The following is a 54961-nucleotide window of genomic DNA, read 5'->3' as shown; positions in this document are numbered from 1 at the left end:
GATGTGGCGGGCGGACAAGGCAGGCACTTACGGGTGGGCGCTGGTTCGACGGCTGGTACTGCGCTCGGGCGCTTGCATGGTATGTGGTGTCTCGACCGTGATGCTGCTGTATGCCAGCGGCTTGTCAATCTGGACCGCCAGCGCTTTCGGCTGCCTTACCGCGATGGCTGGCGCGGATGTTGCCATCGGCCTTTATGAGCGCTGGGCGGCGAAACGATTGGGGCTGGAGCAACCGCAGGCGGGGAAGGCCGTTGATGCGCATGTGGGTAATCGGGAGGAGTGAACGTGAACGAATTGCAGACCTTGCACGAGGCCATCACCGCGACGATCAAATCCGCCATGCCTCAATTGCAAATCGTGGATGCCTATGCAATGGCGGCTCAGGATACGGCATTGCCTGCGCTGTTCCATTCCATTGCCGGTCTTAAGCCTGGAGTTGACCCAGGTGATGGTCGCTCGTGCATTGTGGCAATCATCGACGCGCGCATCCTGGTCGATGCCAGCCTTGCCCAGGCATCGTTGCAGGCAGCGACATTGGCGACTCAGTTGACGGTGCTGCTGCGCAAACAGTTCTGGGATCTGGACTTCGTCGAAGAGGCCAAAAATGTTCAGGGGCTACCGGTTCAAGCCGCGCCTGGTGCCCTCCACCCCGTTAGCTGGGTAGTGCAATGGGAGCAAACCCTGCACTTGGGCGACCCACAATGGCCATGGCCGGATGAGCCCGGTCCGATTGCCTTTGCCTTCAGCCCCGACACCGGTCCTGGTCATGAAGGCGGCTATCAGACGCCGGAGGAACTTCCATGAGTTACGCCAGTGCCATGCACGACCGCATGCTCGCCGGCCTGGTCATTCCTTGCCGAGTAGTCGCCGTTGATCTTGCCGCCGCCCGCGTGCGGGTTTCCGACGGTGCCGGCTGGACCAGCGCCTGGCTGCGCTGGCACAGCCAGGCCGCAGGCAAGGCCCGACACTGGCGTGTACCCAGTCTTGACGAGCAGGGGGTGCTGATCAGCCCGAGCGGCGAGCCTGCGCAAGGTACCTTTGTACCGGGCCTGTATGGCAATGCCGGCGCACCGCCAGACAACCGCGAGCATGTCGAGGTCTGGCGCTTCGACGACGGTGGCTCACTGACCTATGACTGGCAGGCTCGCAGCTACAGCATCGAATTGCCCACTGGCACCGTTACCGTAAAGGTCGGTGGCAGTTCGCTGGTGGTCAGTGATCAGGCTATCGACCTCAAGGCCGCCACCATAACCTTGACTGGTGCGGTACAGATCAACGGCCCGTTGCAGGTCAGTGGCGACATTCTCGGTGGCGGCAAGATCATCGATACCGGTGGCAACACCGCCAACCACAAACATTGAAACCAGCCCGCGCCGCGGGCTTTTTTTCGCCTGGAGCAAACATGGCTACTGCTAAAAAGAGCAACACCCAAGCATCCACTGCCGTGGTGTTTCGCGACACCCTCTATACCTCACGCGTCTTGATCCTGCCGGATGCCCGCTCGTTGCTCGTCAGCCGCGGGCAGGTCACTGCCCAGGCCGACGATGCCATCGCCCTGGCTTACCTGCAGGAGCATCCGCAGCTCAAACCGCAGGAGTAGCGCGATGATCGGAATGGATCGCCGGAGCGGCCAGCCGCTATCTGGCCTCGCCCATGTGCGCCAGTCCATTGAAGACATCCTCACCACCCCGCTTGGCAGCCGGCGTATGCGCCCGGACTACGGCAGCAAGCTGCGCCGCTTTGTCGACCTGCCGGTCAACGAAGGTTGGAAAAGCGCGGTGCAGGCTGAGGTGGCACGTTCCCTGGGACGCTGGGAACCGCGTCTGAAGTTGGAGCGGGTACGGGTGGTGTCGGTCATGGCGGGGCAAATTACCTTGCAGTTGAGCGGACAGTACCTGGGCAACAGCCAGATCCTGGAGGTGACGGCATGAGTAGTGTGGATCTTTCGGCGCTGCCCGCGCCGCAGGTGTTGGAAGACCTCGACTTCGAGACACTCTTCGAGGCTGACCTGGCGACCTTCCGGTCGTACATGGGCGACAACTGGGATGCAGCGCTGGAGAGCGATCCGGTTAGCAAACTGCTGGAGGTCGGCGCCTATCGCAAGCTGCTCAATCGAGCGCGGGTCAATGACGCCGCCAAGGCGCTGCTGCTGGCCTATGCCCAAGGCACAGACCTCGATCAACTTGCCGCTAATGTCCGCCTTGAGCGACTGGTGGTGCAGGCTGAAAACCTGAGCAATGTGCCGCCAACGTCCAAGGTGCTCGAAGCAGACGATGCCCTGCGTGAGCGGATTCAACTGGTCTACGAAGGCCTGACCACCGCAGGGCCACGCAATAGTTACATCCTGCATGCGCGCAATGCTTCCGGACAGGTGGCTGACGCCACCGCGCAAAGTCCTGCGCCTGCGCAGGTGGTGGTTACTGTACTGGCGCTGGAAGGCAACGGCAGCGCCGGGGCAGCGCTATTGGAGACGGTACGTCTCAAACTTAACGACGACGATGTGCGCCCAGTCGGCGATCGACTCACGGTGCAAAGCGCCGAGATCCTGCGCTACCGCATCGATGCCGTGGTGCACATGAGCGGCAGTGGCCCGGAAATCGAGGCGACTCTGGTCGAGTGCAAGCGTCGCTTGCAGGCCTGGGTCAATCCTCGACGGCGCCTGGGCGTTGAAGTGGCGCGCTCAGGGGTGGACGCTCAATTGCATATCAATGGTGTCAGCCGGGTTGATTTGAACAACTGGACTGATATCCGCCCGAGCATGGCGCAAGCAGCCTGGTGCGAAGGCATCAGCGTGACGCGGGGTGGCTGACATGAACAGCCTGCTCCCGCTCAACAGCACCGTCCTGGAACAGGCCGTCGAGGCCGCCGGTGTTGAAACTACCGACATTCCCCTGCGGGCGCTGTACAACCCTGACACCTGCCCGCCCCATTTGCTGCATCAACTGGCCTGGGCCTGGTCGGTGGACCGCTGGGACGAAACCTGGCCCGACACTATCAAACGCTCGATGATCCGCTCGGCGTTCTATGTGCATGCGCACAAGGGCACCATCGGTGCATTGCGGCGGGTGGTGGAACCGTTCGGCTATCTCATTGAGGTCATCGAATGGTTCGACAGCGTGCCCCAAGGCGTGCCGGGCACCTTCGCCCTCAAGGTCGGGGTATCCGACGCAGGGATCAGTGAAGAAACCTACCAAGAGCTGACGTGGCTGATCGACGACGCCAGGCCCGTCAGCCGCCACATGACCGGGCTGACCATCAGCCTGGAAACCGCCGGTGCCATTTACATGGCCAGCTCGATCCAAGACGGCGACACCCTCGACATCTACCCGCCAGCCGCCATGGACATCGTGGCGACCGGACGCATTGGGCGTGGTGGACGAGAGCACAGCATTGACTATATGGACATCTACTAATGGTCGACCAGACATCTCAGTTCTACGCGATCCTCACCAATGTGGGCGCCGCGAAACAGGCCAACGCCGATGCGTTGGGTATCCCTTGGAAAATTACGCAAATGGCCGTCGGTGATGGCAACCCGAGCGGCGTGGAGAATCCAGCGCTGCCTCAACCTGATGCGAGTTGGACCAGCTTGCTCAATGAGTGGCGCCGCGCACCGTTGAATCAATTGAAGGTCGACGATAAGGACAATTCAGTCATCGTCGCCGAGCAGGTGATTCCGGCCGAGGTTGGCGGGCGCTGGATTCGTGAGGTAGGCCTATACGATGCCGACGGCGATTTGGTGGCGGTGGCCAACTGTGCGCCGACTTACAAGCCGTTGCTCAATCAGGGCTCAGGTCGTACCCAGGTGGTGCGCATGAACTTGGTGGTGAGCAGTTCCAGCAATGTACAGCTCAAGATTGACCCCAGCGTCGTGTTGGCAACACGGGAGTACGTTGACGGGCGGACAGTGAGAGCGAGTCAGCCCGAGGCTGAGGCCGGTGCCGAAAACAGCAAAATCATGACTCCGCTGCGGGTATTTCAGGCGATTGCCAAAGTAGTGAGGCAAGCGACCGAAACCGCATTTGGCTGGGCCAAGGTGGCCACCCAGGCGCAGGTCAGTACGGGTACGGATGACGCCACGATGGTCACCCCGAAAAAGTTCAGGGTGGCGATGGCAGATATCGGATTGCTTACAGATGAAGCCCCTCACCTTGATACCTGTTTGAAGCATGTGACTACGGCCACTTACCGAGGCTATGGCTGGGGCAACCCGCTGAAAACGCTGGGCATCCCAGAAATGTTTACCGATCCGGCGCGGAACTCGCTGTTGGCTATCGCGGCCGAACGGGTCAGGGCAGACGCCACCATGTATCGGGTGTACGAGTTCACAACCGGGCATGAGTTTGAGGGCTATTACGGTACCGGCATGACCGAAATCAACTGGCGCAAGGTGCTCAGTGATGGTTACTCGGCCACTGAATCGGCCGTTGGCGGCGCCAAGCTGGCGAGCCAGGCGCAGGTAACAGCCGGAACGGATGACGCCACGATTGTTACGCCTAAGAAGCTACGAGCGGCTCAGGCCACTCAGGCCGAAGCTGAGGGTGGCACCGACAACACCAAGGTGATGACACCGCTGCGGGTGTCCCAGGCCATCGCCAAGGTGGTGAAACAGGCGACTGAAAGTGCCTTTGGTTGGGCCAAGGTGGCCACCCAGGCGCAGGTCAGTACGGGTACGGATGACGCCACGATAGTCACCCCGAAGAAGTTTAGGGTGGCGATGGCAGGTATCGGGTTTTTCACTGAGGAAGCGCCTCACCTTGATACCTGTTTGAAGCATATGACTACGGGTGTTTACCGTGGCTATGGCTGGGGCAACCCGCTGAAAACGTTGGGCATCCCAGAAATGTTCACCGATCCGGCGCGGAACTCGCTCTTGGCTATCGCTGCCGAACGGGTCAGGGCAGACACCACCATGTATCGGGTGTACGAGTTAACAACCGGGCATGACTTTGAGGGCCATTACGGTACCGGTATGACCGAAATCAGTTGGCGCAAGGTACTCAATGATGGTTACCCGGCCACTGAATCGGCCGTTGGCGGCGCCAAGCTGGCGAGCCAAGCCCAGGTGAACGCCGGAACCGACGATGCTTCTTTCGTAACGCCCAGGAAGCTTCGCTTCGGCTTCGCTGCGGGCCTGGCACCTAATGGCTACATTATTTTCCCGTCCTGGCTGGGCGGGCTGATCATCCAGTGGGGCGGCCATAACCATGGTGAGGCGGTTAACTACTTGGCTGTTAGTGTCCCCTTCAACATTGCGTTTCCCGAGGCCTGCTACAACGTGCAGTGTATTTCTGACGCGGGTACGACTACCTCCGACTTGAACGGGTTCAACCGTAACAATGTCGGCGTGACCATCGCGGGTCGGGATCCATCGATCAACGTTGTGGCGGGGACTCTGTACTGGTTCGCCATTGGTAAATGACTGGAGAGAATTATGCGGCTTTATAGCGCAAGTACCGGCTGTTGTTACTTGTCGGATATCCATAACGAGATCCCGGCGGACGCCAAAGAGATCGACGATGACCGTTATCAGGCGGTGATTGCCAACCCCGAGCGGGGAAAAGTCCGAGGCCATGATGCTGAGGGGCTGCCGATTCTGATCGATCTTGAAGCTGTAGATCTGTCGCCGGAGTATCTCGCTGCCCGTGAACGCGCTTGGCGTGATGCTCAAGTGAGCGCTACTGAATGGCTGATAACGCGTTACCGCGACGAACAGGACATGCAGTTGGCCACCACGCTGACCGCTGAGCAATTTACTGAACTGCTGACCTACCGCCAGGCGTTGCGCGATTGGCCCCAGTCCGGTCTGTTCCCCGACACCGAGCAGCGTCCGGTGGCGCCACCCTGGATCGCCGAGCAAGTCCAATAAAGCCCCGCACCGCCGGGGCTTTTTCTTACCTGTAAAAAACCCATCAAAGGCCCCGCACCGCGGGGCCTTCGTATTTCTGGAGATTTATCTATGAGTGGATTCTTCCACGGCGTTACCGTCACCAACGTCGACACCGGCGCACGCACCATCGCACTGCCGTCGTCCTCGATCATCGGTCTGGTCGACACCTTCACCCCCGGCCCAGGCGCCAGCGCCAAGGCCAATGACCTGGTGTTGATCACCAGCGAGCGCGAAGCGGTGGCGGCCTTCGGTGCTGGCTCGGCGATCACCAAGGCCTGTCAGGCTATCTACACCCGCGCCAAGGCGGTGATTGTCGCCTGCGGCGTGGCCAAGCTTGAAGACGCTGCCGAGCAAACATCGGCCATCATCGGCGGCGTTTTGGCCGACGGCACTCGTACCGGCCTGCAGGCGCTGCTCGACGGTAAAAGTCGTTTCAACGCCCAGCCACGGCTGCTGGTGACACCCAAGCACAGTGCCACCCAGGCCGTCGGCACCGCCCTGGTAGCGCTGGCCGATAAGCTACGCGGCCTGGCCATCATCGACGGCCCCAATAGCACCGACGAAGCCGCTATCGCCTACGCCGAGAACTTTGGTGCCAAGCGCGCGTTTCTGGTCGATCCGGGAGTCAAGTATTGGGACACCGATGCCAGTGCCACGGTCGACGCACCGGCATCGGCCTGGGTCGCCGGGCTGTTTGCCTACACCGACAGCGAGTACGGCTTCTGGGCTTCGCCGTCGAACAAGGAGTTTGTCGGCATCACCGGTACCGGCCGTGCCATCGAGTACCTGGACGGCGACGAAACCTGCCGGGCCAACCTGCTCAACAACGCCAATATCACCACGATCATTCGCGACGACGGCTACCGCCTGTGGGGCAACCGCACCCTGAGCAGCGATCCGAAATGGGCCTTCGTCACCCGCGTGCGGACCATGGATATCGTCATGGACGCGATCCTCTACGGCCACAAGTGGGCGGTCGACCGTTCGATCACCGCCACCTACGTCAGTGATGTCACCGAAGGCCTGCAGGCGTTCATGCGTGATCTCAAGGCCCAGGGCGCAATCATCAATTTCGAGGTGTTCGCCGATCCCGAGTTGAACACCGCCAGCCAGCTGGAGCAGGGCAAGGTCTACTGGAACATCCGTTTCACCGACGTGCCGCCCGCCGAGAACCCGAACTTCCGTGTCGAGGTCACCAACCAGTGGTTGACCGAAGTCCTCGACCAAGCCGCTTAAGGAGCAATAACCATGGCAATGATTCCCGAAACCCTGGCCAACCTGAACCTGTTCGTCGATGGCGTCAGCTTTCAAGGTGACGTCCCCAGCCTGACCCTACCGAAACTCACCCTGAAGATGGAGGAGCACCGTGCCGGCGGCATGGACATGCCGATCGAGATCGATCAGGGCATGGAGAAGCAGGAAGCCGGCTTCGTGACCACCGGCGTGCGCCGCGAGTCGCTGAAGTTCTTCGGCCTGGCCGACGGTTCAGCTTTCAACGGCACCTTCCGCGGCGCCTTCAAAGGCCTCAAGGGCCAAATCACCCCAGTCATCGTTACGCTGCGTGGCGCCCTGAAGGAAGTCGACATGGGCGACTGGAAACCCGGCGACAAAGCCGAGATCAAGCACAACGTTGCAGTGACTTACTACAAGCTCGAAGTCGACGGCCGCGTGGTCTACGAAATCGATCCGCTGGGTATGAAGCGTGTCATCAACGGTGTCGACCAGCTCGCCGCCCAACGTTCGGCCCTGGGCCTGTAAGGAGCAGTCATGACACAAACTGCGAAAACGCCGAGCTGGTTGACTGTCAGCGCCGAGCGCGTGGTCGTCCATCTGAGCAAGCCCAGCGAGGCCAACGGCCTGCAGGTCGACAATCTGTCGATGCGCGCACCCACTGTGCGCGACATTCGCACCGCGCAGTCGGCGGCCAGTGGTGATGACGAACAGCGTGAGCTCAACCTCTTCGCTTCCCTGGCCGAAGTCGGAGTCAAGGACTTGGAAGGCCTGTCGCTGAAGGACTATGGCCGCTTGCAGGCGGGCTATTTTCGTCTGGTGCAAGACGACGAGCTTTGATCCTCGGCTGCAGAAGGCGGCGGCAAAACGGCTCGCCAAAGAGCTGAATTTTGCCGCTACCGAGATCATGACCATGTCGTACAGCGACATGGTCTGGTGGCTCACGGACTGAGCCGAGAGCCCATGCAAAGGGGAGATCAGATGGCGAGCAAACTGGCTGTTGAGCTGGTGATCGGTGCCGCCGTCAAACCGACGGTAGGTGCCGTTTTCAACACGGTCGAAGACCGAATCAAACAAGTGCAACAGGAGGGAAATCAACCTCGGGTGCTGAGGAACGCCATCGGTGATGTGATGCGCCTGGACGAGGCCGTCAGGGCCGCGCAGAGAAGTGGTTCAAGTGCTGCTTCAGCCATGCAAAGCAGACTCGACAAAGCGCGTAATAGCCTGCGTAGTCAAGGCGTCGATGTCAGCAAATTGCGAGAGCAATACCAGGCGCTGGGTCGTGCGCTCGAAGGCAGCGAACTGCAAGCCAAAGGCAGGCAACAGTGGGCCGACGGCAAGGCCGGTATTGGCCGTGCGGTCACAGGTGTTAAGGCCATTGCGATACCGGCAATGATCAGTGCGGACTTTCAAAGCATCGTCCGCGATATTGCGATTAAGGCCGGGGTGGCTGGCGAGCCACAGGAAAAGCAGATGGCTCGTACCTTCATCACCACCTCGCAATCGACCGGGATGGCGCGTAACGACGTGGCCAACATGGTCAGAAGCCTGGTTGATGGTGGCATGAAGGCAGACACGGCGCTGGCTTACGCTCCGCTGGCAGCGAAATTTGCTGTCGGTCAGGGCGTCAGTGGCGCTGATACTGCGGGCATCATCAACGCGTTACAGGCGAACGCCAAGATCACTGATCCTATGGTCATGGAAAGCGCTTTGGAGGTGATCGCAGCGCAGACCAAGGCCGGGGGCTTCGAAGCGGCCGACCTGGCGACGTCGTTGGCACCGTTGCTGGAAAAAATGAGTGGCCTGGGTACCACTGGCCTGAGTGCCGTCAGTCAGGTGGGGGCGATGTTGCAGGTGCAACGCAGCGCCACAGGCAGTTCCGATCAAGCGGCCAGCAATCTGGGCAGTTGGTTATCGAGTCTCGCCAGCGCGCAGATGAGTAAGGAAGCTGATCCGCAGAAGGCCCAGGCACAGCTCGATGTGCCAGAGCAGATTAGCGCTGCCTTGATGGGATTTGCCCCGAACCAAACGCTGTACACGCAATATCGGGACATTGCGCCACAAGCCAAGGGTGGGCTCGACAGCGACCTGCGCGCGCGTCGAGAAACGTCGGTGCAAATCTGGAACGAGGCCTACCAGGCGATCGATGAGTCGATGCGAAGTATGGGGGACGCTATCCGGCCGCTGACCGACAACACAGCCAAGGTCATCACCTTCGTCGCCCAAGCCTTTACCGCATTGACTGACAAAGCCCAGCCACTGGTGCTCGGCATTGCCGCAGTCGGTGCGGCTATTTCTGCACTGACGGCGGTTGCCAGTGTGGTGCAGATGGGTAAGGGGGTGCTGAACGTCGGTCGAGGTTTGTTCAAGGAGGTCACTGCGAAAGACCCGCCCGGTGCCAAGCCGGGCAGGGTGTCGAGGTTGATGAATATCGGTCTCAAGGTACTGGGCTTTGGTGGCGAGGACAGCCCGCAAGGTGCGGGTATGGGAACCGAGCCGTTGAAGGTGTTCGTGGTCAATGCCGGTGACTTTACCGGTGGCGGTGCCGGGCCAGGTAACCCCGGAGGGCGACGTACCTCACGGCGTCGTCAGGGCAATTCGCGTAATGCACGACGCAGCACTTCATCCGCTCGGAGCACACCTGCTCCCGCGTCAACACCGGGAGTTGGCGGAGGTGTTGCGCGTCTGGCCAGTGGTGCAAGCAAATTCGGTGGGCTGCTCAAGCGAGTGCCAGGCGGGAATCTGATCGGCGCCGGTCTCGGGGTTGTCGACACCTACCGAAACGCGCGCACCGTCGATGAAAAGGCCAAAGGTTACGGTGCTGCCGCCGGCGGCTTTGGCGGTGCCTTGGCCGGTGCGGCCGCAGGTGCGGCATTGGGCTCGGTAGTGCCGGTGTTAGGTACCGCCGTTGGCGGTGCAATCGGCGCGATGATCGGTGGCATGGGGGGCGAAAACCTGGGCGGATGGCTGGGCAAACGCCTGTTTGGCTCGGACGCTTCAGGCAACGCCTCTGCCCAGCCCGCTGACAACGTGCCGCCGCAGACATCGGGACCGGGGGACGTTGTGCGCGCTTTGGCTGGCCAACCTACAACGCAGTCCAGCATGGCCAGCCTTGCCGGTGCGCCAGTGCAGGAACGAGGACCGGCGCCCCAGATCAACCAGCAGTTCACGTTCGCACCCAACATGCCATTTACCGTCCAGGGCGGGCTGAGCGACCCCATGCAGCTTGCCCAGGAAGTGGGCGCGATTGTCCGCCGCGAATTCGATGGGCTTGTCAGTCAGGCTACCAGCCGTCAGCTGTACGACGCTCCCCATGTTGTCTAAGGAGGTGCCATGACCTACATGGATCAACTGCAATCGGGGCTCGGCGCCCTGGTGGCCGCAGGCGAAGCGGGGCGGCGCAGTGCCGATGAGATGCTGGCGCCGGTCAATGACGCCATCGGCGAGTTTCGCGGTGCTGCTGCCGAGCTTGAAGGCTTGCCCTTCGTCGGCCCGGCGATCGGCGCGAAATTGCAACGTAGCCTGCGGGCCATCAACACGGCGCAGGCCCACGTCGACAAGGTTCTGGCCAAGTACGATCAGGCTGTAGCGGTGGTAGCGCAGGTGCGCGATGGTGTCGCCACGGTGAAAACCCAGGTGGGCAGGGTCAGCGCCGCGATCAATCGGGTGGCGGGCAAGATCAGTCCTAGCCTGGCCAATATTCTGCCGACCAGCAGCTTCGCCCCCGAAGCAACGCCGGCGGCCGAAGCGGTCAAACCCTTCCCGCACCTGCTGATCCTTCAGCCGTTCAAGGCTGAGGCGCCAGCGTACTACTTCAACCTCGACACGGCGGCCTTTGATGAACTGCGCAGGCAAACCAGTTTTCGCTGGGCGGGGCAGGAGCGTCTGACCCGCAGCAGCGCGCAGCAGGCGGTGGGCCTGGGCGATGAGAAGATCAGTATCAAGGGCGCGATCTTCCCGAGTTTCAAGGGCGGGCTTGGGCAGTTGCAGGCCTTGCGCAGCATCGGCCGACAACTTCAACCACTGACGCTGACCACCGGCTACGGTGAAGTGCTGGGACGCTGGTGTTTGACCAGCGTTGATGAAGACCAGAGCAATCTGCTGGCCGGTGGTATTCCCCGTAAACAAGGTTTCTCACTGGAGTTTGTCAGCTATGGCGATGACTTGCAGAACCGCTGATGGTGACGTGCTAGACACCTTGTGTCAGCACTATTACGGGCACCTGAACGGCTGTGTCGAGGCGGTGCTGGCCGCCAATCAGGGCCTGGCTGAGCACGTGCAGCCGTTTCGCGCAGGTATACAGATTGTGCTGCCGGATCTGCCAGCGGCGGCTGAGGCCATGGTGCAGCTGTGGGATTGACCCCCGCCGTCACCGGTATCAACCAGACCCCGCCGTGTGCGGGGTCTGCCTTTTCTGGAGCATGAGCCATGCAACCTGTATTTCGCCTTGTCGCTGACGGCAAGGACATTACCGCGTTGATCAATGACCGCTTGCTGTCGCTGCGTACATCGGACAAACCGGGTATGGAGTCCGACGAGTTTGAGTTGCGTATCGATGATCGTGACGGTGCCGTGACGCTGCCCGCGCGCGGTGCCATTGTTGAAGTCCATCTGGGGTACGCCGGTCAGACGCTGACCCGTCTGGGGCGGTACACCGTGGATGAAGTCGAGTTGTCTGGGCCGCCCGACAGCATCGTCATCCGGGGCAAGGCCAGCGACATGCGCGGCACTGGCAAAAGCACCCGCAGTGGTAGCTGGGAGAATGTCGCATTGCAACAGATCGTGGCTGATATCGCTGCGCGCAATGGCTGGCAACCGGCCTGCCCGGTCACCCTTCAGGTGCCCCGGGTCGACCAGCTCAATGAGTCAGACTTCAACTTTATCACCCGCCTGGCGCGGCAGTACGACTGCACGGCCAAGGTGGGCGACGGCACGTTGCTGGTGTTGCCGCGCCAAGCTGCGCAAAGCGCCAGCGGCAAGGTACTGGGAACGATCACGATCAGCCGTGGCGACGTGAGTCGCTGGCAAATTCGTCTGGCTGACAAGGGTACGCACAAGGCCGTACAAACGCGCCATCAAGACCCTAAGAGCGGCGCCCTGAAAGTAGTCGAGCTGGGGAACGACGCGGCGCCCGAGGGGCTGCAACCGGTGCACAGCGATCGCCACATCTATCCCAACAAAGCCGCTGCTGAACAAGCCGCCAAGGCACGTCTGGCGGCCTTTAACCGCAGCACAGCCAACGTGCGTCTGGACATGGCCGGGCGCACAGACCTGTTCGCCGAACGGCTGATCATCGCCCAGGGATTCAAGCAAGGCCTGGATGGCGAGTACCTGATCGAGTCGGTCGAGCAACAGTTCAGTGCCAGCGGTTGGACCACATCTATTGAGTGCAATGGCGGCAAGCAAGGCAAGGCCAAGCGCAAAGGCAAGCCCGTCAGGCGCCAGCAAGCGTTGCGGACCATCACGCTCGAACCCTTTTGAACGTCAAGGAGGAGAACCCCACATGACACTGGAGCAACTTGCTGCGATATTTCCCAACGCCCGCCTGAATGCGGGCGTTTTCTTACCGGCATTGAACCTTGCCATGGCCCGTTGGGAGATCGATAACCCACGGCGCATGGCGGCCTTTCTCGCTCAGGTCGGCCATGAATCCGGCCAGCTTCGCTATGTCAAAGAGCTGGGCAATGACCGTTATCTGTCGCGTTACGACACCGGCAACCTGGCCCTGCGTTTGGGCAATACCCCTGAAGCCGATGGTGATGGCCAGCTGTATTGCGGTCGCGGCCTGATTCAGGTTACCGGACGCAACAATTACCAGGCCTGCAGCATGGCGCTGTTTGGCGACGAACGTCTGCTCACGCAACCGCAACTGCTTGAGCACCCCCAGTGGGCATCGGAGTCGGCTGCCTGGTTCTGGCATTCACGCGGGCTGAATCAGTTGGCTGATCGCGGCGAGTTCAACCGCATCACCCGGCATATCAATGGTGGCCTTAACGGCCTGGAAGATCGTTTGCAGCTCTGGGCGCGGGCCCGCGAGGTGTTGGGTTGAACCGTGTGCAGCTCGGCGTTTTGCTGGCGCTGATGCTGCTGGCCTGTGCGCTGACCTGGCACGTGCAGGGCTGGCGCATGGGGCGCCAGTTGGCGCAGCAAGCCGAGCAGTATGCGCGGGAACGTCAGGCTCTAGCTGAGTCCGCAGCCACGCAATTGCACACTGAGCGTCAGCAGCGCCAGGAACTGACTCAACAGTTGCACGCCAACGAGCAGCAGCATTATCAGGAGCTTGTCGATGCCCAACACAATCAGGCTCGCCTGCGTGACCGTCTGGCTACTGCTGATCTGCGCCTGTCAGTCCTGGTCGAACGTGACGCCGCCGGCTGTGCCGGCCTGCCTGCCGCCGCCGCAACCGGCCGCTTGGATCATGACCCCGTACGCGCCCGACTTGACCCCGCGCATGCTCGACGAATTATCGCCATCACCGACCGCGGCGACCAGGGATTGATCGCCTTGCGCGCCTGTCAGGCCTATGTGCGGGCGCTGCAACCCTGAGGCTGTGTGCCAGGTGGTAGCTGGTGTAGGGTAGACAGCTGACTTTCAAGGAGTTTGCCATGGACCCCATCACAGCACTTTCCGCCCGCCTGGGTGAACACCTGCGGCGCTTCAATGCCCAGGTGACCACCGCCGAATCCTGCACCGGTGGCGGCATTGCCGAGGCCATCACGCGGATTCCGGGGAGCTCGGCCTGGTTCGAGGCCGGATATGTGACCTATTCCAATGCGCAGAAAACCCGCCAGTTAGGTGTGCCCGAGGCCCTGTTCGCTCATGTCGGAGCGGTCAGCCAGGAGGTGGTCGAGGCCATGGTCCGTGGCGCCCAGGTCGCCAGCGGTGCGCGCTTTGCCGTGGCGGTCAGCGGCGTGGCCGGGCCGGACGGTGGATCAGCGGCCAAACCGGTGGGCACCGTGTGGCTGGCTTGGGCCGATGGCAGCCATGTGAGCAGCGAGCGCCGGCACTTCGATGGCGACCGTGATGCGGTGCGCCGACAAACGGTAATCGCCGCGCTAGAGGGCTTGTTACACCTTGGCGCAGAGTAAATCGCACATCGGGGGTAGGCGGGAAGAAAAGCCTGTGGAATAATACTGGCTACTTATACAGGTGTTCAGGCCGTCAGGCCCTATCGATTACGTGAGGACTTCAATGGACGACAACAAGAAGCGCGCCTTGGCTGCGGCCCTGGGGCAAATCGAGCGTCAATTCGGTAAAGGCGCGGTCATGCGCATGGGCGACCACGAGCGTCAGGCGATCCCGGCCATTTCCACTGGCTCCCTGGGCCTGGACATTGCCCTGGGCATTGGCGGTCTGCCAAAAGGCCGTATCGTCGAGATCTACGGCCCTGAGTCGTCCGGTAAAACCACGCTGACCCTGTCGGTTATCGCCCAGGCTCAGAAAATGGGCGCTACCTGTGCCTTCGTCGACGCCGAACACGCGCTGGATCCCGAGTACGCTGGCAAGTTGGGCGTCAATGTCGACGACCTGCTGGTCTCGCAGCCTGATACCGGCGAACAGGCCCTGGAAATCACCGACATGCTGGTGCGCTCCAACGCCGTAGACGTGATCATCGTCGACTCCGTTGCCGCCCTGGTACCCAAGGCCGAGATCGAAGGCGAAATGGGCGACATGCACGTCGGCCTGCAAGCCCGCCTGATGTCTCAGGCGCTGCGTAAAATCACCGGTAACATCAAGAACGCCAACTGCCTGGTGATCTTCATCAACCAGATCCGTATGAAGATCGGCGTGATGTTCGGCAGCCCGGAAACCACCACCGGTGGTAACGCGCTGAAGTTCTATGCTTCGGTCCGTCTCGACATCCGTCGCACTGGCGCGGTGAAAGAAGGCGACGAAGTGGTCGGCAGTGAAACCCGCGTCAAGATCGTCAAGAACAAGGTGGCACCGCCGTTCCGTCAGGCTGAATTCCAGATCCTCTACGGCAAGGGCATCTACCGCAACGGCGAGATCATTGACCTCGGCGTGCTGCACGGCTTCCTGGAAAAATCCGGTGCCTGGTACAGCTACCAGGGCAGCAAAATCGGTCAGGGCAAAGCCAACTCGGCCAAGTTCCTCCAGGAGAACCCGGAGATCGCCGCTACCCTCGAGAAGCAGATCCGCGACAAGCTGCTCAATGCCGGTGCTGTTGAGGCTGCTGCCAAGGCTGCTGCGGTCACCGCCGAGCCTGAAGACGATCTGGCTGACGCCGAAGCCGGCTACTGATTGTCCCCATGTCCGTCGTACTCGACACCCCCGTCGCCGTAAGGCGGACAGCCATGGACCTGCTCGCACGCCGCGAGCACGGTCGAGTCGAGCTGACGCGCAAATTGCGTCAGCGTGGCGCTCCCCCCGAATTGATTGACCAGGAACTCGACCGTTTAACGGAAGAGGGCCTGCTCAGTGAAGCCCGCTATCTGGAAAGCTTCATCAGCTATCGCTCACGTTCTGGCTACGGCCCTGCACGTATTCGCGAAGAGTTGGGCCAGCGTGGCCTGCAACGCGGTGACATTGATCAGGCGCTGCGCGAAAGCGGGGTGGATTGGGCAGGGCAGTTGCAGAATGTCTGGCAGCGCAAGTTTGCCGGTCAGTTACCTACCGATCCGCGCAGTCGCGCCCAGCAAACCCGTTTCCTGGTCTACCGTGGATTTTCCATGGAGATGATCGGCCGCCTGTTGAGCGGCCGAGGGCTGGACGACTAGCCGCGTACGGGATTTATGTGACCCTGAGTGCTTCGCGGGCGCGTTGAGTGGTGTGCATGGGTTCGGGCTTGGCCCAGTTTTCCGACAGGTTGATGAAGTCTACCAGCTCGCGCAGGCGCCCCTGGTCACGGCCGTTGAAGGCGAAGGTCAGGCGCGTCAGGTGGCTGAACCTGGGCTCATCGTGGTGTTCCCCTGCGTAGGCGTGCTGGTGGTATTGACCGCTTAGGCGTAGGTCGGCAAAACCCTCCTGTAGATCGAGTAACGCGCCCTCGCTGAGCGGGTGGTGCATGCGGATCACAAACTGGTTTTTCAGCCAGCGGCTGGAGTGGTAATTGCTATAAAACTGGTTGATCTCCTCAACCGCTTCCTCGGCACTTTGTACCAGTCGCAACAGCTTCAGGTCGCTGGGCAGGATATAGCGGTTTTCTTCCAGTTGGCGGGTAATGAAGTTCAGTGCGTCCAGCCAGAAATTACCCCCCGGGGAGTCCAGCAACACCACCGGTACCAGTGGGCTCTTGCCCGTCTGGATAAGGGTGAGGACTTCCAAGGCTTCGTCCAGTGTGCCGAAGCCGCCTGGGCACAGCACCAGGGCATCCGCTTCCTTGACGAAGAACAGCTTGCGAATAAAGAAAAAGTGAAACGGCAGCAGCTTGTCGGTGCCGTCCACGGTGGAGTTGGCATGCTGCTCGAAGGGCAGGGTAATGTTGAAACCCAAGCTGTGTTCGACACCTGCGCCTTCGTGCGCGGCGGCCATGATGCCGCCGCCAGCACCGGTGATGACCATCAGGTTGGAACGTGCCAGGGTCGCACCAAGCTCCCTGGCCAGTGCATACATGGGGTGTTCGATCGGGGTGCGGGCGGAGCCGAATACGGTGACCTTGCGCCGTCCCTTGTACTGTTCAAGGGTGCGGAAGGCATGGTCCAGTTCGCGCAGGGCCTGCAGGGTGATCTTGGCGTTCCAGCGGTTGCTGTCGTCGTGGGCCATGCGCAGGACGGTCAGCATCATGTCGCGGTACAGCGGCAGGTTGGGGCTATCGGGCGCAACCAGCGTCAATTGTTCTTCCAGCTTGCTCAGGTCGATTCCATTGTTCTTGAAGTGGCTCGATAGCAGTTCGCTCGGTTGGTAAGGCATTCAACGTCTCCTTCTGCAGCAAAACCTCTGACCGGACCTGATCGGTACCGGCCGCGACACTGCGTGTGTCGCTGGCTGCCGTGGCTCGAGTGTGCGCCTCGAGCATTGCAGTAGACCTGCAAGGTCTTAGTGCAGTGGTGATGGGCTCTTTGTTGTTCTCGCTGGGCATCCCCCGGTGCGAGCCCTGAAACGGGCGGGCGCTTGCTTTCAATCTAGACCCTGATGGGACTTCATGCTGAATCTTCGTTGTCGCCGCTGCCGCCAGGCTGCGATCGGGCGCGAAGCGGCCGCAACTCACCGATGTAGGTGGCAGGGTGCCGACTGCTCTGCAGTCGATCGCAGCCTGGCGGCAGCGGCTACAAGGTTCGGGGGCTGGAATAACCGCTCGTCAGCCGGGATCCAACGCAGACGTGGGTCTGGTTAACTGGAAACCTGAGCGATTGCCGCAGTGCAGGGAGGCTGTCACATGCAACGGCTTAATCTGGAGCTCGATGCGCAGCTGTTCGAGTTGCTCGAGCGCTCGGCTCAGGCCAATAACCTGAGCCTTGAAGAAGAGTGCCTACGTCGCTTGGGGGGAGGGGTAAGGCACTCACGTTACGTCCAGGCCCTGGTGGCTGAACTGCGCGCCGATGAAAAGCAGCGGCGCGACAGTGAACAGGTGGCCTAGCGTTATTTGGCGACTTTCAGACCACAGCTGGCAGCATTGAAAGCTTGCTCGCTCACCGGGCGGTTGGTTTTGTACTCGGTGAAGCGGTAGGTCAACACCGCGCCTTTTTCCAGCAGTTGACGAAAACCGGTGTTCTTGCAGACGCTGTCACCCAATTGGCTGCGCACCCGATTCGGGTCGGCCTTCATCTTTTGCGCGTGGCTGGGAAGCACGCTCAGGTGATTGATCAGTTGCTTGCCTTCGACGGTGTAACCCTGGTCGAGGATGTCTTCATTGATTGCTCGCGGCGTGCCCACGCTGCTTTGTGCAGCAACTTTTTGCAGCATCTGGCCCAGCTCGTATTCCTGTTTGGAGGCAGCATTGGCGGCCAGCGGCAGGGCGAGCAACAGGCTCAGGGACGGGGCGATGAAACGCAGCATGAATTTCTCCAGGTTCGGTAACTGGCGGTTGGACCGGCAACTGTGCACGGTGTTCCCTCACGCGCGTAGTCGTGGTGCCAGCGGGTAGCGACAGGCTGAGGATTATAGGGGAGACGGTGCTGCGCCTGCACGGCAATTACCGTCTACCGTCCCTCTGGCTCTGATAAACTGGCGCGGATTTCCTGTCTTGCCGAGTCCGTGCAGTGCCATCCTTTTCCTGCCTCTATAGTCTGCTGCCATGAGCCATGCCGTATCGCGCCTGCGCGCCGAGCGCCTGGCGCGCAGTGTCAAACCTTTCGTTGCACGCGGATCACGGGCACCACGCTGCCCGCAGTGCCGGGTGATCTTCAGCCATTGCCTGTGTGCCTGGCGTCCGCAGGTGCCGTCCGATTCGGCCATGTGCCTGCTGATGCACGACACCGAACCATTGAAACCGAGCAACACCGGTTGGTTGATCGCTGACCTGATTGCCGACACTTCGGCCTTTGGCTGGCAGCGTACTTCGGTCGATGAGGCACTACTGGCCTTGCTCGATCAGCCGCAGTGGCAGCCGTATATCGTCTTCCCCGGTGAGTTCGTTGCGCCGCAAAGGGTGGTCAGCGAAGTGGCCCGCGAGCCCGGCAAGCGGCCATTGTTCATCTTGCTCGATGCAACCTGGACCGAGGCGCGCAAGATGTTTCGCAAGAGCCCGTACCTGGATCGCTTCCCGGTGCTCAGCCTGCAGCCCGAGCAACTGTCGCGCTACCGCTTGCGGCGTTCCAAGCGTGACGACCACTTCTGTACCGCCGAGGTCGCGGCCATGTGCCTGGAGCTGGCGGGCGATCAACGCGCTGCCGAGGCGCTGGATGCTTACCTGGATGTGTTCAGTACGCATTATCTGAGTGCCAAGCACCAGTGGCCGCTGGATGAGCAGGATGCGGTTCACCAGCGTTTGCATACCTTCCTATAGTACAAGGGGCAGACGTTGCACAATCGGTCATAATAGCCAGGCTGGCGACCATCGCTTGCCTGCCACGACCGGGCAATCAACTTGACCACCCGGTTCTGGCTCGGCATCCTTGGCGCCGATTCGGGCATATACAAGGCTTGAAACTGCGTTTTTCCTGGCCTTGAAGTGCCTTTTGGGTGTGCGGCCGTGCCGTCAACACCTTGAGTTGCCCGCCAGGCGCCTATTCTTCCTCCCTGCGCCTGCACAGAACAGGATCATTAGATCGATGGCCACGTACGAAATCCTGATTGCCGATGACCACCCGCTGTTTCGCAGTGCCCTGCGTCAGGCTGTAACCCTGGGCCTGGGGCCCGATGTTCGCCTAGTAGAAGTGGCGAGCATTGCTGAACTGGAAACCCGCCTTGCCGAGAAGTCCGACTGGGACCTGGTGCTGCTGGACCTCAACATGCCAGGTGCCTACGGTTTTTCCGGCCTGGTGCTGCTGCGCGGACAGTACCCACAGATTCCGGTCGTCATGGTTTCGGCTCAGGAAGAAGCCGCCGTCGTGGTGAAGTCGCGTGAGTTTGGTGCCAGTGGCTTCATTCCCAAATCCAGCTCACTGGAAGTCATTCAGGATGCGGTGAAAAAGGTCCTTGAGGGTGATGTCTGGTGGCCACCGCAAGCCTTTGAAAAAGTCGACGTGTCGGCTGAAGCCAAAGCCGCCAGTGAAGGCTTGGCTAGCCTCACGCCCCAGCAGTTCCGGGTGCTGACCATGGTCTGCGAAGGCTTGTTGAACAAACAGATCGCCTACGAGTTGAGCGTTTCTGAGGCGACCATCAAGGCCCATGTCACGGCAATTTTCCGCAAGCTTGGTGTGCGTACCCGGACGCAGGCCGCATTGCTCTTGCAACAACTGGAATCGGTTTCAGCGAGCTGAGGCTTATGCCTTCACGCTTTTTTGACCCGATTTACGCTAGGCTTTAGCGCATTTTCAGTGGACGAAGTGACCTTCTATGTCATCGCCTTTCAAGGGCCAGACCGGCCTTAAACGTATTTTCAACGCTACCGGTTATTCGTTTGACGGGCTGCGTGCAGCCTTTACCGGCGAAGCGGCGTTCCGCCAACTGGTGCTGCTTAATGTTGTGCTGATTCCGCTGGCGTTCTGGCTAGAGGTCAGCCGAGCCGAGCGAGCTATCCTGATCGCTGTCTGCCTGTTGGGCCTGATCGTTGAATTGCTCAACTCGGCAGTCGAAGCGGCAATCGACCGGATTTCCCTGGATCGCCACCCCCTGTCGAAAAACGCCAAGGACATGGGCAGCGCCGCTCAATTCGTCGCCTTGACGATGGTGGGGTTGGTCTGGGCTGTGATCCTGCTTTAGGCAATGGTTGGCAGCACGATCTCGTCGCTGCGGCTGACGCCGGCCGTAAAGCTACGGCACAACTCGAGAAACTCGCGCATGGCTGAGGTCTGGTACTTCTGCTTGTGCCAGATGAAGTAAAACTGTCGGGCCAGGTCCAGCTCCGGCGTTTCTACCGCTACCAAGCTGCCGCGACGAAATGCGTCGCGCAGGGCCAGGCGGGAGATACAGCCGATACCCAAACCTGACTCGACGGCGCGCTTGATCGCTTCGGTATGCTCAAGCTCCAAGCGGATGTTGAGGTGGGAGCGGTGGTGACGCATGGCCTGATCAAAGGTCAGGCGGGTGCCGGAACCCTGTTCGCGCAGGATCCAGGCTTCATGGGTCAGCTCTTCAAGGCTGGCCTGGCCACGCTTGGCCAGCGGGTGCTGCGGTGCACAAAAAACCACCAGCTCGTCTTCAACCCAGGGTTGGACTTCAAGATCCGGATGGTTGCAGTCGCCTTCGATTAGACCCAGATCAATTTCATAATGAGCAACCTGTTGCACGATGTGCGCAGTGTTCTGTACATGCAGCTTGACCTGACTCTCCGGGTGGATCTGCATGAAACTGCCGATCAGCAGGGTGGCCAGGTAGTTACCGATGGTCAGAGTAGCGCCCACTGCCAAGGAGCCAAAGCCGGACTTGCCGTTGAGCAGGTCTTCGATTTCTTTGGCCTGATCGAGCAGTGCCACGGCCTGGGGCAGCAGTTGATGACCCAAGGCGTTGAGGCTCAGACGTTTGCCGGCACGGTCAAACAGCTGACAGCTGGACTGGCGCTCAAGTTCGGTGATTGAGGTACTGGCGGCCGACTGCGATAACGCCAGTATCCCTGCGGCTCGTGAGACGCTTTGATACTGGGCTACGGCGACGAACACCTGGAGCTGACGGAGCGTAAATCGCATATCTATATAACCGATAAGACATATCTTGATAATTCATTTAACAGATATTGTCGCTCGCACTAAACTATCGCGCAATCGCGCTCTAGGTTAGCGCTGCGTTTTATTTCAGGAGCCCGTACATGAGCAACATGAACCACGAACGTGTCCTCAGTGTTCATCACTGGAATGACACCCTGTTCAGCTTCAAGTGCACCCGCGATCCGGGCCTGCGCTTCGAGAACGGTCAGTTCGTGATGATCGGCCTGCAACAGCCTAACGGCCGCCCGCTCATGCGTGCCTACTCGATCGCCAGCCCGAACTGGGAAGAGCATCTGGAGTTCTTCAGCATCAAGGTGCCAGACGGCCCGCTGACCTCGCAGCTGCAACACCTGAAGGAAGGCGATGAGATCATCATCAGCAAGAAGCCTACCGGTACCCTGGTACTGGACGACCTGAACCCGGGCAAGCACCTGTACCTGCTCAGCACCGGTACTGGCCTGGCGCCGTTCATGAGCGTGATCCAGGATCCGGAAACCTACGAGCGCTTTGAAAAGGTGATCCTGGTTCACGGTGTGCGTTACGTCAATGAAGTCGCCTACCGCGAATTCATCACCGAGCACCTGCCGCAGAACGAGTTCTTCGGCGAAGCGCTGCGTGACAAGTTGATCTACTACCCGACTGTGACCCGTGAGCCGTTCGAGAACCAGGGGCGCCTGACCGATCTGATGCGTAGCGGCAAGCTGTTCAGCGACATCGGCCTGCCGCCGATCAACCCGCAGGACGACCGCGCAATGATTTGCGGCAGCCCGAGCATGCTCGACGAAACCAGCGAAGTGCTGGACAGTTTCGGCCTGAAGATCTCGGCACGTATGCGTGAGCCGGGTGATTACTTGATCGAGCGTGCATTCGTCGAGAAGTAAGCAACGCAGAAACAGAAAAAGCAGGCCTAGGCCTGCTTTTTTCGTTTCTGCCATAGGATGGTGGCTCTTTAAGGTCGCCTGGGCGCCTGTGGGAGCCGGTCGTGCCGACGATGGCTGCAGAGTAGCCGGCAGGAGTCAGGCCTCAGTCACCACTTCCAGCACCCGGATCTGATCCGGCTGCGGGTAGTGCCAACGCACCTGCACATCCCAAAACTTAACGCCGTACACACGCTCCGCTGGCGGAACCTGATACGCCGGACGTGGGTCCTGCGCCAGGCACTGTTCAATCAGCTCAACCAGTGGCTCGCCCAGGCGCAAGGCGTGCTCGCGCGCCTGCGGCAGGGCGCTGTCACTCCAGGCCACCGCAATCGGTGCCGGTGCTGCACTGGCCATCTGGTTGGTCGCGCCACTGACCGCGTCGGCGTAGGGCACATAGGGCTTGATGTCGAGCACCGGGGTACCGTCGAGCAGATCAATGCCCGAAAGCAGCAAGCGCCCAGCCTCAACCCGCTCCAGCCGCACCACCGATTGACCGATACCATTGGGACGATGGGTTGCACGGGTAGCGAACACCCCCATGGAGGTATTGCCGCCTAAACGAGGCGGGCGCACCTTGAGCCGTGGCTTGTCCTCCAGGGCCTGGTGGAACAGGAACAGTAACCAGACATGGCTGACCTGTTCGAGCCCAGCTACCGCGTCGCCGCTGTCAAACGGCGGCAGCAGTTCCAGTACACCGCGCGCTGCGGGCGCCAACTGCGGCTGGCGCGGGATGGCAAACTTTTCCTTGAAGCAGGAGCGGACGAAGCCAATCGGGGCGACGCTGTAGTTCATCGACGGCTCAGCCACGCACTCGCAGGGTCAGACCCTTGAGGAAGTTGCGCAACAACTGGTCACCACACGGACGGTAGTTGTTGTGCCCGACCTTGCGGAACAAGGCGCTGAGTTCCGGCTTGGACACCGGGAAGTCGGCAGCTTTGAGGATCGCGTGCAGGTCATCTTCCTTGAGTTCGAAGGCTACCCGCAGCTTCTTCATGATGATGTTGTTGGTCACCGGCAGTTCTACAGGCTGTGGAGGACGGCTGTCGTCCTTGCCACGCTTGAAGATCACCAGACCATCGAGGAAGTGTGCAATGACTTCGTCAGGGCAGCGCACGAAGCCTTCTTCGTCATCTTTTTTCAGGTACGAGACGATATCGTCGGTAGCGACGTCGAAGCCGCTGAGCTTGATGATATCGGTCAGCTTGGCGTCGTTGACGTCCAGCAGGTAGCGCAGGCTGCGCAGTACATCGTTGTGAATCATAGTGACAATCCTGTTCGGGGCGCTGCCTGAGTGACAGCGCCTTGTTGCTAGAATTTTTCGCTGGCCGCCAGATAGCGCCACTGGCCCAGGGGCAGCTTGCTCATCGACACGCCGCCGAGGCGAATCCGTCGCATGCTCACCGGGGTGACCCCGACGCTGCTGCACAGCAGGGCGATCAGGCCGGGCTGCGGGTTTTTCATGACCATGCGTAGGCGCGTTTCGTTCTGCCAACTGGCCTTGATCTTCGGCAGCTCCTTGCCTTTCCAGGTAAAGCCGCGGTTCAAGCGCTCCAGGCCGTGGGCGATCATGTCGCCGCTGACCTCAACCACATATTCCTGCTCGAGTTTGGCCAGGTCAGATTCGAGCTTGCGGGTTACTCGCCAGTCCTGCGTGAACACTTGCAGGCCACTGGCGCCTTGCTGCAACGGTGCCACGTTGTTCAGGCGGGCGAAGTGGCCTTTGAGCGGGCGACGGTCTTGGCTGAGCTCTGCACAAAAGCTGGCAACGGTAATGCTGTTGCAGGCGCTGTCGATGTCTTGGTCGGCGGGCTGGTTGAGCAACAGGGTTGCCGGCTCCAGGGCTTCGGCACGGGCCCCGGTCAGCAGCTCGACCTTCTGTTCGGTTACCTTGAACTGCGGCTCATCGATGACCGTGCCATCGACGGTGACCCAGCCGCCTTCGATGTACAGCTCAGCCTCCCGTCGGGAGCAACCGACCAGTTCGATAAGGCGTTTGGAAAGGCGAATGGGTTCAGACATGACGACAGCCGTAGGTACAGGGAAAGATGTCCATTGTAACCGCGTGGACAGGCCCAGGTCCGGCAACATTCGTCCATCGGGCCATTATTCTGTGATTTCGCTGCATTTCAGAAAGGTACGACGCTTTCTGTCAGCCGGTTTGCGCGGCTTTTGTCTGAATAAGCCTCAAATGCAGTAGGGGGTAGGGCTGCCCCATGCCATCCGTTTCCGAGCGGCCGACCACTTCGAAGCCTTGGCGCAGGTAGAAACCCAGCGCCTGGGGATTCTGTTCGTTGACGTCGAGTTGAATGGCATTGAGTTCGTCGATGGCGTAGCGCAACAGGTGCTTGCCCAAGCCTTGACCGCGCGCTGCGGGGTCGATGAAGAGCATTTCCACGCGCCCGGCAGCCACACCGGCAAAACCGCTGATGCGCTGCTTGGCATCCTTGCAGCAGATCAGCATCACCGCGTCCAGGTACTGACTGAGTAGCAGCTCACGCAGCAGGCAGATGTAGCTCTCGGGCAAGAAGTCGTGGGTCGCTCGCACTGAGGCTTCCCAGACGTTCGCCAACTCCGGGTAATCGCTCAGGCTGGGGGTCTGTACACGGCTGTGGTTGTACATTATTTGCTTTCCTTTCCTTGGCCGACAAAGAAAACGATAGTTGCAAAAAAAGGTTCTTCACGGAATCTCGGGAAGATGTTTATGGTGCTGGTGCTGGGTGCTCAGAGCCGGACACCATCGCGAGCATGCTCGCTGGCCCATTGTGGGAACCAGTCTTGCCGGCGACAGCATCGCCACATTGAATGGATAAGCTCCCAGCAACTTCAACCGCTAATCCTTGAAGAACCAAAAAAAAGCCCCGCCATAACTGGCAGGGCTATTTTGCGCAGAGCCGGCTTAGATCGGTTCAGCCCACATGTCGTACTCGTCAGCGTCGGTAACGCGGCAGCGGACGGTGTCACCAGGCTTGAAGCCGTGGTTGCCATCGATGAACACGTTGCCGTCGATTTCCGGGGCGTCGAAGTAGCTACGGCCTACCGAGCCTTCTTCTTCCACTTCATCAATCAGTACGTCGATTTCGCGGCCGATGCGCAGTTGCAGGCGAGCAGTGCTGATTGCCTGCTGATGGGCCATGAAGCGATCCCAGCGTTCCTGCTTGATGTCATCAGGGACGACATCCAGGCCCAGGTCGTTGGCCGGGGCGCCTTCGACAGGCGAGTACTGGAAGCAGCCGACGCGGTCGAGCTGGGCTTCGGTCAGCCAGTCGAGCAGGTACTGGAAGTCTTCTTCGGTTTCGCCAGGGAAGCCGACGATGAAGGTGGAGCGGATGATCAGCTCCGGGCACTGCTCGCGCCATTTTTTGATGCGCGCCAGGGTGCGGTCTTCAAACGCCGGACGCTTCATCGACTTGAGCACTTTCGGGCTGGCGTGCTGGAACGGGATGTCCAGGTACGGCAGGACCTTGCCGGCGGCCATCAGTGGAATGATGTCGTCGACGTTCGGGTAGGGGTAGACGTAGTGCAGGCGCACCCAGGCACCCAGGCTGCTCAGCGCTTCGCACAGTTCGAGCATGCGCGTCTTGACCGGTCGGCCATTCCAGAAATCGGTCTTGTACTTGACGTCGACGCCGTAGGCGCTGGTGTCCTGGGAGATCACCAGAATTTCCTTGACCCCGGCCTTGACCAGGCGTTCGGCTTCGCTGAGTACGTCACCGACCGGGCGGCTGACCAGCTTGCCGCGCATCGACGGGATGATGCAGAAGCTGCAGCTGTGGTTGCAGCCTTCGGAAATCTTCAGGTAAGCGTAGTGGCGCGGGGTCAGCTTGACGCCCTGCGGTGGCACCAGATCGATCAACGGGTTGTGATCCTGACGCGGCGGCACCACTTCGTGTACGGCGTTGACGACTTGCTCATACTGCTGCGGGCCGGTTACAGCCAGCACGCTTGGGTGCACGTCACGGATACTGCCTTCTTCGACACCCATGCAGCCGGTGACGATGACCTTGCCGTTTTCTTTGATCGCTTCGCCGATCACTTCAAGGGATTCGGCCTTGGCGCTGTCGATGAAGCCACAGGTATTGACCACCACCACATCGGCATCCTGATAGGTGGGCACGACTTCGTAGCCTTCCATGCGCAGTTGGGTCAGGATGCGTTCGGAATCGACCAGGGCTTTGGGGCAACCCAGGGAGACGAAGCCGACCTTAGGCGTGGTGGGCGTAGGAGTGGTGGACATGACTAACCTCGGTGTAATGGGGACAGTCGTGCCACAAGCCCGCTGTCCTGTTGGGCGCTAGCAGCGCCTCTGATCAAAAAGTGCGCAATTCTAGCGGTGCGCAACGGAGTTGACCAGCTTTAAACAGGGAAAAACGACGAGTGCTGTGCCCGGGCGTTCTCTCCCCAAGCCGCTGGCTGCCGCGCTCTGGAGCGTGCAAGGGCATTGCTGATGCACGTAGGCGCTACAGCGCCTTGAACGTTGCCTGCGCCTTCGGGCAGGTAAGAATCGAGTAGCGAGTTGTGCGAGAGACTTTTCCATTGAGAAAACGCTCGTATACAGGCATGAAAACGCTACGTTGCAAGGTCGGTTGCTCGGCCTGCAAATACTGCTCGCAGCACGCCCGGTAGTCGTCCAGCGAGATGAATCGTTTGATCCAGTAATGGAAAAAATAGCCCATCAAAAATCCCAGGCTGAAGTCGCGATCCAGCACTGAGTGAGCGCAACATTCGAAGTCGATCAAACGTAGTCCACCATCAGGGGCGATCAGGATGTTCTTGGGGTGAGGATCCATGTGCACGAAGCCTTCATCAAGCATGCGTGCAAACAGCCGGAAGACTTCAGGCAGCAAGGTTGCGGCCTGCTCGGGATGTGCAGTCAACCGCTCATCAACGCTGCAGTGGTCTTCCAGAAAGCCAACCAGCAGGTATTCCTCTTTGAGGAACGGAAATCGTCCCTTGTAGCCGAAGGCGGCAATGCTCGGGGCACAGGCGGACTTGGCGGACACTGCCCAGAGATTGATGAATTCGTTGGTCAGATCATGCAGACCGAAGGCCTTTTTCAACCCCAGGTAGTTCTGCAACTGCTTTTTCCAATGGGTCAGACGATTGTGTTTGAGCACCCATTTACGCTCACCGTGCAACAGGAAAACCCCGCGGGTCGCTTCCGGCACGTCCAGGGCGGTGTGCTGTTGCGGTGCGGTAATAAAGCTTCGCACGGCAGTAGCCAACGCTTGATGCTGCTGCGGATCAAGATAAAAGGTAATGCCCTCGATCTGCTGTTTATGCAACGCCCGGGTCAGGCTCCTGAGATGGCGCATGCACCGCTCCTGGTGAAAAGCGCGCAATGCTAAAGACGGTGGTGTCATTTGGCCAGCAGAAAAGCGGCAAACCCTGGGCTATGCTTCGCGGCACTGTGCCTGTGTTTCTATCGGGTCCTGATGGCTCCAGCGGTGCGGTAACAGAGCACTCAGTGTCTGGCGTGAATTTTACCGGCCCAAGGGTCTTGGTTGCGGGAGTGGCGGATGGTTCAGGCAAGCGAGCAGGCAGATTCCGGGCATTCGGCAGCGAAGCCGTTGAGCTTGCTGGTAGCGGCGGTAGGGGTGGTTTACGGCGATATCGGTACCAGTCCGCTGTACACCCTCAAGGAGGTGTTTTCCGGCGACTATGGTGTGCCGGTCAATCACGACGGGGTACTGGGCATCCTGGCGCTGATCTTCTGGTCACTGATCTGGGTGGTGTCGATCAAGTACATGCTGTTCATCCTGCGTGCCGACAACCAGGGTGAAGGCGGCACCATGGCCCTGACCGCCCTGGCCAGACGTGCGTCTGCGCCTTACCCCAAGCTGCGCGCAGTCATGGTGGTCTGCGGCCTGATCGGCGCAGCGCTGTTTTATGGCGACAGCATGATCACCCCGGCGATCTCGGTGTTGTCGGCGGTGGAGGGGATGGAGCTGGCCTTCGATGGCATCGATCACTGGGTGGTGCCGGTGGCTCTGGTGGTGCTGGTGGGGCTGTTTCTGATCCAGAAGCATGGCACCGCACGCATCGGTATTCTGTTCGGGCCAGTAATGGTGGCCTGGTTTTTGGTGCTGGCGGCGCTGGGCGTGCATGGCATTGCCCAGAGCCCGGAAGTGCTCAAGGCGATCAATCCGCTCTGGGCGGTACGCTTCTTTATTGTCCATCCGGGCATGGGGGTGGCGATCCTGGGGGCTGTGGTGTTGGCGTTGACCGGTGCCGAGGCACTGTACGCCGACATGGGCCACTTCGGCCGCAAGCCGATTGCCCGGGCCTGGTTCATCCTGGTGCTACCGGCGCTGGTGCTCAACTACTTCGGTCAGGGCGCCTTGTTGCTGCAAAACCCTGAAGCTGCACGCAATCCCTTCTATCTATTGGCACCGGGCTGGGCATTGATACCCCTGGTCGGTCTTGCCACCTTGGCGACAGTGATTGCCTCTCAGGCGGTCATCTCCGGGGCCTTCTCCCTGACCCGGCAAGCCATTCAGCTTGGCTACGTGCCACGCATGCAAATCCAGCACACCTCAAGCGACGAGCAGGGCCAGATCTATATTGGGGCGGTGAACTGGGCGCTGATGGTTGGCGTGGTCTTGCTGGTGCTGGGCTTCGAGTCGTCCGGGGCACTGGCCTCGGCCTATGGGGTAGCCGTGACCGGGACAATGCTGATGACCACGCTGCTGGTGTCCACGGTGATGCTGTTGCTGTGGAAGTGGCCACCGGTATTGGCGGTGCCCGTGTTGCTGGGCTTTTTGTTTGTCGATGGTCTGTTCTTTGCTGCAAACGTCCCTAAAGTGGTGCAAGGCGGCGCCTTTCCGGTATTGGCGGGGATTGCTCTGTTTGTGCTGATGACCACCTGGAAGCGCGGCAAGCAGATCCTGGTAGAGCGCCTCGATGAAGGTAGCCTGCCGTTGCCACTGTTTATTGCCAGCATCCGTGTGCAACCACCGCACCGGGTCGAAGGCACGGCGATTTTTCTGACTGCGCGACCAGACGCCGTCCCCCATGCTTTGCTGCACAACATGTTGCATAACCAGGTGTTGCACAATCAGGTGGTGCTGTTGACGGTAGTCAGTGAGGACATGCCACGGGTGCCAGCGCAGCAACGCTTCGAGGTCGAAGCCTATGGGGAGGGGTTCTACCGGGTACTTCTGCACTTTGGTTTCATGGACGAACCGGATGTGCCGGCAGCGTTGAAGCTGTGTCATCTGGAGGGGCTGGATTTCAGCCCCATGCGCACCACCTTTTTTCTCAGCCGTGAGACCGTGATCCCTTCGCGGCTGGTGGGCATGACGCACTGGCGGGCGATGTTGTTTGCCTTCCTGTTGAAGAACGCCAACGGTAACCTGCGCTTTTTCAAGCTGCCGCTGAACAGGGTCATTGAGCTGGGTACCCAGGTGGAAATCTGATGTCCGGTGGGAGCCGTCGTGGCGCGGCTCCCACCGGAATGTGTCAGTTCTGCTCGGCAACGCTGGTCTTGCCCTGGCGACTCTCGATATCACCGATCAAGCGCTTGGCCAAGGCCGGGTAGTTTTCGTCGAAGTGATGTCCACCCGGCAGCTTCAGCCGCTCGCCAACCGCCGTGTGATCCGTGCAGCCGCTTTCATCAGCCTCTTCCTCGCCATAGATGCACACCACTTTCGCTGCCGGCAGTTTGGCCATTTCCGGCCCGGTAGGCGCTTCTTTGCCGGCATTGCCTAGCCAGCCTTCAACCTCGATCTCAAAGCTGCCACTGCGGGCAAAGGCCAGCAGGATAACGGCGTCGATACGCTTCTGGTCTTCGGCGGGCAGGCGGTTATAGATAGCGGGCAAGACATCGGCGCCGAACGAATAGCCGGTCAGCACAAAGCGCTTGGTGCCCCATTTCTGCCGGTAGTGCTGCATTAGTTCCGACAGGTCGACGGCACTTTGTTCCGGTGTCTTGTGTTGCCAGTAGTAGCGCAAGGTGTCGATGCCGACCACCGGATAGCCAAGCTTGGCCATTTCACCAGCCACATCGCGGTCCAAATCGCGCCAGCCGCCATCACCGGAGAGAAACAGGGTCACGGTATCGGTGGTCTGCCCGGCCGGCACTTCAACCACTGGGATGCTCAAGGCGTTACCTTCTTCGCCCAGCAAGGCTTGGCTCAGCTGAGCTTTGAGTACTTGCGGCAAATGAATGTCGTAATCGCTGATGCTGGTCTCAGCATTGGCTTGGTCTCGAACAAATGCCGCACTGGCGTCATCGGGGTTGTCATTCCAGGCCACGTTCCAGTGGCCGTGGGTCGCCGACTTGGGCAGCGCTGTGGTGCAACCGGGACGCTCGACACTGAAATCCACCGAGATAGCCTGGGCCTTGTCGTCTGTCTGGGTGGCCAGCCATTCCCAGGCCTGGGCGGCACCTGGGCCGATACCGGCAACCAGGGTCGCCGGGCCTTGCAGTTGTTGCAGGGCATGGTTCAAGGCGGTGTGTTGCAAGGTGCAATCGGTGGGCGGCAGGATCACCTGGACCATTTGCGCCTCACTGCTTTGGCTCAGGTTCAGCAGTTGCTTGTCGGTCAGCGCCTGATCTTGCAGCACGGCAACGGCTACCCGTGCTTTGGGGTGGGTGCCAGGGGTCACCCGGGTCAGGCTGCTGCCATCGTCCAGGGTCAGGTGTTCCAGGCGCGCCTCAGGTGCGGGGCGGGTCCACAGCCAGAAGCCCAAGGCCCCAGCCAGTAGAGCCAGTAGAAGGGCCGCCAGCAGGTGCAGCCAGTAGCGTCGAATCATCAGCGTTTCACCAGTCCGGTCAGGCCGCCTGCGATCAGGGCGGCGGTGTCAGCCAGTGCCACCAGTGGATCGAGTCCGGCGGGCACAGCCATGTAGCGGGGTTCCCAGTCCGGCTGGAACTTGTCTTTGAACCGGCGCAGGCCCTGAAAGTTATAGAGCTGCTCGCCACGCTGGAACACCATCGAGCCCAAGCGTTGGGTCAACGGCGCACCACGGCGGGGTTGCAGGCCGGAAAGTGGCACCATGCCCAGGCTGAAGCGGGTGTAAGCCTGACTTTTATAGTGCTGGATCAAGCCGATCATCATGAACTCCATGGTCAGCTTCGGTGCTTGTGGGTGGGCGCGCATCAGGTCGAGGCTGGCAAGCTCTCGGCTATGGGTTTCCAGCAAGTTGGCAAAGGCTACCGGGCGCCCTTCGAAGCGAATCAGGGCGATGCGAAAGTGTTGTAGGTACTCGGGGCTGAAGCGGCCCAAGGAGAAGCCTTTCTCGCGGACGTTCTTGCCACTGAGCCAGGCATCGGAAATGACCTTGAGTTCATCAAGGGGCGCTTGTCCCGGTTCATGCACTTCCAGGCTCAAGCCATCGCGGCCACCCCGATTCCAGGTGTAGCGCAGGTCCTTCATCTCTTTGCCCTTGGCGTCCAGGTCGAAGCGCTTGAGGTCGACCCGTGCCTCTTCGCCGAGCTTGATCGCCGTCAGGCCGATGTCCATGTAGAACGGCAGGTTCTCTGCGCGCACCTGGTAGAACACTGGTCGAGCGTGGTGCACATCACACAGGTCGCGAAACTGCCAGATCATCTCGGCTCGCTTTTGTGCCGGGCCGATCGGATCGTACAGCGCGACCAGGCTGCGGCCGCGATGGGCGTACATCAGGAAGGCATCGCCATCGGGATGAAACAGCAAGGCCTTGTCGCCGGTCAGCGCCAGACCGCCATCCGGTTGGTCGGAAGCCTGCAGGATCACGCTGGCTCGTTGCAGTTCTTGCGCGTTCGGTAGGTGAATCACCGGGCGTGCGGTGCGTAACAACCACGTCAGGGCCACTGCCACCAGCAATACCGCACTCCCCAAGGCTGAGCGCAGGCCGCGCGGGGCGTCGGCATCCAGGGTGAACTGCCACCAGAGTTGATGGCTATAGGGCACGTCCTGATAGGCGAACAGCAGCAACCAGATCGATGCTCCCAGAACACAGGCGCTGGCGGCCAGATAGACCGGCGAGAAGGGCAGCTCCAGCAGGCGACTGGGGCGGTAGAAGGAGCGGCGGAACAGGGCCAGCAGGCAGGCCGTGAAGGTCAAGATGCTGGCCTCTTCCCAGTCAAACCCCTTGAGCAGCGAGAGTAGGGCGCCAACCAGCAGCAAGATGGTCGTCAGCATCCAGGCGGCGGACAGGCGTCGGCGCAGGCCTTGAGCCAGCAACAGGCATAGCACGCCAATCAGGCTGGCGCCGAAATGCGATGCGTCGATCAACCGATGAGGGATCAGAAAGCCCAGGTGTTGCAGGCGCTCGTCGATCTCCGGGGTTGCTCCGGAAAACAACAGTACGACACCGGAGAGAAACACCAGGACGGCCAGTACCGGCGCCGCCAATCCAGACGCGGCCCTGATAGCCTGACGGGCAAGGATGAAGCGCCGTGCCTCACTGGCCAGCAATAGGGCGCAAGCCAGCAGCAGCGGAAGCACTACATAGATCAGGCGATAGAGCAGCAGGGCGGCAGCCAGCGGCGCCGCGCCCAGCTGATCGGCAAAGGCCGCCAGCAGGACTGCCTCGAACACCCCGACGCCGCCGGGCACATGGCTAAGTACACCCGCAGCAAGGGCCAGTAGGTACACCAGTAGGAAGGCGCCGAAGGGCGGCGCATCCGGTAGCAGGAGGTACAGCACGGTCGCCGCTGCCGCAACATCCAGCGCAGTAATCAGCAATTGCAGGAAAGTCAGGCGTGCTCCAGGCAGGCGCAGGGTGCGGCGCCCGATGCGCACCAGTAGATTGTCTGCCAGGGGTTGCTCCGGCAGGCGGCGACGGTACAGGCCGTACATCAACAGCAGTGCCAGGCCCAGTACAGCCAGGGCTATAGCTGCCAGCAGTGCTTGGGGAAGATGCAGCGCTGCCGCTGCCGCCGACAAGTTGCTCAAGGTTGCCAAGGCTGCTAGCGGCGGCAGCGCACAGCCCAGCGAAAGGCTGGCGAACAGGGTCATGCGTGCAACTTCAGCGGCAGCAACACCCTGGCGGGCATACAGCCGGTAGCGTACCGAGCCACCGGAAAGGAGCGACAGGCCTATGGCGTTACCAATGGCGAACGCGCTGAACCCACCCATGGCCAAGGTCTGTAGCGGCAATTGAACGCCGGCATAGCGACTGGCTGACCATTCGTAACCAAGCAGGATGATGAAGCCGACGACGGTGGTCAGAACTGCGCCGGTCAGGGCTGCGGGCGGTACAGCGAGCAACGAGTCATGCAGTACATAGATGTCCAGTTCGCTGAGCAGATGGCGACAGGCGATCAGGGCAATGGTGAACAGCAGCAAGGTCACGGCCAGGCTGATGGGCTGACGGTAGCGGCTCAAGCGGTCAATCCAGCGCAAATGCTGGGCGGCGTTGGGCAAAGCGGAGGTAACGGGCGCTTCTGTTTCGGATCTCTGGCTGCGCATCAAGCACCTCGTTGATGGTGCACGCCAGGAGGAAAGTATCCAGCCAAGGTAGCAATCCCTATGGAGAGTAGTGGCGCCTATGATCGGGCCGCTGCCTGCCTAGAGGATAGTTAAACAAAATTCATATTGCCGCGCGGGCTGGGGGAGGGGGATGACCGAATTGCAGATGCAAAAAAGGCCACTTTTTTCAAAGTGGCCTTTTCTGTTGTTTGGTTGCGGGAGCCGGATTTGAACCGACGACCTTCGGGTTATGAGCCCGACGAGCTACCAGACTGCTCCATCCCGCGTCTGTGGGGCGGATTCTACAGCGTTTGACTAGGCTGTCAACGCTTAATTATTGATTTTCAATAAATTTATGCCTGAGTACTTATTTCAGGCAAAGAAAAAGGCCACTCCGAAGAGTGGCCTTTTCTTAATCTGGTTGCGGGAGCCGGATTTGAACCGACGACCTTCGGGTTATGAGCCCGACGAGCTACCAGGCTGCTCCATCCCGCGCCTGTGAGATGAATTCTACAGTTTTGCGCTGGGGTGTCAAGCGCTCATTTTAAGAAATCCTTTTTTGTTCAAATGCTTAGCGCTTCCCATTAGCCCCGCAGGGTAGCTGTGCTGGGGATTGAGGGTAAAGGCGTGGATGTTTATCCAGTGCTTGTGGTGCGCAGGCGCGGTGGAATGAGATACTGCCTACACGATTGTTCATCTCTACCAACGGTTGCCGATGTCCCAGCGCAAGATCATCCATATTGATTGCGATTGCTTCTACGCCGCTATTGAAATGCGTGACGACCCGCGCCTGGCTGGACGGCCGCTGGCGGTAGGGGGCTCGGCTGAGCGGCGTGGCGTCATTGCTACCTGCAACTACGAGGCTCGGGCGTATGGGGTGCGTTCGGCGATGTCGTCCCGACATGCACTTCACCTGTGCCCCGATTTGTTGATCGTCAAGCCACGTATGGATGCTTATAAAGAAGCATCTCGGGAAATTCACACGATCTTTCGCGATTACACCGACCTGATCGAGCCGTTGTCGCTGGACGAAGCCTACCTGGATGTTTCCGACAGCTCCTGGTTCGCCGGCAGTGCCACGCGCATAGCCGCCGATATTCGCCGTCGGGTAGCCCAGCAACTGCATATCACGGTGTCGGCTGGGGTGGCACCGAACAAGTTCCTGGCCAAGATCGCCAGTGACTGGCGTAAACCCAATGGCTTGTTTGTGATCACCCCCAATGAAGTCGAAGCCTTTGTTGCCGCGCTGCCGGTCAGCAAGTTGCACGGTGTGGGGAAGGTAACCGCCGACAAGCTCGGGCGCCTGGGTATCACCCACTGCCTGGAGCTGCGCGACTGGAGTCGGTTGGCGTTGGCACGCGAATTTGGCAGCTTTGGCGAACGGCTGTGGGGGCTGGCGCGGGGTATCGATGATCGCGTGGTGCACAATGACAGCCGTCGTCAGTCGGTCAGTGTGGAAAACACCTACGACACGGATCTGCCTGACCTGGCCAGTTGCCTGGAAAAACTACCGGAACTGATGGAAACCCTGGCGGGACGAATGGCGCGTATCGATGACAGTTACCGACCGGGCAAGCCCTTCGTCAAAGTGAAGTTTCACGACTTTACCCAGACGACTCTGGAACAGGCCGGTGCCGGACGCGACTTGGGCAGTTACCAGTTATTGCTCAGCCAGGCGTTTGCCCGGGGCAGCAAACCGGTACGGTTGTTGGGGATTGGTGTGCGTTTGCAGGATTTGCGGGGTGGCCATGAACAGCTGGAGCTGTTTAGTCGCGATTGAGACCTGACCCTGGGGCGATCCCAGCGCCAGCAAGGCTGGCGCCTACAACGGATCGATGTTCAGTAATCAATGCACGCCAGGATCAGCAACCAGGCGGCCGGCATCCTTGGTCAGCGACTGCAGAAACTCCTGTTGCAGCTCAGGATCATTGCGGGTGAGCTCAATCAGGCTTTGTTCCAGCTCACTGGCTTCTTCTTCCAGGCCCAACTCCGACAGACGCTTGACCCGGTGCACCCACTGACTGACTTCATCATCTTCAAGATCATCGAAGATCAGGTCGTGGGCTTCCACCAGCTTGTTGCGCAAGTTGCTGCTAATCAACAGGCTGGCATCACCACGGACATTGTTGTCTTCATCGGCGACTTGCAGGTGCAGGGTGCCGATGTGCGTCAGGTTCTGCTCAGAGAAGGGGCTGTCGAGCAAATTCAGCAGCAATACCCCGTTGCGGTCCGTGGTCAGGCTATGGCTGACCTTGCCAGCCTTGACCTCGACCGGACGATCACTCCACGGCAGGCTGGTGTACTCCTGGCGTTTGTCCTTCTGTACCTCGGTGATCCCGGCAAGGTTCTGCTGGGAGCGACCATTGGACTGGGCGTTCATAAAGGGATTGAGGCCGTCGACGCCGTAGCTGAACCAGTCACGGGTGACGCTATCGGGCAGGTTGCCCAGCGCAAAGATGTTGACCACGTTGGCGCCGACACCGGCGACCACGGCCACCGCACCCAGCGGAATCTCGTAGACTTCCCGCCAGGGCTGGTAGGGCGTGTAGCGATCGTAACGACGGGTGACTTCGAACTCAGTGACTTCGAAGTTCTTCTGTTCGTTAATACGCACACGCCGCTGCGGCAGCTCGAGTACCTTGGGGTCCCCGACATCGATCTGCAGGCTATGTTCGAGCAGCTTGCGCTCGATGCGTTCCTCATGCTCGCTGCGCTGGGACATCTGGTTGGCGCAACCGCTGAGCAACAGGGCGCCGCTTAGTGCGGCGCCCCCCAGGGTAAAGGTACTTCGCTTGAACATGATTACTCTTGCGTTGGCTTAGCGGCGGATGCGAGCTTGCAGGAAGGACACCACCTCGGCCAATGGCAGCGGTTGTGCGTCACGCTCCTTACGGTGTTTGTATTCCAGGTTGCCTTCAGCCAGGCCGCGGTCGCTGATCACGATCCGGTGTGGAATGCCGATCAGTTCCATGTCAGCGAACTTGATGCCTGGGCTGGTTTTCTTGTCGCGGTCGTCCAGCAGCACTTCAAATCCGGCAGCAGTCAGCTCGGCGTAGAGCTTGTCGGTGGCTTCACGCACCTGTTCGGTTTCGTAGCGCAGCGGTACCAGGGCGATCTGGAACGGCGCCAGGGTGTCGCTCCAGATGATGCCGTTCTCGTCGTAGTTCTGCTCGATGGCGGCAGCCACCACGCGGGACACGCCAATACCGTAGCAACCCATGCTCAGGGTCACCGGCTTGCCGTTTTCACCCAGGACCTGGCACTTGAGCGCTTCGCTGTACTTGGTGCCCAACTGGAAGATGTGCCCGACTTCGATGCCGCGCTTGATCACCAGAGTACCCTGGCCATCTGGGCTTGGGTCGCCTTCTACGACATTGCGCAGGTCGGCCACTTGCGGAACGGGCAGGTCACGTTCCCAGTTGACGCCGAAATAGTGCTTGTCGTCGATGTTGGCACCAATGCCGAAGTCGCTCATCAGTGCAACCGAACGGTCGATGATGCACGGCAGGGGCAGGTTCAGTGGGCCGAGCGAACCGGCACCGGCGCCAATGGCGTTACGCAGTTCGTCGTCGGTGGCCATGACCAGCGGGCTGGCAACCTGTTCCAGGTTGGCGGCCTTGATTTCGTTGAGCTCGTGGTCGCCACGGACGATCAGGGCAATCAGCTTGCCTTCTTCGGCGGCGTGCACGATCAGGGTCTTGACGGTCTTTTCGACCGGCAAGTTGTAGTTTTCCACCAGCTGCGCAATGGTCTTGGCATCCGGGGTGTCGACCAGGCGCAATTCTTCGCTAGGCGCCGGGCGCACGGTTTCCCGTGGAATGGCCTCGGCCTTTTCGATATTGGCGGCGTAGTCGGAGCTGTCGCTGAAGATCACGTCGTCTTCACCGGACTCTGCCAGTACATGGAATTCGTGGGAGTAGCTACCGCCGATCGAGCCGGTGTCGGCTTGCACAGGACGGAAGTCCAGGCCCAGGCGGGTAAAGATGTTGCTGTAGGCCAGGTGCATGCGGTCGTAGGTTTCCTGCAGGGAAGCCTGGTCGGCATGGAAGGAGTAGGCGTCCTTCATGATGAACTCGCGGCCACGCATCAGGCCGAAGCGCGGACGGATTTCGTCACGAAACTTGGTCTGGATCTGGTACATGTTCAGTGGCAGCTGTTTATAGCTGTTGAGCTCGTTGCGGGCCAGGTCGGTGATCACTTCTTCGTGGGTTGGGCCCACGCAGAAGTCACGACCGTGGCGGTCTTTCAAGCGCAGCAGCTCTGGGCCGTATTGTTCCCAACGACCGGATTCCTGCCACAGCTCGGCAGGCTGGATGCTCGGCATCAGCACTTCCAGGGCGCCGGCGGCGTTCATTTCTTCGCGGACCACGGTCTCAACCTTGCGCATTACCCGAAGGCCCATCGGCAGCCAGGTATAAAGGCCGGATGCGAGCTTGCGGATCATGCCGGCCCGCAGCATGAGCTGGTGGCTGATGACGACCGCGTCGGAAGGGGTTTCTTTCTGGGTGGCGAGCAAATATTGACTGGTGCGCATGGTAGGCCGTTGTCGGTTGCTTAAGACTTTAAATGACCCCGCATTGTACGGGGGCGATTCGGTGGCGTACAGGATGCCGGAGCACGAAGGCGTTGTCAGCCCGAATCGAGACAAGAAAAAGCCCGGCAGTGCCGGGCTCTTTCGTACTGGGGATACTGAAAGCGCGGGGCTTACAGGATGCTCAGCGGGTACTCGACGATCAGACGCAGTTCGTCCAGCGATGACGAACCGTAGTAAACGCCGTCGGCGGAACGGTAGGTGGCTTGGCGAATACGGAAGCTCAGGTCCTTGGCAGCGCCTTCTTGCAGGACGTACTTGGCTTCGATGTCACGTTCCCACTCTTTACCATTGCTGGTGCCTTCGACGTTGGCGCCTTCACCGGTAACGTAACGGGTCATGAAGCTAAGGCCTGGAACGCCGTAGCTGGCCATGTTCAGGTCGTAGCGAGCCTGCCAGGATTTTTCGTCTTCGGCGTTGAAGTCAGAGCGGGCCACGGAGTTGGCCAGGAAGATGGTACCGCCACCGTCGACGCCATAACCGTAGTCACCGTCGCCGGTTACACGCTGGTGAGCCAGGGTGAAGGTGTGAGCGCCAATATTGTAGGCAGCCGACAGGCTGTATGCCTGGTTGTCCAGTTTGTCGCCGTCATAGGCGGTATACAGCGCAGCGCCGTCGCTCTTAGTGTCATAAAAGTTAACGTCGAACACCAGACCTTGGTCATCATTGATTGGCAGCGCCCAGTTGACGTTGGCGTAGTACTTGCGCCAGTAATCTTCAACTTTGGAGTAATAGAGGCTGGTGCTCAGGTTGTCGGTGAAGGAGTAGCTACCACCGAGAACGTCGGCACTGGTCAGGCCTGGTTTCTTTTGGCGGTTTTCGTCAAGGCCGCCGATACTGTCGTGATATGACTGCGACTGGGCATTGAGCGAGGTGAAGTGACCGGCATTCAGTTCCAGGCCTTTGATTTCCTGGCTGGTGAGCAGGAAGCCTTCAACGGTTTCTGGCAGCAGACGGCTGTCGTCAGTGGCCAGGACAGGCATGGCAGTGAACTGAGTGCCGTATTTCAGGACGGTGTCGGAGATGCGCATTTTGACTGCACCGCCGCCTTCGGAGAAGGAGTCTTCGGAGCGTCCGTCGGAGCCGGTAGGGAACTGGCCGGTACCGGCACGGCCCTTGCCGCTGTCCAGTTTCAGGCCAAGCATGCCAATGGCATCAACACCGAAACCGACAGCACCTTGAGTGAAGCCGGATTCGTAAGTGCCGAGAAAGCCCAGGCCGGTCTCTTCGGAACGGCTTTTTGGATCATCGTTGTTACGGAAGTCGCGGCTGAAATACAGCATGCGAGTTTTGACGTTCAGTTGGCTGTCTTCTACAAAGCCCTTGGACTCACTTTGGGACGAGGCTACTGCCATCTGCGAGGCGCCGGCTGCAACAGCCAGGGCGATCATGCTCCACTTCATCACGCGCATCGTGACTTGCTCCTTTGGTTTTTAGGAAGAGTACTGCCGTCGCCTTTGATTTTTTTTTACGGCGCGGCTCTTTCTTTTTGTGTCGGCGGAAATGTATATCACGCAGACTGTAGTTGGCGATATGGGGGAAAAGAACCTTTCGGTAACTTTACGGTCATGTCGCTAACGGTTAAGTCCCTGTCGCAAATCACGTCCCGTTTCTGCGGGGCGTACAACTCCAGCGCTGGTCCGGGCGGCTTAAGGTTAGGTAAAAACAATCTAGCCTCTTGGCCCCCCAGTACTCCCTGGTTTACCCATGCAACTGTGTTATTTGTCGCGCTCCACCGCATGAGTGCAGGTGTCGTGCCGACTGTGGCGGATGTGAATGCAACAAGCGTGCTCAAAAGAGGGCGCAGTTCACAAAATTTTCACGACTGCCTGAAAAAAAACCTTTCGGTGCCGTAAATCCGGGGGGCTAAGATCCGTTGGTTCGTTTGGCCAGCTTGTTTTGGAATAAAACTAAAAGCTGTCCTTTAGGTCAGATCGTTACCGTAAATCCTGCGTGCTGAGTAGTTTACGGATACTTTGGGTGCTGTTCGTGCGGGGCAAGCCTCATTTTGGTGCGAAAAGTAGCGTTTCGTTACCGTGGGTCCTGTTACCTGCTCATTTTTCGCCGGTGTGGCGTATGAACGTGGCTGAATGAGGTGCGTTTGTCGACTTTGCTGACAGGCTGACCATGCTCCGCCAAGCAATCGGAGGTATCCTGCAGCATTCGGTCTGCGGTGCGTTGCGTGGACAAAGTATTAAATGGGTGTAGGAGATTCCCCTGTGTTTAGTTTGGATCCGCGTCTTCAAGAAGACACTTATGTACTGGGGGACTTTCCTCTCTGCCGGCTGTTGCTGAGCAAGGATGCCAACTATCCCTGGTTTATTCTGGTGCCGCGCCGCGCTGATATCAGTGAATTATTTCAACTTGATGACAGTGATCAGGCGCAACTCTGGAAAGAAACCACGTTCCTCGCTGAAACGCTTAAAGACAGTTTTGCCGCTGATAAAATGAATGTCGCGACCCTGGGCAATGTGGTTAGCCAACTGCATATGCATGTCATTGTCCGCCGACGTAATGATCCCGCTTGGCCTGCGCCGGTCTGGGGGACCAAGCCGGCTGTGGCGTATGACGTCGAGCACATTGCGCAGATCCGCCAGCGTTTGGCGACGGTGTTGGACGACGACTTTACATTCGCCGAGGTGTGAAAAATGACACTTGAAGCGCGGGTAACCGAGCTGGAAAGCCGCCTGGCCTTTCAGGACGATACAATTCAGGCGCTCAATGATGTGCTGGTTGAGCAGCAGCGGGTGGTGGAGCGCCTGCAGCTGCAGATGGGCGCTTTGCTCAAGCGTTACGAGGAAATGGTCGGTCAGTACTCGAGCAGCGAAGAAGAGGCGCCACCGCCTCACTATTAATAGGCGCTTGATGCAGACGTAAAAAAACCGCGGTCGCCCAGGCGCCGCGGTTTTTTATTGCCGGATCAGCGCCGTGGGGCGGCGATCACGTCTTCAGCTTGCAGGCCTTTGTCGCGGTTCATCACGGAGAACTCCACGCGTTGGCCCTCGACCAGTACGCGGTGACCTTCGCCGCGAATGGCGCGAAAGTGCACGAAGATATCATCGCCTGAATCGCGGGAAATGAAGCCAAAACCTTTGGAGGTATTGAACCACTTGACCGTGCCGGTATCGCGGTTGCTCATGTCGTATTGCGTGTGCTGGCTGCGCGCGCTGGTGGTTTTGAGCAAGCCAGCGACCAGATGCAGCGCGACAGCTAACAGCGAACTGGCCAGCGCAGGCAGGTTGCCCAGCTCCGGGCGGGCCAGCAGGGTCAGGGTCTGCAGTACCACGGCCAGTACCAGCAGAGCACTGGCAAGGCGTTGCAAATGCAGGCGTGCGCCTTTGTAGTGCTGAGGCACGACGGGGGCAAGGAGCAGGTTGAGCAGGCCGAAGAGCGCCAGGTAAACGGCTTCCGGTTGCTGCAGCAGGGGAACTGCGTCGGTTCTTAGGCTCGGGATGAAGGACAGCAGCAAAGCTGCAGCGCCCGTCAACAGGTGGACGATCTTGAACATGTTGGTTGGCTCACATTGATAAGGCATATCACAGGAAGAGCTGACATCACGGCGCGCATTGGCTTGAGAAGCGCAAAAACGTGAGAAAAGGTCAGCCTATACGCCCCTGCGTTGACAATCTTCAGGGGCGGCACGCCGCCTATTTAACAGCAAAGCCCCTGGCTTCTCAAATCATCGGCAAACCGTGTGTCGCTTGGCTCTCGGCCCGAGCCCTCGGTGCCTGCAGCGTTGTGTCGCAGGGGCAAGGCTGCAGCCAGCGGCAAGTCTTGATACAGTGGGGTGTACCTACTTGATCATCAAGCATCATAGAAAGGGGAATCGCATGGCTATTGATATCGGTATTAGCGAAGAAGATCGCAAGTCCATTGTCGATGGATTGTCGCGTCTCTTGTCCGACACGTATGTACTGTACCTGAAAACCCATAACTTCCACTGGAACGTCACGGGTCCGGCATTTCGCACATTGCACTTGATGTTTGAAGAGCAATATAACGAACTGGCGCTGGCGGTAGACTCCATCGCTGAGCGTATCCGTGCTCTGGGGTTCCCAGCGCCAGGGGCTTACTCGATATATGCACGCTTGTCGTCAATCAAGGAAGAAGAGGGCGTGCCGCCCGCCAATGAAATGATCAAGCAGTTGGTGGAAGGGCAGGAGGCCGTGACCCGTACGGCGCGCAGCATCTTCCCGCTGCTCGATAAGGTCAGCGACGAGCCGACGGCAGACCTGCTCACCCAGCGTATGCAGGTGCATGAAAAGACGGCCTGGATGCTGCGCTCGCTGCTAGAAGAGAGATAAGTCCGTTACGCGGTAATCGGAAAAACATAAATACCTGGATTTATCGAATGTCCAGGTATTTATCGTTACTAGGGAAAGCGTTCTATTCGTTATTCGATCCCTGGCAATTTGCTGAGCAATCCTACAGCGAGCGTTAAGTAGGTCCGCTGGAAGCCATCAGTACTACAGCGCTTTATTAGGGCCTGTCTCTGAGTGAATAACATTACTCAGGGTTATTTCCCTGTTAGTTAAATCGCGTGGTGCTTGTATGTCTTCATGGAAGAGTCGCGGAGGGCGTGTGCCCGGCAAGGAGGGTGTCGATCCGTTCGAGGCGAATTTCAATATGGGTCTGGCTCAGCCGTTATCCCGCTCGGTGCGGTTGAATGGGTTTGCCACCTGCCTGCGTCTGGAGGAGGTCTACTGGCGCATCCTTGAGCGTATCGCTGAGGCCAACCAGTGCTCAGTCAACGCGGTGTTGTCCTACGTAGACCGCGAGGTGCACCTGCGCCATGGCGGGGTGAAAAATTTCAGCGGCCTGATTCGGGTGGTCTGTGTCGTCTATCTGCTCGGCACACAGGTATGACGCTAGTCGGTTGCCGGGCTGCACAGCACTCCTTAACCATATATAATCCCGCTCTTTACTGCCTGAACCCGCCCGCGCTGTGGTTAACGAGACACGCCTATGCCCCTGTACGACTATCAATGTGCTTCCTGTGATCACCAGATGGAAGTCCTCCAGAAAATCAGCGCCGCGCCGCTGACCGATTGCCCGGCGTGTCAAAAGCCTGAGCTCAAGAAGCTGATTTCTGCCCCCGGTTTCCGTCTGGGCGGCACAGGTTGGTACGAAACCGACTTCAAGACCGGCGCAAAAAAGAACCTTGCAGGCGGCGACAAGGCCGACTGAGTTGAATTGCACCGGCAGGGTCTTGCACTATTAGCCCTTTGGGGCGCCAAGGCCTCCACTGAACACACGAATGACGAGAAGCGAAACCACCATCATGATGCGCAGCCATTATTGCGGCCAACTGAACGAGAGCCTGGAAGGTCAGGAAATTACCCTTTGCGGATGGGTCCATCGTCGCCGCGACCACGGCGGGGTGATTTTCCTCGATATCCGTGACCGCGAAGGCATGGCTCAGGTCGTCTTCGACCCGGATCGCGCAGACAGCTTCGCCGCCGCTGACCGCGTGCGTAGCGAATACGTGGTACAGATCACCGGTAAGGTGCGTCCGCGTCCAGCTGGCGCTGTGAACGCCAACATGGCCTCCGGTGCCATCGAAGTGCTGGGTTATGAGCTGACCGTGCTCAACGAGGCGGAGACCCCGCCGTTCCCGCTCAACGAATACTCCGATGTCGGCGAGGAAACCCGCCTGCGCTATCGCTTCATCGACCTGCGTCGTCCAGAAATGGCCGAAAAGCTGCGTCTGCGTTCGCGCATCACCACCAGCATCCGTCGCTTCCTGGATGAAAACGGTTTCCTCGACGTGGAAACGCCGATCCTCACCCGCGCCACCCCTGAAGGCGCGCGTGACTACCTGGTGCCGAGCCGTACCCACGCCGGTAGCTTCTTCGCCCTGCCGCAATCGCCGCAACTGTTCAAGCAATTGCTGATGGTTGCCGGTTTCGATCGCTACTACCAGATTGCCAAGTGCTTCCGCGACGAAGACCTGCGTGCTGACCGTCAGCCAGAATTCACCCAGATCGACATCGAGACCAGTTTCCTCGATGAATCCGAGATCATGGGCCTGACCGAGAGCATGATCCGCAAGCTGTTCAAGGAAGTCCTGGACCTGGAGTTCGGTGAGTTCCCGCACATGACCTTCGAAGAAGCCATGCGCCGCTACGGTTCCGACAAACCAGACCTGCGTAACCCGCTGGAACTGGTCGACGTCGCTGACCAGCTCAAGGACGTTGAATTCAAGGTCTTCAGTGGCCCGGCCAACGATCCGAAGTGCCGCGTTGCCGCCCTGCGTGTACCTGGCGCAGCCAGCATGCCGCGCAGCCGCATCGACGAGTACACCAAGTTCGTCGGCATTTATGGTGCCAAGGGCCTGGCGTACATCAAGGTCAACGAACGCGCCAAAGGCGTCGAGGGCCTGCAGTCGCCAATCGTCAAGAACATTCCTGAGGCCAACCTCAACGTGATCCTTGATCGCGTCGGTGCGGTCGACGGCGACATCGTGTTCTTCGGTGCCGACAAGGCCAAGATTGTCAGCGAGGCGCTGGGCGCCCTGCGGATCAAGGTCGGCAACGATTTCAACCTGCACACCTGCGAGTGGGCACCGATGTGGGTTGTTGATTTCCCGATGTTCGAAGAGAACGACGACGGCAGCTTCACCGCGCTGCACCACCCGTTCACCGCACCCAAGTGCAGCCCCGAAGAGCTGGAGGCCAACCCGGCCACCGCACTGTCGCGTGCCTACGACATGGTCCTCAACGGCACTGAGCTGGGCGGCGGTTCGATCCGTATTCACCGCAAGGAAATGCAACAGGCGGTATTCCGTCTGCTGGGTATCGAGGCGGCTGAACAGGAAGAGAAGTTCGGCTTCCTGCTCGACGCCCTGAAGTTTGGCGCCCCACCGCACGGTGGCCTGGCCTTTGGTCTGGACCGTCTGGTTATGCTGATGACCGGCGCTCAGTCGATTCGTGAAGTCATCGCCTTCCCGAAAACCCAGAGTGCCGCCTGCGTCATGACCCAGGCGCCAGGCCTGGTCGACGCCAAAGCCCTGCGCGAACTGCACATCCGTCTGCGCGAACAGCCCAAGGCTGAGTAAGCGGACCCCGGGCGCATCCACATGGATGCGCCTTTGCGTTAAGCAGTACTGATTTTATCGTCCCTGCCCGGTTTGCGCCGGGGAGGGGCATGGCATTGTTTCAAAGGATTCGGAGTGCGTTATGGCTGGTCATTCCAAGTGGGCAAACATCAAGCACCGCAAAGAGCGTCAGGACGCCAAGCGGGGCAAGATCTTCACCAAGTGGATTCGTGAGCTGACCGTCGCCGCCAAGCAGGGCGGTGGCGACCCGGCTACCAACCCGCGTTTGCGCCTGGCCCTGGACAAGGCGTTGGGGGCTAACATGAGCCGCGACATCATCGATCGGGCGATTGCCCGTGGTGCTGGCGCGACCGAGGCCGATAACGTTGAAGAGCTCAGCTACGAGGGCTACGGCCCGGGCGGCGTGGCGATCATGGTCGAGGCCATGACCGACAACCGCAACCGTACTGCAGCGGCCGTGCGTCATGCCTTCAGCAAATGCGGTGGCAATCTCGGTACCGACGGTTCGGTTGCCTACCTGTTCGAGCGCAAGGGGCAGATCAGTTTTGCCGCAGGTGTCGACGAGGATGCGCTGATGGAGGCGGCGATGGAGGCCGATGCTGACGACGTCGTCAGCAATGAAGACGGCTCCTTCGATGTATTTACCTCTTTTGCCAGCTTCTATGCCGTGCGCAATGCGCTGGAAGAAGCCGGCTTCAAGGCGGCGGATGCGGAAATCGTCATGCAGCCGACCACCAGTGCCGAACTGGATCTGGACGGTGCGCAAAAGGTCCTCAAGCTGATTGACATGCTCGAAGACCTGGACGACGTGCAGAACGTTTACTCCAACGCCGAGATTCCTGACGACGTCATGGAAAGCCTTGGTTAACTAAAGCCTTGGCGGGTTGGAAGCCGGGCCCCCTTGCAGACACACCGTGACTGCAGGAGGGTCCGGCTTCTGTCTTTGCAACGATGCCTACGGGTGTCATTGATGATGCAGGCGTTATGACTTTGATTCTGGGCATCGACCCTGGCTCGCGCATCACCGGCTACGGCGTGGTGCGCCAGGGGCCACGGGGCTGTGAGTATGTGGCATCCGGGTGTATTCGAACCGGTAGCGGCGAGTTGCCCGAGCGCTTGCAGATCGTGTTTCGAGGTGTGCGCGAGATCATCAGCCAGTACGGCCCGGTGACCATGGGCATTGAGCGGGTGTTCATGGCCCGCAACGCCGATTCGGCGCTCAAGTTGGGCCAGGCGCGTGGTGCGGCCATCGTCGCCGCCATTGAAGAGGGGCTGGAAATCGCCGAATACAGTGCCACCCAGGTCAAGCAGGCGGTTGCCGGCACGGGTGGGGCGAACAAGGAGCAAGTGCAGATGATGGTCATGCACCTGCTCAAGTTGACCCAGAAGCCGCAAATCGATGCCTCCGATGCCTTGGCCATCGCCCTGTGTCATGCACACACCCGCTCCAGCCTGTTGCCACACGGCCTGGGGACCGCGCGCAGTCGCAGCGGGCGCTTACGGCTCTGATAACATCATGCGTTGAAACAAATTTTGGCCGGGCAATGCCATCGGTCATTGAATTTGCTGTTAGGGTTTACCGGTTGTTTGCCGGTGCCCATAAGGAAGGATTGCAACGTGATTGGACGTTTGCGCGGCACACTGGCTGAAAAACAGCCGCCGCACCTGATTGTCGATGTCAACGGCCTGGGCTACGAGCTCGAAGTGCCGATGACCACCCTGTACCGTCTTCCCAAAGTGGGTGAGGCCGTGACCTTGCACACCCACTTGGTGGTGCGCGAGGATGCGCACTTGCTCTATGGCTTTCATGAGAAGCGCGAGCGAGAGCTGTTCCGTGAGTTGATCCGGCTTAATGGTGTCGGTCCCAAGCTGGCGCTGGCATTGATGTCAGGTCTGGATGTCGACGAACTGGTACGCTGCGTCCAGGCTCAAGATGCATCAGCACTGGTCAAGGTGCCCGGTGTCGGCAAAAAGACCGCCGAGCGTCTGCTGGTCGAGCTCAAAGACCGATTCAAAGCCTGGGAGACTTCACCCGCGATGTTCGCGCTGGTGCCCAATGGGCCATTGCCGCTCGCCAGTGTTTCCAGCGCCGAAGCTGATGCGGTCAGTGCCTTGATTTCCCTGGGTTACAAGCCCCAGGAGGCCAGCAAGGCCGTGGCCGCCGTCGATGCCAAAGGTTTGAGCAGCGAAGAGCTGATCCGCCGCAGCCTGAAGGGAATGATCTAAGTGATAGAAGCCGATCGACTGATAGCCGCCAGCGGACGTGACCGTGAAGAGGTCCAGGACCGGGCGATCCGTCCGCTACGCCTGGCTGAATACATCGGTCAGCCAGTGGTACGCGAGCAGATGGCGCTGTTCATCCAGGCCGCCCGCGGGCGCAGTGAATCGCTGGATCACACGCTGATCTTCGGCCCGCCGGGGTTGGGCAAGACCACCCTGGCCAATATCATCGCTCAGGAAATGGGCGTGTCGATCAAAAGCACCTCGGGTCCGATCCTTGAGCGTCCTGGTGACTTGGCGGCATTGCTGACCAATCTTGAACCGCACGACGTGCTGTTTATCGACGAAATCCACCGCTTGTCTCCGATTGTCGAAGAAGTGCTGTACCCGGCCATGGAAGATTTCCAGCTCGACATCATGATTGGTGAAGGGCCGGCGGCACGTTCCATCAAGCTCGACCTGCCGCCGTTCACTCTGGTTGGGGCGACCACCCGTGCCGGTATGCTGACCAACCCGCTACGTGACCGTTTCGGTATCGTCCAGCGCCTGGAGTTCTACAACACCGAAGACCTGGCGACCATCGTCAGCCGTTCCGGCGGTATTCTGGGGCTGCCGATCGAAGACCAGGGGGCCTTCGAGATCGCCCGGCGTGCTCGTGGTACGCCGCGGATCGCCAACCGTCTGCTACGCCGCGTGCGAGATTTTGCCGAAGTGCGCGGCAAGGGCCATATCACCAAGTCGATTGCCGACATGGCGTTGAACCTGTTGGATGTTGACGAGCGTGGTTTCGATCACCAAGACCGACGCTTGCTGCTGACCATGATTGAGAAGTTCGACGGTGGTCCAGTGGGTGTCGACAGCCTGGCAGCGGCGATCAGTGAGGAGCGCCACACCATCGAGGATGTGCTCGAACCCTACCTGATCCAGCAGGGTTACATCATGCGCACGCCGCGGGGCAGGGTGGTCACTCGCCATGCCTATCTGCATTTCGGCCTGAACATTCCCAATCGCCTCGGCGAGTCGGTCAATAGCGAAGGTTTTTCCGCCCAGACCGATGAATGACAGATTTATCTGGTGAATTCGTGGTCCTATCGCCTGTCATGGAAGGACCACGCTGGCAATACGACATAATCGATGAAAAAACAGTTGCCGGGGCGGATTGGCAAGCTGAGGAGTAAGCACTAGAGTATGCGCGCGCAAAATGGGCTTGAGTCGTTCGCACACCGTTGTCGGGTCTACTACGAAGACACTGATGCGGGCGGCGTGGTGTATTACGTCAACTACCTGAAATTCATGGAGCGTGCCCGCACCGAGCGGTTACGCGCACTGGGTTTTGCCCAGTCGGCATTGGCGCAGGACAACCTGCTGTTCGTGGTCCACTCCAGCGAGGCGCGCTATCACGCGCCTGCGCGGCTGGACGACGAATTGCGGGTTACCGCGCAGGTGCTTGAGTTGAACCGGGCCAGCTTGCGCTTCGTACAGCAGGTCTGGCGCGAAAAAGATGCAACGCTGCTCTGCGAAGGGCAGTTCCTGGTGGCCTGTGTGCGCGCCGATACTTTCAAACCCCGGGCCATCCCCCCAGCGCTGCGTGCAGCCTTTGCCGAGGCTGGCGATCCGGGTATTCATTCAAATGCAGGAGATTAAGCGTGGAAGCTAACGTCGTCGACCATACCTCCATGTGGAGCCTGGTCAGCAATGCCAGCATCGTGGTACAGCTGGTTATGCTGATTCTGGTTGCCGCATCGGTAACGTCATGGATCATGATTTTTCAGCGCAGCACCATGCTGCGCGCCGGTCGTCGAGCCCTGGACAGCTTCGAAGAGCGCTTCTGGTCGGGGATCGACCTGTCCAAGCTGTACCGTCAGGCCGGCAGCAACCCGGATCCGGATTCGGGCGTCGAGCAGGTCTTCCGTGCCGGCTTCAAGGAGTTTTCCCGTCTGCGTCAGCAGCCTGGTGTCGATCCTGACGCGGTCATGGAAGGCGTTGGTCGTGCCATGCGCGTGGCTATCTCGCGCGAAGAAGAAAAGCTCGAGCAGAGCCTGCCGTTCCTGGCGACAGTCGGTTCCACCAGCCCGTATATCGGTCTGTTCGGTACCGTCTGGGGCATCATGAACTCCTTCCGCGGTCTGGCCAGTGCCCAGCAGGCAACCCTGGCGACCGTAGCGCCGGGTATCGCCGAGGCGCTGATCGCCACCGCGATCGGCCTGTTTGCCGCCATTCCAGCGGTTATTGCCTACAACCGTTTCGCTGCCCGCAGTGAAGTCTTGATCGGCCGTTACTACACGTTCGCCGACGAGTTCCAGGCCATCCTGCACCGTAAAGTGCACACCAGCGAAGAGTGATCAGGTAAAAGCCCATGGCCCGAGTTCGCCACAAACGCAAGCCGGTCGCCGAGATGAACGTGGTGCCTTACATCGACGTGATGTTGGTACTGCTGGTCATTTTCATGGTGACCGCACCGATGCTCAACCAGGGCGTGAAGGTCGACCTGCCCAAGGTTTCCAGTGAAGCCTTGCCGCAGGACAACAACGTCCAGGTCCTGACTATTTCGATCAAGGCAGACAAGACCTACTTCTGGAACCTTGGCAGTGAAGTCGACACCGAGAAGCAGATGGACAAGGCCATGACCTTGCCGCAAATGACCGACGCGGTGACCAAGATCATCGCCGCCGGACGTGACCAGGGCAAACAGACCCAGGTCTTCATCCGTGGCGACAAGTCCGTCGACTACGGCGCGGTCATGGGTGCCATGGGCGGGTTGCAGAAAGCAGGTGTCGGTAACGTTGGCCTGATTACCGAGGCGCCCTGATGCAACAGCGAGAGCCATCCGCCTCGGAAAGCTATTTCTGGCCCAGTGTCTGGGCCATTGCGCTGCACGTTCTGGTGTTCGGCATGCTGTTCGTCAGTTTTGCCATGACCCCTGAACTGCCGCCGGCCAAGCCTATTGTCCAGGCAACCCTGTACCAGCTGAAATCAAAAAGTCAGGCCACCACCCAGACCAATCAGAAGATTGCGGGTGAAGCGAAGAAAACTGCTTCGCGTCAGACCGAAGAAGAACAGATGGAGCAGAAGAAGGTCGAGCAGCAAGCAGTGAAGGCTGCGGAACAAAAGAAAGAGGAAGCGGCTCAAAAGGCTGAAGAGGCGCGCGCCGAAGCTGAGGCGAAGAAGTCCGAGGAAGCCAAGAAGGCTGACGAAGCGAAGAAAACCGCCGAAGCCAAGAAAGCCGAAGAAGCCAAGAAGGCTGCCGAGAAGCAACAGGCTGACATCGCCAAGAAAAAGGCCGAAGAGGAAGCCAAGAAAAAGGCTGCTGAAGACGCCAAGAAGCAGGCGGCTGAAGAAGCCAAGAAAAAAGCAGCCGAGGACGCCAAGAAGAAGGCGGCCGAGGATGCCAAGAAGAAAGCAGTGGCCGAAGAGGCGAAGAAAAAAGCTGCTGAAGACGCCAAGAAGAAAGCTGCAGCAGATGCGGCCAAGAAGAAGGCACAGGATGCAGCCCGCAAGGCGGCAGAAGACAAGAAAGCCCAGGCCCTGGCCGAGCTGTTGTCTGACACCACCGAGCGCCAGCAGGCATTGGCTGACGAGCAGGGCGACCAGGTAGCCGGCGATTTCGACGACCTGATCCGTGCACGTGCAGCTGAAGGCTGGGCCCGTCCACCTTCTGCACGCAAGAACATGACGGTGGTTCTGCAGATCGGCATGCTGCCTGATGGCACCATTACCTCGGTGAGCGTAGCCCGCTCCAGTGGCGATGGTCCGTTCGACAGCTCGGCAGTTGCCGCGGTCAAGAACATTGGTCGTTTAACCGAGATGCAGGGCTTGAAACCGAGCGAATTCAATCCCTATCGTTCATTCAAGATGACATTCACACCTGAGGATCTAGCCTTGTGATTAAACTTCTTCGAGGACTGCTGGTCGTTCTCTGCTGCGCAGCAGGGATGGCCGTGGCAGAAGAAAAGAACATTCTGGTCACCAGCGGTAGTGATCGTGCCACGCCTATCGCCGTTGTACCTTTCGGTCTGCAGGGCGGCAGCGTGCTGCCTGAAGACATGGCTGACATTATCGGTAATGACCTGCGCAACTCCGGTTATTACTCGCCGATCCCACGGCAGAACATGATCAGCCAGCCAAGTCAGGCCAGCGAAGTGATCTTCCGTGACTGGAAAGCCCTGGGTGCCCAGTACGTCATGGTGGGTAGCATTGTTCCGGCAGGCGGTCGCCTGCAGGTGCAGTACGCCCTGTTCAACGTCGCTACCGAACAGCAAGTGTTGACCGGCAGCGTCTCGGGCAGCACCGATCAGTTGCGCGACATGTCGCACTACATCGCTGACCAGTCGTTCGAGAAACTCACCGGCATCAAGGGTGCGTTCTCTACCCGCATGTTGTACGTGACGGCTGAGCGCTTCTCCACCAACAATACCCGTTACACCCTGCAGCGTTCGGATTACGACGGTGCTCGTGCAGTCACCCTGCTGCAATCGCGAGAGCCGATCCTGTCGCCACGTTTTGCACCTGATGGCAAGCGCATTGCCTATGTGTCGTTCGAGCAGAAGCGTCCGCGCATCTTCGTTCAGCACATCGACACTGGTCGTCGCGAGCAGATCACCAACTTCGAAGGCCTCAACGGTGCGCCAGCCTGGTCGCCAGACGGTTCGCGCCTGGCGTTCGTGCTGTCCAAGGACGGCAACCCGGACATCTACGTGATGAACATGGGTTCGCGCCAGCTGTCGCGTGTTACTGCAGGTCCTGGGATCAACACCGAACCGTTCTGGGGTAAAGATGGCTCGACCATCTATTTCACTTCCGACCGCGGTGGTAAACCTCAGATCTATAAAACCAATGTTTCTGGCGGTGGCGCCGAGCGTGTAACTTTTGTAGGTAACTACAACGCCAACCCTAAACTTTCGGCGGATGAAAAGACCCTGGTGATGATTCATCGTCAACAAGGTTTCACCAACTTCAAGGTGGCTGCACAAGATTTGCAACGTGGCAGTGTAAAGATTCTCTCGGAAACAAGTCTTGATGAGTCTCCCACTGTTGCGCCCAACGGCACCATGCTAATCTACGCCACCCGCCAGCAGGGCCGGGGAGTCTTGATGCTCGTCTCTCTCAACGGACGCGTGAGGCTCCCGCTTCCTACCGCTCAAGGCGAAGTCAGAGAACCGTCCTGGTCCCCTTACCTGAACTGACGCGGCGCTTTACGTTGTACTTAACACATTGGGGTTCATTAGGAGTTTCACGATGGAAATGCTGAAGTTTGGTAAGTTTGCTGCGCTGGCTCTGGCCATGGCCGTAGCCGTAGGTTGCTCTTCCAAAGGCGGCGACGACGCTGGTCAAGGCGCTGTTGATCCTAACGCTGGCTACGGTGCCAACACTGGCGCTGTTGACGGCAGCCTGAGCGAAGAAGCTGCTCTGCGCGCAATCACCACCTTCTACTTCGAATACGACAGCTCGGACCTGAAGCCAGAAGCCATGCGCGCTCTGGACGTTCATGCCAAGGACCTGAAAGGCAACGGCGCTCGCGTCGTGCTGGAAGGTAACACCGACGAGCGTGGTACTCGCGAATACAACATGGCTCTGGGCGAGCGTCGTGCGAAAGCCGTTCAACGCTACCTGGTACTGCAAGGCGTTTCTCCTGCCCAGCTGGAACTGGTTTCCTACGGCGAAGAGCGTCCAGTTGCTACCGGCAACGACGAGCAGTCGTGGGCTCAGAACCGTCGCGTCGAACTGCGTAAGTAATTCGATATGCGAACGTGCCGTCGTGCTTTAACCGTCCTGGCGCTCAGCCTGCCACTCGTGGCTTGGGCTGAGGTTCCTGTTGTTGATGACAACGCTGGCTATAGCGGCGCAAGCAGCTACCCACCAGCGGGTTATGGTACGAACGGCGCCTACGCCGGGGGAGGGGTTACGGCCCCTGCCTCGGCGCAGGGTCAGCTGTTCATGCAACTGCAGCAGATGCAAGATCAGTTGTCGCGTCAACAAGGCATCATCGAAGAGCTGCAAAACGATGTTGCGCGCATGAAACAGGAAAGCCTGGAGCGTTATCAGGACCTGGATCGGCGTATTGGAACCGGCGCTCCTGCCGTGGCTCCAGAGAATTCTTCCGCTGGTGGTGAAGCCGCCGGTGCCGCTGCAGGTGCTGCCGCCGCGCAACAACCTGCCGCCAGTAGCGAACCTGGCGATCCGGCCAAAGAGAAGCTCTATTACGACGCTGCTTTTGACCTGATCAAAGCCAAGGATTTCGACAAGGCCAGTCAGGCGTTCAACGCCTTTCTGCGCAAATACCCCAATAGTCAGTACGCTGGCAACGCCCAGTACTGGTTGGGTGAAGTGAACCTGGCCAAGGGCGACCTGCAAGGCGCAGGGCAAGCCTTCGCCAAGGTCAGTCAGCTGTATCCCAAGCACAACAAAGTGCCAGATTCTCTGTACAAGCTGGCCGACGTAGAGCGCCGCCTGGGTCACACCGACCGGGTCAAAGGCATTTTGCAGCAAGTGATTACCCAGTATCCGGGTACCTCGGCTGCACAACTGGCCCAGCGCGACCTGCAAAAGCTCTAACTCAGTCGTTTCAAAAGAAACCCGCGCCAGTCGCGGGTTTTTTCGTTAGAATCTCTGCCCTTTTATTGAAAAACGCTGCTGTGAACTACGCGATGACGGGTTTTCAGCAGTGCCTGACGGAGGCGGACAGCCTGTTTAGCTGTTACGCCCGTGGCGACTATGCAAGACACATTACGTATTACCGAAGTTTTTTACTCTTTGCAGGGTGAAACGCGTACCGCTGGCCTGCCCACGGTATTTGTCCGTCTCACCGGCTGCCCGCTGCGCTGCCAGTATTGCGACAGCGAATACGCCTTCAGCGGCGGCAGCATTCGCACTCTCGATTCGATCCTGGAGCAGGTCGCTGGCTTCAAGCCGCGCTATGTCTGCGTCACCGGTGGTGAGCCGCTGGCCCAGCCGAACGCCATTGCGCTACTTAAGCAGCTCTGTGATGCAGGCTATGACGTCTCGCTTGAGACCAGCGGTGCCTTGGACATTTCCAAGGTGGACACGCGTGTCAGTCGGGTTGTTGACCTGAAAACCCCGGGCTCGGCAGAAGTGCACCGCAATCGTTACGAGAACATCGAACTGCTCACACCTAATGATCAAGTCAAGTTTGTCATTTGTTCGCGTGAGGACTACGACTGGGCGGTGTCCAAACTCATTCAGTACGGTCTTGAGCAACGTGCCGGCGACGTGCTGTTTTCGCCAAGCCACCATCAGGTGAGTGCCACTGACCTGGCCGATTGGATCGTGGCTGATAATTTGCCGGTTCGTTTTCAGATGCAGCTGCACAAGCTGCTGTGGAACGACGAGCCGGGACGCTGACAGGAGTGAATGCAATGACTGAGAAACGTGCGGTAATCCTGCTTTCCGGTGGTCTGGATTCGGCCACCGTGGTCGCTATGGCTAAGGCCGAAGG

General features: G+C 59.6%; 62 protein-coding genes and 2 tRNA genes (2 of these 64 only partly in view). 47 read left to right on the top strand and 17 right to left on the bottom strand.

Going from position 1 to position 54961, the window contains the following annotated elements; genetic code table 11:
• From CX511_RS20280 to recX, 21 genes are all read left to right on the top strand, one after another.
• Positions 1–283: the 3' portion of a phage holin family protein gene (locus tag CX511_RS20280; RefSeq protein ID WP_045187818.1), read on the top strand. Its footprint begins 83 nt before the window's first position; 283 of the gene's 366 nt are visible here — the last part of the coding sequence; its start codon lies off the left edge, out of view; the stop codon is at positions 281–283.
• Between the two features lie 2 nt (positions 284–285).
• Positions 286–804: a hypothetical protein gene (locus CX511_RS20275; RefSeq protein WP_045187816.1), complete on the top strand. Its 519-nt coding sequence runs from the start codon at positions 286–288 to the stop codon at positions 802–804.
• The gene (locus CX511_RS20270) at positions 801–1361 is read left to right on the top strand and encodes a phage baseplate assembly protein V (protein ID WP_045187814.1); all 561 of its coding nucleotides are present in this window, start codon (positions 801–803) and stop codon (positions 1359–1361) included. The genes CX511_RS20275 and CX511_RS20270 overlap by 4 nt, the downstream gene beginning before the upstream one ends.
• Positions 1362–1402: 41 nt before the next feature.
• Positions 1403–1600 carry a hypothetical protein gene (locus tag CX511_RS20265; protein ID WP_101292185.1) on the top strand — a complete coding sequence of 66 codons (198 nt, stop codon included), beginning with the start codon at positions 1403–1405 and terminating at the stop codon, positions 1598–1600.
• A 4-nt stretch (positions 1601–1604) separates the two neighbouring features.
• Positions 1605–1931 carry a GPW/gp25 family protein gene (locus tag CX511_RS20260; protein ID WP_101292186.1) on the top strand — a complete coding sequence of 109 codons (327 nt, stop codon included), beginning with the start codon at positions 1605–1607 and terminating at the stop codon, positions 1929–1931.
• Positions 1928–2809: a baseplate assembly protein gene (locus tag CX511_RS20255; protein WP_045187809.1), complete on the top strand. Its 882-nt coding sequence runs from the start codon at positions 1928–1930 to the stop codon at positions 2807–2809. The genes CX511_RS20260 and CX511_RS20255 overlap by 4 nt, the downstream gene beginning before the upstream one ends.
• 1 nt (position 2810) lies before the next feature.
• Complete coding sequence (locus CX511_RS20250) at positions 2811–3413, top strand: phage tail protein I (RefSeq protein ID WP_045187807.1); 603 nt, start codon at positions 2811–2813, stop codon at positions 3411–3413.
• The gene (locus tag CX511_RS20245) at positions 3413–5422 is read left to right on the top strand and encodes a phage tail protein (RefSeq protein WP_231353331.1); all 2010 of its coding nucleotides are present in this window, start codon (positions 3413–3415) and stop codon (positions 5420–5422) included. The genes CX511_RS20250 and CX511_RS20245 overlap by 1 nt, the downstream gene beginning before the upstream one ends.
• 12 nt (positions 5423–5434) lie before the next feature.
• The gene (locus CX511_RS20240; protein ID WP_101292187.1) at positions 5435–5869 is read left to right on the top strand and encodes a phage tail assembly chaperone; all 435 of its coding nucleotides are present in this window, start codon (positions 5435–5437) and stop codon (positions 5867–5869) included.
• Between the two features lie 90 nt (positions 5870–5959).
• On the top strand, positions 5960–7126 hold the full coding sequence (locus CX511_RS20235; protein WP_045187802.1) for a phage tail sheath subtilisin-like domain-containing protein: 1167 nt from the start codon (positions 5960–5962) through the stop codon (positions 7124–7126).
• Positions 7127–7138: 12 nt separating this feature from the next.
• The gene (locus tag CX511_RS20230; RefSeq protein WP_045187800.1) at positions 7139–7648 is read left to right on the top strand and encodes a phage major tail tube protein; all 510 of its coding nucleotides are present in this window, start codon (positions 7139–7141) and stop codon (positions 7646–7648) included.
• A gap of 9 nt (positions 7649–7657) precedes the next feature.
• Complete coding sequence (locus tag CX511_RS20225; protein WP_045187798.1) at positions 7658–7960, top strand: phage tail assembly protein; 303 nt, start codon at positions 7658–7660, stop codon at positions 7958–7960.
• Positions 7961–8101: 141 nt separating this feature from the next.
• The gene (locus tag CX511_RS20220; RefSeq protein WP_101292188.1) at positions 8102–10444 is read left to right on the top strand and encodes a phage tail tape measure protein; all 2343 of its coding nucleotides are present in this window, start codon (positions 8102–8104) and stop codon (positions 10442–10444) included.
• Positions 10445–10453: 9 nt separating this feature from the next.
• The gene (locus CX511_RS20215) at positions 10454–11299 is read left to right on the top strand and encodes a phage tail protein (protein WP_101292189.1); all 846 of its coding nucleotides are present in this window, start codon (positions 10454–10456) and stop codon (positions 11297–11299) included.
• Positions 11274–11480 (top strand): tail protein X, encoded by a 207-nt coding sequence (locus tag CX511_RS20210; protein ID WP_045187793.1) that lies wholly within the window; start codon positions 11274–11276, stop codon positions 11478–11480. Before CX511_RS20215 ends, CX511_RS20210 begins: the two co-directional genes overlap by 26 nt.
• Positions 11481–11548: 68 nt before the next feature.
• Positions 11549–12601: a phage late control D family protein gene (locus tag CX511_RS20205; protein WP_101292190.1), complete on the top strand. Its 1053-nt coding sequence runs from the start codon at positions 11549–11551 to the stop codon at positions 12599–12601.
• 22 nt (positions 12602–12623) lie between these two features.
• The gene (locus CX511_RS20200) at positions 12624–13169 is read left to right on the top strand and encodes a glycoside hydrolase family 19 protein (protein WP_045187790.1); all 546 of its coding nucleotides are present in this window, start codon (positions 12624–12626) and stop codon (positions 13167–13169) included.
• Positions 13166–13666, top strand: coding sequence for a lysis system spanin subunit (locus CX511_RS20195; RefSeq protein WP_231353329.1), 501 nt, complete (start codon positions 13166–13168; stop codon positions 13664–13666). Before CX511_RS20200 ends, CX511_RS20195 begins: the two co-directional genes overlap by 4 nt.
• Positions 13667–13725: 59 nt before the next feature.
• Complete coding sequence (locus CX511_RS20190) at positions 13726–14208, top strand: CinA family protein (RefSeq protein ID WP_045187788.1); 483 nt, start codon at positions 13726–13728, stop codon at positions 14206–14208.
• Positions 14209–14311: 103 nt separating this feature from the next.
• On the top strand, positions 14312–15382 hold the full coding sequence (gene recA / locus CX511_RS20185; RefSeq protein WP_045187786.1) for a recombinase RecA: 1071 nt from the start codon (positions 14312–14314) through the stop codon (positions 15380–15382).
• Positions 15383–15390: 8 nt separating this feature from the next.
• On the top strand, positions 15391–15858 hold the full coding sequence (recX, locus tag CX511_RS20180) for a recombination regulator RecX (protein WP_045187784.1): 468 nt from the start codon (positions 15391–15393) through the stop codon (positions 15856–15858).
• A gap of 13 nt (positions 15859–15871) precedes the next feature.
• Here the strand turns inward: recX and CX511_RS20175 are convergent, their stop codons facing one another.
• Positions 15872–16990, bottom strand: a complete 1119-nt coding sequence (locus CX511_RS20175; RefSeq protein ID WP_101292191.1) for an LOG family protein — start codon at positions 16988–16990, stop codon at positions 15872–15874.
• Positions 16991–17456: 466 nt separating this feature from the next.
• Between CX511_RS20175 and CX511_RS20170 the strand changes: the two genes are divergently transcribed.
• The gene (locus CX511_RS20170) at positions 17457–17657 is read left to right on the top strand and encodes a hypothetical protein (protein ID WP_038613929.1); all 201 of its coding nucleotides are present in this window, start codon (positions 17457–17459) and stop codon (positions 17655–17657) included.
• A gap of 2 nt (positions 17658–17659) precedes the next feature.
• Here the strand turns inward: CX511_RS20170 and CX511_RS20165 are convergent, their stop codons facing one another.
• Positions 17660–18076, bottom strand: a complete 417-nt coding sequence (locus tag CX511_RS20165) for a quorum-sensing-regulated virulence factor family protein (RefSeq protein ID WP_045187780.1) — start codon at positions 18074–18076, stop codon at positions 17660–17662.
• Between the two features lie 238 nt (positions 18077–18314).
• Here CX511_RS20165 and CX511_RS20160 point away from each other — a divergent pair, with 238 nt between their 5' ends.
• The 3 genes from CX511_RS20160 to CX511_RS20150 all read left to right on the top strand — a co-directional run bounded on the left by CX511_RS20160 (position 18315) and on the right by CX511_RS20150 (position 20383).
• Positions 18315–19025 (top strand): tRNA-uridine aminocarboxypropyltransferase, encoded by a 711-nt coding sequence (locus CX511_RS20160; RefSeq protein WP_045187777.1) that lies wholly within the window; start codon positions 18315–18317, stop codon positions 19023–19025.
• Between the two features lie 265 nt (positions 19026–19290).
• The gene (erdR, locus tag CX511_RS20155) at positions 19291–19941 is read left to right on the top strand and encodes a response regulator transcription factor ErdR (RefSeq protein WP_045187775.1); all 651 of its coding nucleotides are present in this window, start codon (positions 19291–19293) and stop codon (positions 19939–19941) included.
• Between the two features lie 76 nt (positions 19942–20017).
• Entirely contained in the window at positions 20018–20383 is a 366-nt protein-coding gene (locus tag CX511_RS20150) for a diacylglycerol kinase (protein ID WP_045187773.1), read from the top strand.
• Here CX511_RS20150 and CX511_RS20145 read toward each other — a convergent pair.
• On the bottom strand, positions 20380–21306 hold the full coding sequence (locus CX511_RS20145) for a LysR family transcriptional regulator (RefSeq protein ID WP_045187771.1): 927 nt from the start codon (positions 21304–21306) through the stop codon (positions 20380–20382). The two genes, CX511_RS20150 and CX511_RS20145, sit on opposite strands and share 4 nt — an antisense overlap.
• A 119-nt stretch (positions 21307–21425) precedes the next feature.
• Between CX511_RS20145 and fpr the strand changes: the two genes are divergently transcribed.
• Positions 21426–22205 carry a ferredoxin-NADP reductase gene (gene fpr, locus CX511_RS20140; protein WP_003222277.1) on the top strand — a complete coding sequence of 260 codons (780 nt, stop codon included), beginning with the start codon at positions 21426–21428 and terminating at the stop codon, positions 22203–22205.
• A 135-nt stretch (positions 22206–22340) separates the two neighbouring features.
• Here fpr and tsaA read toward each other — a convergent pair whose 3' ends face one another.
• From tsaA to CX511_RS20110, 6 genes are all read right to left on the bottom strand, one after another.
• The gene (tsaA, locus tag CX511_RS20135; RefSeq protein ID WP_045187766.1) at positions 22341–23036 is read right to left on the bottom strand and encodes a tRNA (N6-threonylcarbamoyladenosine(37)-N6)-methyltransferase TrmO; all 696 of its coding nucleotides are present in this window, start codon (positions 23034–23036) and stop codon (positions 22341–22343) included.
• Positions 23037–23043: 7 nt separating this feature from the next.
• Positions 23044–23505, bottom strand: coding sequence for a YehS family protein (locus CX511_RS20130; RefSeq protein ID WP_045187764.1), 462 nt, complete (start codon positions 23503–23505; stop codon positions 23044–23046).
• 47 nt (positions 23506–23552) lie between these two features.
• On the bottom strand, positions 23553–24263 hold the full coding sequence (locus CX511_RS20125) for an rRNA pseudouridine synthase (protein ID WP_101292192.1): 711 nt from the start codon (positions 24261–24263) through the stop codon (positions 23553–23555).
• Positions 24264–24393: 130 nt separating this feature from the next.
• Positions 24394–24864 (bottom strand): GNAT family N-acetyltransferase, encoded by a 471-nt coding sequence (locus tag CX511_RS20120; RefSeq protein ID WP_045187760.1) that lies wholly within the window; start codon positions 24862–24864, stop codon positions 24394–24396.
• Between the two features lie 276 nt (positions 24865–25140).
• Positions 25141–26478 (bottom strand): 30S ribosomal protein S12 methylthiotransferase RimO, encoded by a 1338-nt coding sequence (gene rimO, locus CX511_RS20115; protein WP_045187758.1) that lies wholly within the window; start codon positions 26476–26478, stop codon positions 25141–25143.
• A gap of 223 nt (positions 26479–26701) precedes the next feature.
• Positions 26702–27556 carry a phosphotransferase gene (locus CX511_RS20110; protein ID WP_101292193.1) on the bottom strand — a complete coding sequence of 285 codons (855 nt, stop codon included), beginning with the start codon at positions 27554–27556 and terminating at the stop codon, positions 26702–26704.
• A gap of 204 nt (positions 27557–27760) precedes the next feature.
• Between CX511_RS20110 and CX511_RS20105 the strand changes: the two genes are divergently transcribed.
• Complete coding sequence (locus CX511_RS20105) at positions 27761–29659, top strand: potassium transporter Kup (protein ID WP_101292194.1); 1899 nt, start codon at positions 27761–27763, stop codon at positions 29657–29659.
• A gap of 43 nt (positions 29660–29702) precedes the next feature.
• Here CX511_RS20105 and CX511_RS20100 read toward each other — a convergent pair whose 3' ends face one another.
• The 4 genes from CX511_RS20100 to CX511_RS20085 all read right to left on the bottom strand — a co-directional run bounded on the left by CX511_RS20100 (position 29703) and on the right by CX511_RS20085 (position 34135).
• Positions 29703–30998, bottom strand: a complete 1296-nt coding sequence (locus tag CX511_RS20100; RefSeq protein WP_101292195.1) for a virulence factor family protein — start codon at positions 30996–30998, stop codon at positions 29703–29705.
• Positions 30998–33640 carry a bifunctional lysylphosphatidylglycerol flippase/synthetase MprF gene (gene mprF / locus CX511_RS20095; RefSeq protein ID WP_101292196.1) on the bottom strand — a complete coding sequence of 881 codons (2643 nt, stop codon included), beginning with the start codon at positions 33638–33640 and terminating at the stop codon, positions 30998–31000. The genes CX511_RS20100 and mprF overlap by 1 nt, the downstream gene beginning before the upstream one ends.
• A gap of 210 nt (positions 33641–33850) precedes the next feature.
• Positions 33851–33927 (bottom strand) — tRNA-Met (locus CX511_RS20090).
• 131 nt (positions 33928–34058) lie between these two features.
• Positions 34059–34135, bottom strand: a tRNA-Met gene (locus tag CX511_RS20085).
• 220 nt (positions 34136–34355) lie between these two features.
• Between CX511_RS20085 and dinB the strand changes: the two genes are divergently transcribed.
• Positions 34356–35420, top strand: coding sequence for a DNA polymerase IV (gene dinB / locus CX511_RS20080; RefSeq protein WP_101292197.1), 1065 nt, complete (start codon positions 34356–34358; stop codon positions 35418–35420).
• A 66-nt stretch (positions 35421–35486) separates the two neighbouring features.
• Here the strand turns inward: dinB and CX511_RS20075 are convergent, their stop codons facing one another.
• The 3 genes from CX511_RS20075 to CX511_RS20065 form a co-directional block, all read right to left on the bottom strand.
• A complete protein-coding gene (locus tag CX511_RS20075) occupies positions 35487–36440 on the bottom strand; it encodes a lipoprotein (protein WP_045187746.1) in 954 nt (317 codons plus the stop codon).
• An 18-nt stretch (positions 36441–36458) separates the two neighbouring features.
• A complete protein-coding gene (locus CX511_RS20070; protein WP_045187744.1) occupies positions 36459–38174 on the bottom strand; it encodes a proline--tRNA ligase in 1716 nt (571 codons plus the stop codon).
• 170 nt (positions 38175–38344) lie between these two features.
• A complete protein-coding gene (locus tag CX511_RS20065; RefSeq protein WP_101292198.1) occupies positions 38345–39643 on the bottom strand; it encodes an OprD family porin in 1299 nt (432 codons plus the stop codon).
• Positions 39644–40450: 807 nt separating this feature from the next.
• On the opposite strand from CX511_RS20065, the gene CX511_RS20060 reads away from it, so the two are divergent.
• Together CX511_RS20060 and CX511_RS20055 are read left to right on the top strand one after the other, a co-directional pair.
• Positions 40451–40876: an HIT family protein gene (locus CX511_RS20060; RefSeq protein WP_045187741.1), complete on the top strand. Its 426-nt coding sequence runs from the start codon at positions 40451–40453 to the stop codon at positions 40874–40876.
• A 3-nt stretch (positions 40877–40879) separates the two neighbouring features.
• The gene (locus tag CX511_RS20055) at positions 40880–41086 is read left to right on the top strand and encodes a SlyX family protein (RefSeq protein WP_045187739.1); all 207 of its coding nucleotides are present in this window, start codon (positions 40880–40882) and stop codon (positions 41084–41086) included.
• Between the two features lie 65 nt (positions 41087–41151).
• Here the strand turns inward: CX511_RS20055 and CX511_RS25465 are convergent, their stop codons facing one another.
• Complete coding sequence (locus CX511_RS25465; RefSeq protein ID WP_045187737.1) at positions 41152–41739, bottom strand: cold-shock protein; 588 nt, start codon at positions 41737–41739, stop codon at positions 41152–41154.
• Positions 41740–42061: 322 nt separating this feature from the next.
• Between CX511_RS25465 and CX511_RS20045 the strand changes: the two genes are divergently transcribed.
• The 17 genes from CX511_RS20045 to queC form a co-directional block, all read left to right on the top strand.
• Positions 42062–42535 carry a Dps family protein gene (locus CX511_RS20045; RefSeq protein ID WP_045187735.1) on the top strand — a complete coding sequence of 158 codons (474 nt, stop codon included), beginning with the start codon at positions 42062–42064 and terminating at the stop codon, positions 42533–42535.
• A 247-nt stretch (positions 42536–42782) separates the two neighbouring features.
• Positions 42783–43097, top strand: coding sequence for a ribbon-helix-helix domain-containing protein (locus tag CX511_RS20040; protein ID WP_045187733.1), 315 nt, complete (start codon positions 42783–42785; stop codon positions 43095–43097).
• A 99-nt stretch (positions 43098–43196) separates the two neighbouring features.
• Entirely contained in the window at positions 43197–43418 is a 222-nt protein-coding gene (locus tag CX511_RS20035; protein WP_045187731.1) for an FmdB family zinc ribbon protein, read from the top strand.
• 94 nt (positions 43419–43512) lie between these two features.
• Positions 43513–45288, top strand: coding sequence for an aspartate--tRNA ligase (gene aspS / locus CX511_RS20030; RefSeq protein WP_045187834.1), 1776 nt, complete (start codon positions 43513–43515; stop codon positions 45286–45288).
• A 121-nt stretch (positions 45289–45409) separates the two neighbouring features.
• Entirely contained in the window at positions 45410–46156 is a 747-nt protein-coding gene (locus CX511_RS20025; protein WP_045187729.1) for a YebC/PmpR family DNA-binding transcriptional regulator, read from the top strand.
• Positions 46157–46272: 116 nt separating this feature from the next.
• Positions 46273–46797 (top strand): crossover junction endodeoxyribonuclease RuvC, encoded by a 525-nt coding sequence (gene ruvC / locus CX511_RS20020; RefSeq protein ID WP_038613867.1) that lies wholly within the window; start codon positions 46273–46275, stop codon positions 46795–46797.
• A 108-nt stretch (positions 46798–46905) separates the two neighbouring features.
• Positions 46906–47514 (top strand): Holliday junction branch migration protein RuvA, encoded by a 609-nt coding sequence (gene ruvA, locus CX511_RS20015; RefSeq protein WP_045187727.1) that lies wholly within the window; start codon positions 46906–46908, stop codon positions 47512–47514.
• Positions 47515–48570: a Holliday junction branch migration DNA helicase RuvB gene (ruvB, locus tag CX511_RS20010; RefSeq protein ID WP_045187725.1), complete on the top strand. Its 1056-nt coding sequence runs from the start codon at positions 47515–47517 to the stop codon at positions 48568–48570.
• Between the two features lie 126 nt (positions 48571–48696).
• Positions 48697–49152: a tol-pal system-associated acyl-CoA thioesterase gene (gene ybgC / locus CX511_RS20005; protein WP_045187723.1), complete on the top strand. Its 456-nt coding sequence runs from the start codon at positions 48697–48699 to the stop codon at positions 49150–49152.
• A gap of 2 nt (positions 49153–49154) precedes the next feature.
• Positions 49155–49850, top strand: coding sequence for a protein TolQ (gene tolQ / locus CX511_RS20000; protein ID WP_010223192.1), 696 nt, complete (start codon positions 49155–49157; stop codon positions 49848–49850).
• A gap of 14 nt (positions 49851–49864) precedes the next feature.
• Entirely contained in the window at positions 49865–50317 is a 453-nt protein-coding gene (gene tolR / locus CX511_RS19995; RefSeq protein WP_028943072.1) for a protein TolR, read from the top strand.
• A complete protein-coding gene (gene tolA, locus CX511_RS19990) occupies positions 50317–51393 on the top strand; it encodes a cell envelope integrity protein TolA (RefSeq protein WP_082071401.1) in 1077 nt (358 codons plus the stop codon). Before tolR ends, tolA begins: the two co-directional genes overlap by 1 nt.
• A gap of 47 nt (positions 51394–51440) precedes the next feature.
• Complete coding sequence (gene tolB / locus CX511_RS19985; protein ID WP_045187716.1) at positions 51441–52691, top strand: Tol-Pal system beta propeller repeat protein TolB; 1251 nt, start codon at positions 51441–51443, stop codon at positions 52689–52691.
• A 52-nt stretch (positions 52692–52743) separates the two neighbouring features.
• A complete protein-coding gene (gene pal, locus CX511_RS19980) occupies positions 52744–53241 on the top strand; it encodes a peptidoglycan-associated lipoprotein Pal (protein WP_028943075.1) in 498 nt (165 codons plus the stop codon).
• A 6-nt stretch (positions 53242–53247) separates the two neighbouring features.
• Positions 53248–54060, top strand: a complete 813-nt coding sequence (gene ybgF, locus CX511_RS19975; RefSeq protein ID WP_045187713.1) for a tol-pal system protein YbgF — start codon at positions 53248–53250, stop codon at positions 54058–54060.
• Positions 54061–54219: 159 nt separating this feature from the next.
• A complete protein-coding gene (queE, locus tag CX511_RS19970) occupies positions 54220–54867 on the top strand; it encodes a 7-carboxy-7-deazaguanine synthase QueE (protein WP_045187711.1) in 648 nt (215 codons plus the stop codon).
• Positions 54868–54881: 14 nt separating this feature from the next.
• Positions 54882–54961 carry the start of a 7-cyano-7-deazaguanine synthase QueC gene (gene queC, locus CX511_RS19965; RefSeq protein WP_045187709.1) on the top strand. Its footprint extends 595 nt past the window's final position, so the window shows 80 of its 675 coding nt (coding positions 1–80); it begins with the start codon at positions 54882–54884; its stop codon lies off the right edge, out of view.

Origin of the sequence: Pseudomonas sp. S06B 330 (genome assembly GCF_002845275.2) — a bacterium.
In the GTDB taxonomy this organism is placed as follows: domain Bacteria; phylum Pseudomonadota; class Gammaproteobacteria; order Pseudomonadales; family Pseudomonadaceae; genus Aquipseudomonas.
The sequence above is the reverse complement of the archived record's forward strand: the minus strand, read 5'-3'. Positions and strand labels throughout refer to the sequence as shown.

Coding starts and splice junctions, on each gene's coding strand:
- CX511_RS20270 (WP_045187814.1), top strand. CDS start 801: ATGAGTTACGCCAGTGCCATGCACGACCGCATGCTCGCCGGCCTGGTC.
- CX511_RS20265 (WP_101292185.1), top strand. CDS start 1,403: ATGGCTACTGCTAAAAAGAGCAACACCCAAGCATCCACTGCCGTGGTG.
- CX511_RS20260 (WP_101292186.1), top strand. CDS start 1,605: ATGATCGGAATGGATCGCCGGAGCGGCCAGCCGCTATCTGGCCTCGCC.
- CX511_RS20255 (WP_045187809.1), top strand. CDS start 1,928: ATGAGTAGTGTGGATCTTTCGGCGCTGCCCGCGCCGCAGGTGTTGGAA.
- CX511_RS20250 (WP_045187807.1), top strand. CDS start 2,811: ATGAACAGCCTGCTCCCGCTCAACAGCACCGTCCTGGAACAGGCCGTC.
- CX511_RS20245 (WP_231353331.1), top strand. CDS start 3,413: ATGGTCGACCAGACATCTCAGTTCTACGCGATCCTCACCAATGTGGGC.
- CX511_RS20240 (WP_101292187.1), top strand. CDS start 5,435: ATGCGGCTTTATAGCGCAAGTACCGGCTGTTGTTACTTGTCGGATATC.
- CX511_RS20235 (WP_045187802.1), top strand. CDS start 5,960: ATGAGTGGATTCTTCCACGGCGTTACCGTCACCAACGTCGACACCGGC.
- CX511_RS20230 (WP_045187800.1), top strand. CDS start 7,139: ATGGCAATGATTCCCGAAACCCTGGCCAACCTGAACCTGTTCGTCGAT.
- CX511_RS20225 (WP_045187798.1), top strand. CDS start 7,658: ATGACACAAACTGCGAAAACGCCGAGCTGGTTGACTGTCAGCGCCGAG.
- CX511_RS20220 (WP_101292188.1), top strand. CDS start 8,102: ATGGCGAGCAAACTGGCTGTTGAGCTGGTGATCGGTGCCGCCGTCAAA.
- CX511_RS20215 (WP_101292189.1), top strand. CDS start 10,454: ATGACCTACATGGATCAACTGCAATCGGGGCTCGGCGCCCTGGTGGCC.
- CX511_RS20210 (WP_045187793.1), top strand. CDS start 11,274: ATGGCGATGACTTGCAGAACCGCTGATGGTGACGTGCTAGACACCTTG.
- CX511_RS20205 (WP_101292190.1), top strand. CDS start 11,549: ATGCAACCTGTATTTCGCCTTGTCGCTGACGGCAAGGACATTACCGCG.
- CX511_RS20200 (WP_045187790.1), top strand. CDS start 12,624: ATGACACTGGAGCAACTTGCTGCGATATTTCCCAACGCCCGCCTGAAT.
- CX511_RS20190 (WP_045187788.1), top strand. CDS start 13,726: ATGGACCCCATCACAGCACTTTCCGCCCGCCTGGGTGAACACCTGCGG.
- recA (WP_045187786.1), top strand. CDS start 14,312: ATGGACGACAACAAGAAGCGCGCCTTGGCTGCGGCCCTGGGGCAAATC.
- recX (WP_045187784.1), top strand. CDS start 15,391: ATGTCCGTCGTACTCGACACCCCCGTCGCCGTAAGGCGGACAGCCATG.
- CX511_RS20175 (WP_101292191.1), bottom strand. CDS start 16,990: ATGCCTTACCAACCGAGCGAACTGCTATCGAGCCACTTCAAGAACAAT.
- CX511_RS20170 (WP_038613929.1), top strand. CDS start 17,457: ATGCAACGGCTTAATCTGGAGCTCGATGCGCAGCTGTTCGAGTTGCTC.
- CX511_RS20165 (WP_045187780.1), bottom strand. CDS start 18,076: ATGCTGCGTTTCATCGCCCCGTCCCTGAGCCTGTTGCTCGCCCTGCCG.
- CX511_RS20160 (WP_045187777.1), top strand. CDS start 18,315: ATGAGCCATGCCGTATCGCGCCTGCGCGCCGAGCGCCTGGCGCGCAGT.
- erdR (WP_045187775.1), top strand. CDS start 19,291: ATGGCCACGTACGAAATCCTGATTGCCGATGACCACCCGCTGTTTCGC.
- CX511_RS20150 (WP_045187773.1), top strand. CDS start 20,018: ATGTCATCGCCTTTCAAGGGCCAGACCGGCCTTAAACGTATTTTCAAC.
- CX511_RS20145 (WP_045187771.1), bottom strand. CDS start 21,306: ATGCGATTTACGCTCCGTCAGCTCCAGGTGTTCGTCGCCGTAGCCCAG.
- fpr (WP_003222277.1), top strand. CDS start 21,426: ATGAGCAACATGAACCACGAACGTGTCCTCAGTGTTCATCACTGGAAT.
- tsaA (WP_045187766.1), bottom strand. CDS start 23,036: ATGAACTACAGCGTCGCCCCGATTGGCTTCGTCCGCTCCTGCTTCAAG.
- CX511_RS20130 (WP_045187764.1), bottom strand. CDS start 23,505: ATGATTCACAACGATGTACTGCGCAGCCTGCGCTACCTGCTGGACGTC.
- CX511_RS20125 (WP_101292192.1), bottom strand. CDS start 24,263: ATGTCTGAACCCATTCGCCTTTCCAAACGCCTTATCGAACTGGTCGGT.
- CX511_RS20120 (WP_045187760.1), bottom strand. CDS start 24,864: ATGTACAACCACAGCCGTGTACAGACCCCCAGCCTGAGCGATTACCCG.
- rimO (WP_045187758.1), bottom strand. CDS start 26,478: ATGTCCACCACTCCTACGCCCACCACGCCTAAGGTCGGCTTCGTCTCC.
- CX511_RS20110 (WP_101292193.1), bottom strand. CDS start 27,556: ATGCGCCATCTCAGGAGCCTGACCCGGGCGTTGCATAAACAGCAGATC.
- CX511_RS20105 (WP_101292194.1), top strand. CDS start 27,761: ATGGTTCAGGCAAGCGAGCAGGCAGATTCCGGGCATTCGGCAGCGAAG.
- CX511_RS20100 (WP_101292195.1), bottom strand. CDS start 30,998: ATGATTCGACGCTACTGGCTGCACCTGCTGGCGGCCCTTCTACTGGCT.
- mprF (WP_101292196.1), bottom strand. CDS start 33,640: ATGCGCAGCCAGAGATCCGAAACAGAAGCGCCCGTTACCTCCGCTTTG.
- dinB (WP_101292197.1), top strand. CDS start 34,356: ATGTCCCAGCGCAAGATCATCCATATTGATTGCGATTGCTTCTACGCC.
- CX511_RS20075 (WP_045187746.1), bottom strand. CDS start 36,440: ATGTTCAAGCGAAGTACCTTTACCCTGGGGGGCGCCGCACTAAGCGGC.
- CX511_RS20070 (WP_045187744.1), bottom strand. CDS start 38,174: ATGCGCACCAGTCAATATTTGCTCGCCACCCAGAAAGAAACCCCTTCC.
- CX511_RS20065 (WP_101292198.1), bottom strand. CDS start 39,643: ATGCGCGTGATGAAGTGGAGCATGATCGCCCTGGCTGTTGCAGCCGGC.
- CX511_RS20055 (WP_045187739.1), top strand. CDS start 40,880: ATGACACTTGAAGCGCGGGTAACCGAGCTGGAAAGCCGCCTGGCCTTT.
- CX511_RS25465 (WP_045187737.1), bottom strand. CDS start 41,739: ATGTTCAAGATCGTCCACCTGTTGACGGGCGCTGCAGCTTTGCTGCTG.
- CX511_RS20045 (WP_045187735.1), top strand. CDS start 42,062: ATGGCTATTGATATCGGTATTAGCGAAGAAGATCGCAAGTCCATTGTC.
- CX511_RS20040 (WP_045187733.1), top strand. CDS start 42,783: ATGTCTTCATGGAAGAGTCGCGGAGGGCGTGTGCCCGGCAAGGAGGGT.
- CX511_RS20035 (WP_045187731.1), top strand. CDS start 43,197: ATGCCCCTGTACGACTATCAATGTGCTTCCTGTGATCACCAGATGGAA.
- aspS (WP_045187834.1), top strand. CDS start 43,513: ATGATGCGCAGCCATTATTGCGGCCAACTGAACGAGAGCCTGGAAGGT.
- CX511_RS20025 (WP_045187729.1), top strand. CDS start 45,410: ATGGCTGGTCATTCCAAGTGGGCAAACATCAAGCACCGCAAAGAGCGT.
- ruvC (WP_038613867.1), top strand. CDS start 46,273: ATGACTTTGATTCTGGGCATCGACCCTGGCTCGCGCATCACCGGCTAC.
- ybgC (WP_045187723.1), top strand. CDS start 48,697: ATGCGCGCGCAAAATGGGCTTGAGTCGTTCGCACACCGTTGTCGGGTC.
- tolR (WP_028943072.1), top strand. CDS start 49,865: ATGGCCCGAGTTCGCCACAAACGCAAGCCGGTCGCCGAGATGAACGTG.
- tolA (WP_082071401.1), top strand. CDS start 50,317: ATGCAACAGCGAGAGCCATCCGCCTCGGAAAGCTATTTCTGGCCCAGT.
- tolB (WP_045187716.1), top strand. CDS start 51,441: ATGGCCGTGGCAGAAGAAAAGAACATTCTGGTCACCAGCGGTAGTGAT.
- pal (WP_028943075.1), top strand. CDS start 52,744: ATGGAAATGCTGAAGTTTGGTAAGTTTGCTGCGCTGGCTCTGGCCATG.
- ybgF (WP_045187713.1), top strand. CDS start 53,248: ATGCGAACGTGCCGTCGTGCTTTAACCGTCCTGGCGCTCAGCCTGCCA.
- queE (WP_045187711.1), top strand. CDS start 54,220: ATGCAAGACACATTACGTATTACCGAAGTTTTTTACTCTTTGCAGGGT.